The sequence below is a fragment of the Caballeronia sp. GAWG1-5s-s genome (assembly GCF_023631445.1).
Classification (GTDB): domain Bacteria; phylum Pseudomonadota; class Gammaproteobacteria; order Burkholderiales; family Burkholderiaceae; genus Caballeronia.
This window is the reverse complement of the sequence record NZ_JALQDC010000001.1, coordinates 115344-170969: the sequence shown is the minus strand read 5'-3', so window position 1 is coordinate 170969 and position 55626 is coordinate 115344. Positions and strand designations below refer to the sequence as shown.

Annotated in this window: 57 protein-coding genes (2 of these 57 running past the window's edge); 26 read left to right on the top strand and 31 right to left on the bottom strand. The window is 64.6% G+C overall.

Features of this window, described 5'->3' with window-relative positions:
* The 3 genes from NCR34_RS00790 to NCR34_RS00780 form a co-directional block, all read right to left on the bottom strand.
* A protein-coding gene (locus NCR34_RS00790) for a BON domain-containing protein (RefSeq protein WP_248320811.1) crosses the window boundary here: on the bottom strand, positions 1-654 show its 5' portion. It extends 141 nt beyond the left edge of the window; 654 of the gene's 795 nt are visible here — the first part of the coding sequence; its start codon is at positions 652-654; its stop codon lies beyond the left edge, outside the window.
* A gap of 23 nt (positions 655-677) precedes the next feature.
* Complete coding sequence (locus NCR34_RS00785) at positions 678-1265, bottom strand: phosphoheptose isomerase (RefSeq protein ID WP_248320810.1); 588 nt, start codon at positions 1263-1265, stop codon at positions 678-680.
* Positions 1266-1397: 132 nt separating this feature from the next.
* Positions 1398-1751, bottom strand: a complete 354-nt coding sequence (locus NCR34_RS00780) for a YraN family protein (protein ID WP_248320809.1) — start codon at positions 1749-1751, stop codon at positions 1398-1400.
* A 90-nt stretch (positions 1752-1841) separates the two neighbouring features.
* Here NCR34_RS00780 and rsmI point away from each other — a divergent pair, with 90 nt between their 5' ends.
* Entirely contained in the window at positions 1842-2723 is an 882-nt protein-coding gene (rsmI, locus tag NCR34_RS00775) for a 16S rRNA (cytidine(1402)-2'-O)-methyltransferase (protein WP_248320808.1), read from the top strand.
* 51 nt (positions 2724-2774) lie between these two features.
* On the opposite strand, the gene NCR34_RS00770 is transcribed toward rsmI, so the two are convergent.
* Positions 2775-3377, bottom strand: a complete 603-nt coding sequence (locus tag NCR34_RS00770) for a septal ring lytic transglycosylase RlpA family protein (RefSeq protein ID WP_248320807.1) — start codon at positions 3375-3377, stop codon at positions 2775-2777.
* A gap of 666 nt (positions 3378-4043) precedes the next feature.
* Here NCR34_RS00770 and NCR34_RS00765 point away from each other — a divergent pair.
* From NCR34_RS00765 to NCR34_RS00755, 3 genes are all read left to right on the top strand, one after another.
* On the top strand, positions 4044-4688 hold the full coding sequence (locus tag NCR34_RS00765; protein ID WP_248320806.1) for an MBL fold metallo-hydrolase: 645 nt from the start codon (positions 4044-4046) through the stop codon (positions 4686-4688).
* Positions 4685-5338: a 3'-5' exonuclease family protein gene (locus NCR34_RS00760; RefSeq protein WP_248320805.1), complete on the top strand. Its 654-nt coding sequence runs from the start codon at positions 4685-4687 to the stop codon at positions 5336-5338. Before NCR34_RS00765 ends, NCR34_RS00760 begins: the two co-directional genes overlap by 4 nt.
* 95 nt (positions 5339-5433) lie before the next feature.
* Entirely contained in the window at positions 5434-5892 is a 459-nt protein-coding gene (locus NCR34_RS00755; RefSeq protein WP_008352298.1) for an Lrp/AsnC family transcriptional regulator, read from the top strand.
* 9 nt (positions 5893-5901) lie between these two features.
* On the opposite strand, the gene NCR34_RS00750 is transcribed toward NCR34_RS00755, so the two are convergent.
* From NCR34_RS00750 to NCR34_RS00740, 3 genes are all read right to left on the bottom strand, one after another.
* Complete coding sequence (locus NCR34_RS00750) at positions 5902-7080, bottom strand: cation diffusion facilitator family transporter (protein ID WP_250498874.1); 1179 nt, start codon at positions 7078-7080, stop codon at positions 5902-5904.
* 190 nt (positions 7081-7270) lie between these two features.
* Positions 7271-7573 (bottom strand): H-NS histone family protein, encoded by a 303-nt coding sequence (locus NCR34_RS00745; RefSeq protein WP_248320803.1) that lies wholly within the window; start codon positions 7571-7573, stop codon positions 7271-7273.
* A 357-nt stretch (positions 7574-7930) separates the two neighbouring features.
* Positions 7931-8596, bottom strand: a complete 666-nt coding sequence (locus NCR34_RS00740) for a HugZ family pyridoxamine 5'-phosphate oxidase (RefSeq protein ID WP_248322367.1) — start codon at positions 8594-8596, stop codon at positions 7931-7933.
* Between the two features lie 159 nt (positions 8597-8755).
* On the opposite strand from NCR34_RS00740, the gene NCR34_RS00735 reads away from it, so the two are divergent.
* Positions 8756-9979 carry an MFS transporter gene (locus NCR34_RS00735; protein WP_250498873.1) on the top strand — a complete coding sequence of 408 codons (1224 nt, stop codon included), beginning with the start codon at positions 8756-8758 and terminating at the stop codon, positions 9977-9979.
* A 59-nt stretch (positions 9980-10038) separates the two neighbouring features.
* Here NCR34_RS00735 and NCR34_RS00730 read toward each other — a convergent pair whose 3' ends face one another.
* On the bottom strand, positions 10039-11184 hold the full coding sequence (locus NCR34_RS00730) for a branched-chain amino acid ABC transporter substrate-binding protein (protein WP_159837420.1): 1146 nt from the start codon (positions 11182-11184) through the stop codon (positions 10039-10041).
* Positions 11185-11719: 535 nt separating this feature from the next.
* On the opposite strand from NCR34_RS00730, the gene NCR34_RS00725 reads away from it, so the two are divergent.
* Positions 11720-12424, top strand: coding sequence for a dienelactone hydrolase family protein (locus NCR34_RS00725; RefSeq protein ID WP_248320801.1), 705 nt, complete (start codon positions 11720-11722; stop codon positions 12422-12424).
* A 33-nt stretch (positions 12425-12457) separates the two neighbouring features.
* Here the strand turns inward: NCR34_RS00725 and NCR34_RS00720 are convergent, their stop codons facing one another.
* Positions 12458-12640 carry a hypothetical protein gene (locus NCR34_RS00720; RefSeq protein WP_175938812.1) on the bottom strand — a complete coding sequence of 61 codons (183 nt, stop codon included), beginning with the start codon at positions 12638-12640 and terminating at the stop codon, positions 12458-12460.
* A gap of 208 nt (positions 12641-12848) precedes the next feature.
* Positions 12849-14114: an MFS transporter gene (locus tag NCR34_RS00715; protein WP_250498872.1), complete on the bottom strand. Its 1266-nt coding sequence runs from the start codon at positions 14112-14114 to the stop codon at positions 12849-12851.
* Positions 14115-14438: 324 nt separating this feature from the next.
* Here NCR34_RS00715 and NCR34_RS00710 point away from each other — a divergent pair, with 324 nt between their 5' ends.
* From NCR34_RS00710 to NCR34_RS00700, 3 genes are all read left to right on the top strand, one after another.
* Positions 14439-14651: a hypothetical protein gene (locus tag NCR34_RS00710; RefSeq protein ID WP_175938808.1), complete on the top strand. Its 213-nt coding sequence runs from the start codon at positions 14439-14441 to the stop codon at positions 14649-14651.
* Between the two features lie 77 nt (positions 14652-14728).
* Entirely contained in the window at positions 14729-15763 is a 1035-nt protein-coding gene (locus NCR34_RS00705; protein ID WP_248320799.1) for a serine/threonine protein kinase, read from the top strand.
* 158 nt (positions 15764-15921) lie between these two features.
* The gene (locus tag NCR34_RS00700; RefSeq protein ID WP_250498871.1) at positions 15922-16644 is read left to right on the top strand and encodes a PepSY-associated TM helix domain-containing protein; all 723 of its coding nucleotides are present in this window, start codon (positions 15922-15924) and stop codon (positions 16642-16644) included.
* Between the two features lie 31 nt (positions 16645-16675).
* Here the strand turns inward: NCR34_RS00700 and NCR34_RS00695 are convergent, their stop codons facing one another.
* The 12 genes from NCR34_RS00695 to mgrA all read right to left on the bottom strand — a co-directional run bounded on the left by NCR34_RS00695 (position 16676) and on the right by mgrA (position 29949).
* Positions 16676-17695, bottom strand: coding sequence for an XdhC family protein (locus NCR34_RS00695; protein ID WP_248320797.1), 1020 nt, complete (start codon positions 17693-17695; stop codon positions 16676-16678).
* Positions 17668-18219, bottom strand: a complete 552-nt coding sequence (locus tag NCR34_RS00690; RefSeq protein WP_248320796.1) for an SRPBCC family protein — start codon at positions 18217-18219, stop codon at positions 17668-17670. The genes NCR34_RS00695 and NCR34_RS00690 overlap by 28 nt, the downstream gene beginning before the upstream one ends.
* Positions 18210-19442, bottom strand: coding sequence for a vWA domain-containing protein (locus tag NCR34_RS00685; protein WP_248320795.1), 1233 nt, complete (start codon positions 19440-19442; stop codon positions 18210-18212). Before NCR34_RS00685 ends, NCR34_RS00690 begins: the two co-directional genes overlap by 10 nt.
* Positions 19418-20314 (bottom strand): AAA family ATPase, encoded by an 897-nt coding sequence (locus NCR34_RS00680; RefSeq protein ID WP_248322366.1) that lies wholly within the window; start codon positions 20312-20314, stop codon positions 19418-19420. Before NCR34_RS00680 ends, NCR34_RS00685 begins: the two co-directional genes overlap by 25 nt.
* On the bottom strand, positions 20314-21120 hold the full coding sequence (locus tag NCR34_RS00675) for an FAD binding domain-containing protein (RefSeq protein WP_248320794.1): 807 nt from the start codon (positions 21118-21120) through the stop codon (positions 20314-20316). Before NCR34_RS00675 ends, NCR34_RS00680 begins: the two co-directional genes overlap by 1 nt.
* Positions 21121-21131: 11 nt before the next feature.
* Complete coding sequence (locus NCR34_RS00670) at positions 21132-23531, bottom strand: xanthine dehydrogenase family protein molybdopterin-binding subunit (protein ID WP_248320793.1); 2400 nt, start codon at positions 23529-23531, stop codon at positions 21132-21134.
* A gap of 52 nt (positions 23532-23583) precedes the next feature.
* Positions 23584-24060 carry a (2Fe-2S)-binding protein gene (locus NCR34_RS00665; protein WP_248320792.1) on the bottom strand — a complete coding sequence of 159 codons (477 nt, stop codon included), beginning with the start codon at positions 24058-24060 and terminating at the stop codon, positions 23584-23586.
* 284 nt (positions 24061-24344) lie between these two features.
* Positions 24345-25787 (bottom strand): branched-chain amino acid transporter BcaP, encoded by a 1443-nt coding sequence (gene bcaP / locus NCR34_RS00660; protein ID WP_284506431.1) that lies wholly within the window; start codon positions 25785-25787, stop codon positions 24345-24347.
* Between the two features lie 139 nt (positions 25788-25926).
* Positions 25927-26583: a response regulator gene (rqpR, locus tag NCR34_RS00655; RefSeq protein WP_248320791.1), complete on the bottom strand. Its 657-nt coding sequence runs from the start codon at positions 26581-26583 to the stop codon at positions 25927-25929.
* Positions 26584-26591: 8 nt separating this feature from the next.
* Complete coding sequence (locus NCR34_RS00650) at positions 26592-27437, bottom strand: sensor histidine kinase (RefSeq protein ID WP_248320790.1); 846 nt, start codon at positions 27435-27437, stop codon at positions 26592-26594.
* Between the two features lie 319 nt (positions 27438-27756).
* Entirely contained in the window at positions 27757-28527 is a 771-nt protein-coding gene (locus NCR34_RS00645; RefSeq protein ID WP_175938781.1) for a ferredoxin--NADP reductase, read from the bottom strand.
* A gap of 375 nt (positions 28528-28902) precedes the next feature.
* Complete coding sequence (gene mgrA / locus NCR34_RS00640) at positions 28903-29949, bottom strand: L-glyceraldehyde 3-phosphate reductase (RefSeq protein WP_250498870.1); 1047 nt, start codon at positions 29947-29949, stop codon at positions 28903-28905.
* 212 nt (positions 29950-30161) lie between these two features.
* On the opposite strand from mgrA, the gene NCR34_RS00635 reads away from it, so the two are divergent.
* On the top strand, positions 30162-30956 hold the full coding sequence (locus NCR34_RS00635) for a mechanosensitive ion channel family protein (protein WP_248320788.1): 795 nt from the start codon (positions 30162-30164) through the stop codon (positions 30954-30956).
* Between the two features lie 76 nt (positions 30957-31032).
* Positions 31033-31236, top strand: a complete 204-nt coding sequence (locus NCR34_RS00630) for a DUF3185 family protein (RefSeq protein WP_248320787.1) — start codon at positions 31033-31035, stop codon at positions 31234-31236.
* 8 nt (positions 31237-31244) lie between these two features.
* Here the strand turns inward: NCR34_RS00630 and NCR34_RS00625 are convergent, their stop codons facing one another.
* Complete coding sequence (locus NCR34_RS00625) at positions 31245-32021, bottom strand: phytanoyl-CoA dioxygenase family protein (RefSeq protein WP_248320786.1); 777 nt, start codon at positions 32019-32021, stop codon at positions 31245-31247.
* A 315-nt stretch (positions 32022-32336) separates the two neighbouring features.
* Between NCR34_RS00625 and NCR34_RS00620 the strand changes: the two genes are divergently transcribed.
* The gene (locus NCR34_RS00620; RefSeq protein ID WP_248320785.1) at positions 32337-32687 is read left to right on the top strand and encodes a hypothetical protein; all 351 of its coding nucleotides are present in this window, start codon (positions 32337-32339) and stop codon (positions 32685-32687) included.
* A 77-nt stretch (positions 32688-32764) separates the two neighbouring features.
* Here NCR34_RS00620 and metK read toward each other — a convergent pair whose 3' ends face one another.
* Positions 32765-33952, bottom strand: a complete 1188-nt coding sequence (gene metK / locus NCR34_RS00615; RefSeq protein ID WP_244847574.1) for a methionine adenosyltransferase — start codon at positions 33950-33952, stop codon at positions 32765-32767.
* A gap of 284 nt (positions 33953-34236) precedes the next feature.
* On the opposite strand from metK, the gene NCR34_RS00610 reads away from it, so the two are divergent.
* The 12 genes from NCR34_RS00610 (at position 34237) to NCR34_RS00555 (ending at position 47208) form a co-directional block, all read left to right on the top strand.
* A complete protein-coding gene (locus tag NCR34_RS00610; protein WP_250498869.1) occupies positions 34237-35121 on the top strand; it encodes a lipid A biosynthesis lauroyl acyltransferase in 885 nt (294 codons plus the stop codon).
* A 58-nt stretch (positions 35122-35179) separates the two neighbouring features.
* The gene (dapF, locus tag NCR34_RS00605) at positions 35180-36052 is read left to right on the top strand and encodes a diaminopimelate epimerase (RefSeq protein ID WP_250498868.1); all 873 of its coding nucleotides are present in this window, start codon (positions 35180-35182) and stop codon (positions 36050-36052) included.
* 34 nt (positions 36053-36086) lie between these two features.
* A complete protein-coding gene (locus NCR34_RS00600) occupies positions 36087-36806 on the top strand; it encodes a DUF484 family protein (protein WP_248320782.1) in 720 nt (239 codons plus the stop codon).
* Positions 36807-36816: 10 nt separating this feature from the next.
* A complete protein-coding gene (gene xerC, locus NCR34_RS00595; protein WP_248320781.1) occupies positions 36817-37740 on the top strand; it encodes a tyrosine recombinase XerC in 924 nt (307 codons plus the stop codon).
* A gap of 36 nt (positions 37741-37776) precedes the next feature.
* Positions 37777-38976, top strand: coding sequence for a class I SAM-dependent rRNA methyltransferase (locus NCR34_RS00590; RefSeq protein WP_248320780.1), 1200 nt, complete (start codon positions 37777-37779; stop codon positions 38974-38976).
* A gap of 132 nt (positions 38977-39108) precedes the next feature.
* On the top strand, positions 39109-40176 hold the full coding sequence (locus NCR34_RS00585; RefSeq protein ID WP_248320779.1) for a CobW family GTP-binding protein: 1068 nt from the start codon (positions 39109-39111) through the stop codon (positions 40174-40176).
* 517 nt (positions 40177-40693) lie between these two features.
* Positions 40694-41110 carry an RNA polymerase-binding protein DksA gene (gene dksA, locus NCR34_RS00580; protein WP_061122132.1) on the top strand — a complete coding sequence of 139 codons (417 nt, stop codon included), beginning with the start codon at positions 40694-40696 and terminating at the stop codon, positions 41108-41110.
* 344 nt (positions 41111-41454) lie between these two features.
* Positions 41455-41991 carry an ATP-dependent protease subunit HslV gene (gene hslV / locus NCR34_RS00575; protein ID WP_175938755.1) on the top strand — a complete coding sequence of 179 codons (537 nt, stop codon included), beginning with the start codon at positions 41455-41457 and terminating at the stop codon, positions 41989-41991.
* 12 nt (positions 41992-42003) lie between these two features.
* A complete protein-coding gene (hslU, locus tag NCR34_RS00570) occupies positions 42004-43341 on the top strand; it encodes an ATP-dependent protease ATPase subunit HslU (RefSeq protein WP_248320778.1) in 1338 nt (445 codons plus the stop codon).
* A gap of 326 nt (positions 43342-43667) precedes the next feature.
* The gene (ada, locus tag NCR34_RS00565; protein WP_248320777.1) at positions 43668-44750 is read left to right on the top strand and encodes a bifunctional DNA-binding transcriptional regulator/O6-methylguanine-DNA methyltransferase Ada; all 1083 of its coding nucleotides are present in this window, start codon (positions 43668-43670) and stop codon (positions 44748-44750) included.
* 196 nt (positions 44751-44946) lie between these two features.
* Entirely contained in the window at positions 44947-46566 is a 1620-nt protein-coding gene (gshA, locus tag NCR34_RS00560; protein ID WP_248320776.1) for a glutamate--cysteine ligase, read from the top strand.
* Positions 46567-46707: 141 nt separating this feature from the next.
* The gene (locus tag NCR34_RS00555; RefSeq protein ID WP_248320775.1) at positions 46708-47208 is read left to right on the top strand and encodes a hypothetical protein; all 501 of its coding nucleotides are present in this window, start codon (positions 46708-46710) and stop codon (positions 47206-47208) included.
* Between the two features lie 10 nt (positions 47209-47218).
* On the opposite strand, the gene NCR34_RS00550 is transcribed toward NCR34_RS00555, so the two are convergent.
* Both NCR34_RS00550 and NCR34_RS00545 read right to left on the bottom strand, forming a co-directional pair.
* On the bottom strand, positions 47219-48778 hold the full coding sequence (locus tag NCR34_RS00550) for a DHA2 family efflux MFS transporter permease subunit (RefSeq protein WP_248320774.1): 1560 nt from the start codon (positions 48776-48778) through the stop codon (positions 47219-47221).
* Between the two features lie 99 nt (positions 48779-48877).
* Positions 48878-49375 (bottom strand): MarR family winged helix-turn-helix transcriptional regulator, encoded by a 498-nt coding sequence (locus tag NCR34_RS00545; RefSeq protein WP_248320773.1) that lies wholly within the window; start codon positions 49373-49375, stop codon positions 48878-48880.
* A gap of 184 nt (positions 49376-49559) precedes the next feature.
* Here NCR34_RS00545 and NCR34_RS00540 point away from each other — a divergent pair, with 184 nt between their 5' ends.
* Positions 49560-49847 (top strand): hypothetical protein, encoded by a 288-nt coding sequence (locus tag NCR34_RS00540; protein WP_248320772.1) that lies wholly within the window; start codon positions 49560-49562, stop codon positions 49845-49847.
* Between the two features lie 196 nt (positions 49848-50043).
* Complete coding sequence (locus NCR34_RS00535; RefSeq protein ID WP_284506430.1) at positions 50044-51612, top strand: efflux transporter outer membrane subunit; 1569 nt, start codon at positions 50044-50046, stop codon at positions 51610-51612.
* Positions 51613-51621: 9 nt separating this feature from the next.
* On the opposite strand, the gene NCR34_RS00530 is transcribed toward NCR34_RS00535, so the two are convergent.
* The 5 genes in view from NCR34_RS00530 to NCR34_RS00510 are tightly spaced (at most 31 nt apart) and all read right to left on the bottom strand, a layout consistent with a single transcriptional unit that may run on beyond the window.
* Positions 51622-52404: a type II secretion system protein N gene (locus NCR34_RS00530; protein WP_248320771.1), complete on the bottom strand. Its 783-nt coding sequence runs from the start codon at positions 52402-52404 to the stop codon at positions 51622-51624.
* Positions 52401-52904 (bottom strand): type II secretion system protein M, encoded by a 504-nt coding sequence (locus NCR34_RS00525; RefSeq protein ID WP_175938736.1) that lies wholly within the window; start codon positions 52902-52904, stop codon positions 52401-52403. The genes NCR34_RS00530 and NCR34_RS00525 overlap by 4 nt, the downstream gene beginning before the upstream one ends.
* Positions 52901-54256 carry a type II secretion system protein GspL gene (gspL, locus tag NCR34_RS00520; RefSeq protein ID WP_248320770.1) on the bottom strand — a complete coding sequence of 452 codons (1356 nt, stop codon included), beginning with the start codon at positions 54254-54256 and terminating at the stop codon, positions 52901-52903. The genes NCR34_RS00525 and gspL overlap by 4 nt, the downstream gene beginning before the upstream one ends.
* 31 nt (positions 54257-54287) lie before the next feature.
* Positions 54288-55400, bottom strand: a complete 1113-nt coding sequence (gene gspK, locus NCR34_RS00515) for a type II secretion system minor pseudopilin GspK (protein ID WP_248320769.1) — start codon at positions 55398-55400, stop codon at positions 54288-54290.
* On the bottom strand, positions 55397-55626 hold the 3' end of the coding sequence (locus NCR34_RS00510; RefSeq protein WP_248320768.1) for a prepilin-type N-terminal cleavage/methylation domain-containing protein. Its footprint extends 454 nt past the window's final position; the window shows 230 of its 684 coding nt (coding positions 455-684); its start codon lies beyond the right edge, outside the window — the gene reads right to left on this strand; the stop codon is at positions 55397-55399. Before NCR34_RS00510 ends, gspK begins: the two co-directional genes overlap by 4 nt.

The following is a 55626-nucleotide window of genomic DNA, read 5'->3' as shown; positions in this document are numbered from 1 at the left end:
CGTCGACGCGCTCGCGCCCGATGCCGCCGCCGCTGCCAGCGCCTTCGCTTCTTCCGGCTTGATGTACTGATACACCTTCACGACTTGCTCCACGCCCGGCACGCGCGCAGCGACATCCGCGCCATGCGCGCCTTCGTCCTGCGTGACGAGGCCCATCAAATAGATGATGCTTCGCTCGCACACGACCTTGTAGTAGTTCGTCGACAGATCCTTCTCGCCGACCATCGCGGTCTTCACGCGGCCTTCGAGGTACGAATCGTTAGCACGCGACGAAATCGAACTCGCCGGCTGCACCGACAGTTCGTTGACGATGCCGCCCACGTTGTTAATATCGCGCACGACGGCTTCGGCCTTTTGCTTGGACGCGTCGTCAGGCACTTCGCCCGTCAGCAGCACGCGCCGGTTGAACACCGTCACGTTGATATGCGCCTGGTCGGACACGTTGTCCTTGATCCGCGAAAGCGCCTTCACCTGAATCTCGCGGTCTTCGGTCTGCGCGCCGAGCGTGCGGCGATCCGTGGCGATCAGCGTGCCGCCCGCCGCCGCGCCCACCACCGCGAGCGCGCAACCCTGCATCGTCAGCGCGACGCTGGACAACAGGCTGACCGTCAGCGTGGCTTGAGCCAGCGCCGCCTTGACGCGTGTCTTCTTCATCAACTCCGTTCCCCCTTTTGGATTCAGTCTTCGCCCAGCAGCATCGCGTCGATGCCGTCGCACAGGCAATGAATGGTCAACAGATGTATTTCGTGGATACGCGCGGTCCGTTCGGACGGCACGCAGATGTGGATGTCGGTATCGGCGAGCACGTCGGTCATCGCGCCGCCGCCGTCGCCGGTCAGCGCGATCGCGACCATCTCGCGTTCGTGCGCTTCCTGCACGGCGGCAAGCACGTTCACGCAGTTGCCCGATGCACTGATCGCCAGCAAGACGTCACCCGCTTGTCCAAGCGCGCGGACCTGATTCGAGAAGATCTGCTCGAACGCGAAGTCGTTGCCAATGGCCGTGAGAATCGAGGAATCCGTGGTCAGCGCGATAGCCGGCAAGCCGGGGCGCTCGCGCTCGAAGCGGCCGATCAGTGCGGCCGCGAAGCGTTGCGCGTCCGCCGCCGACGCGCCGTTGCCGCATACGAGAATCTTCGAGCCGTTGGCCAGCGCGCTGAACAGCGTATCGACGGCGGCCGCGATGGGCACGGCGAGCGTATCGAGTGCTTCGAGCGTGTGCGCGGCGCTGTCGCGGAATTGCTGTTGAATGCGTTCGACTGACATCGACTCTCGGTGTTCGGCCGCGATGCGGCGTTCGTTGCGTGTGGCGTTGGAAGCGAGGCGCGCGCAAAACGCGGCGCGTCCCTGCGTTGAGTCTGCGCAGTTTACCGCATGCACCCTGCGCCGAACCGCGCGCTACGACTCGTCCGCGCGAAAGGCATCCGGCAGCCAGCGAATCTCGCCCGCGTCGAACGCGATCACGTCGAAGCGGCATGCCGGAAGCGCGCCGCGCCACGTCGTCAGATAGTGCTGCGCGGCGCGCACGAGGCGCGCGCGCTTCGTCGCGCCGATGCTCGTCGCCGCATCCGCGAACCGGCGGCTTCTGCGCGCCCGCACTTCGACGAACACCAGCGCGCCGGCTTCATCGATCATCACGAGATCGATCTCGCCGCCGCGACACCGCACGTTTCGCGCGACAAGTCGCATGCGCTGCCGCTCGAGATAGTGAAGCGCGCGTGCCTCGAAAGCATCGCCGAGCGTTTTGGACATTCGTGCCTCGTGAAAGTCGTGGGCGGGCAGGCCGAAGCGCGCGTGGCAAAATGACGTCCTCTCCTCTTTGCTCTACGCCCGCCCGCGCACATGCTGCAAATCACTGAACTGGCCGCCGGGCAGCAGTATCCGGCGGGCGCGCTGTACGTCGTCGCCACGCCCATCGGCAATGCCGCAGATATCACCGTGCGCGCGCTGCATGTGCTTTCCCTCGTCGATCGCATCGCCGCTGAAGACACGCGCAACACCGCGCAACTGCTCGCGCGTTACGGCATCTCGAAGCCGTCCATCGCCGTGCACGAGCACAACGAACGCAGCGCGGCCGAGCGCGTGATCGAGCATCTGCGTAGCGGCGAGCGCGTCGCGTGTGTGTCGGATGCAGGGACGCCAGGCATTTCGGACCCCGGCGCGCGTCTCGTCGATGCCGTGCGCGAAGCCGGCCTGCCCGTCGTTCCGCTTCCGGGGCCGAGCGCGGTCGTCACCGCATTGAGCGCGGCGGGCGCGTGGGTCAACGGCTTCACCTTCGTCGGCTTTCTGCCGGCGAAGGCCAAGCAGCGCGCCTCGCAATTGCACACGCTCGCGCGGCATCCGATGGCGCTCGTCTTCTACGAAGCGCCGCATCGCATTCTCGAAACGACGCGCGCGCTCGCCGATGCGTTGGGTGGCGAGCGGCAGCTTCTAATTGCACGCGAGTTGACGAAGTTACACGAGAGCCTGCATCGCTGCACCCTGGCCGAAGGGCCAACGTGGCTCGAAGGCGATGCTAATCGTCAGCGCGGCGAGTTCGTGCTCGTAGTTGAAGGCGCGCCCGAAGCGGAGGATGCCGAGGACGCGCACGATGCGCTGCTTCTGACGCTGCTGGAGGAGTTGTCGGTGAAAAGCGCGGCGCGGATCGCGGCGACGCTGACGGGCGCGCCGCGCAATGCGCTGTATGAGCGCGCGCTGCGGCTCAATAAGCCCGCGCAGGAATGAAAACGGGCCGTCGAGAGACGGCCCGACGATAATCGAGTGAGGCGAAAAAGCTCAGTTCACGCTGTCATCCGCGAGCGACTGCGACTGCTCGCGCGCCGCACGCGCTTCCTGCTGCGTGAGGCCCTCGATCTTTACTTTCTGCGTACCCACGCCGCGCATGCCGAGCGCGGCGGCGGCAGCATACGACAGGTCGATCACGCGGCCACGCACGTAAGGACCGCGATCGTTGATCTTCACCACGACGGTCTTGTGGTTCGACTCGTTCGTCACGCGCACCCATGAGGCGAGCGGCAGCGTGCGGTGGGCGGCGGTCATCGCGTTCATATCGAACTTCTCGCCGCTCGCCGTCTTGCGGCCATGGAACCAGCGGCCGTACCACGAAGCCTTGCCCTTTTGTTCGAACGTGCCGACGTTCGGACCGTCCGTGATCGGCTCCGCTTCGGAGAGCGACTGGCTCTTGTTCGCGTTGTCGGCCGGAACGGTGCTCAGGTTCGTGTCGAATGCGAGCGGCGCATTCGAGCGGGCACTTGCCATGCTGATACTAGGCGTGGTCTGATGATATGACGCGACGTCGCCTGAACCGGGCGCGGCGCAACCTGCCAGGACGCCGACAGCGAACAGGCTTGCAATATGTCGAATGAATCGAGCATTCATAGGCGGTTACCAACGGTAAAAGGGCCGCCGCGCCGCGCTGGTGAGCGCGCGTCAGGCAGCCAAAGGCTTGTCCGCGCAAAGCAGCGCGCCGCTCGCGTAAGCGAACGGCAGACTGATGCTCGGATGCGGCGTACTCGTGCCGCAAACGCCCGGTTATCGTTCACGTCTGGCGCAACCTGTCCCCGGCAGCCTGACCAGACCCCACATGCCGCCATCGAACGTGGCATCACGCTCGTGCCCGCCTCGACCACGAGACGGCGCAGGAACGGCGGCGTAGGCCCCATCCAGCGTGACGGCGGCAAAGGCCATCGAACGGACGCGCAGCGCCCGGCTGGACAAGACGTGTGCACCTACAAGAAGGTGCGTTGAGTTGCAGTTGCGAGGCTTTTGGCCCCTAACAGCTTACTGATGGCGATTGTAAAAACGCACTGGCGTTTCGGCAGTCGCCCATTGACGGCATGACCAAATCCATGCACTAGTGAGCCCATTATACAAAAAAAGCGGGGTCTGGCTGCGCCGACTGTGGAAATCGTCATTGATTCTGCCTATGGGCGCAAGAATTTCCGATTGCGACAGTCTTTTCCAAGCGTCTGCATGCGACCGTCGCGGCTTCGGAGCGGCCGGTACAATGAACGTTTTTACAGGCGCCGTCCCCCGGACAGACCGATGAAAGTCACTCTCGTTCCCGTCACGCCGTTCCAGCAGAACTGCTCTATCGTCGTTTGCGAAGCGACGCGCCGCGCGGCCGTCGTCGATCCGGGCGGCGACATCGAGCGGATCATCGCGGAGGTGGATCGGCAGGGCGTGACGGTCGAGAAGGTGCTGCTCACGCACGGTCATCTCGATCACTGCGGCGGCGCGAAGGCGCTCGCGGATCATTACGGCGTGCAGATCGAAGGGCCGCAGAAGGAAGACGCGTTCTGGATCGACCAGCTGCCGGCGCAGTCGCAGCGGTTCGGCTTCGCGAATGCGCAAGCATTCACGCCCGACCGATGGCTGGAAGACGGCGAGACCGTGCAGTTCGGCAACGAGACGCTGGAAGTCTTCTTCTGTCCCGGCCACACGCCGGGGCATGTCGTGTTCTTCAGCCGCGAGCATCGGCTTGCGTTCGTCGGTGACGTGCTGTTCGCCGGCTCCATCGGCCGAACGGACTTTCCGCGCGGCAATCACGCCGAGCTCATCCGCTCGATCCGCGAGAAGCTCTGGCCGCTCGGCGACGACGTCACGTTCGTTCCGGGCCACGGCCCGGCATCGACCTTCGGCGAAGAACGCCGCACGAATCCGTTCGTGGCCGATGGAGTCGCCGCATGAACGCGATTCCCGAAATCTACGTCAGCACGGACGTCGAAGCAGACGGCCCCATTCCCGGCCCGCACTCGATGCTGAGTTTCGCGTCGGCGGCGTACACGGCCGACAAGCAACTCATCGCCACGTTCTCCGCGAATCTCGAAACGCTGGAAGGCGCGGCCCCGCATCCGGTGCAGGCCGCGTGGTGGAAAACGCAGCCCGAAGCATGGGCCGCATGCCGGACCGATCTGCAGAAGCCGGAAGTGGCGCTTGTGAACTACGTCGAATGGGTCGAGGCGCTGCCGGGCAAGCCGGTGTTCGTCGCGTATCCGGCGGGCTTCGACTTCACGCATATGTTCTGGTACATGATGCGCTTCGCCCAACGCTGCCCGTTTTCATGGTCGGCGCTCGATATGAAGACGCTCGCCTTCGCCATCACCGGCCTGCCGTATCGGAAGGCAATCAAGCCGCGCTTGCCGAAGCACTGGTTCGACGACTTGCCGCACACGCATGTGGCGCTCGACGACGCGATCGAGCAAGGCGCGCTCTTCTGCAACATGCTCGCCGATCTGCGCGGAGCGCAGGCGGCTTTGGCTTCATCCCAAGCGGCAGCGAGCGCTGACGAACCGACGGAAGATCATCCTGAAGGTAAAACACCGCCCGCAGGGCAGTGAGTTAGGGAATCTCCCTCGTTGCGCCCACGTTGCATTGCGCTTCTTTTCTGGGGCCTCTACCATTGGAGTCAGATCGCGACCGAACGGAGGCGCAGTTGACTCTCGATACATTCTCACAAAAAATCCTGCGTCTTCTGCAACTGGACGCGCGGCGTTCCGTTCAGGAAATCTCCGATCAGGTCGGGCTGTCGAGTACGCCGTGCTGGCGCCGTATCAAGGACATGGAGCAGTCCGGCGTCATTCAGCGTTATACGGCGCTGCTCGACCGTGAAAAGCTCGGCCTACACGTCTGCGCGCTCGCGCATATTCATTTGACGCGACATACGGAAGGCGGCGTCGAGCAATTCGAACGCGAAATCGCCACGTGTCCCGAAGTGACCGAGTGCTACAGCACGACGGGCGAATCTGATTACATCCTGAAGATCGTCGCGCCCGATATCAAGGCGTACGACGCGTTTCTTCACGATCGCATCTTCAAGATTCCGGCGGTCGCGCAAGTGCGCACGAGCGTCGTGCTACGGGAAATCAAGTTCGATACGCAATTGCCGCTTTAACCGCGCGCCTTATTCCGAGGCGTTTCTTGCGGCTTGAGGCGCGGCCACTTTCACAGCCTGCGTCACGCGAATCTGACGCGCGCCCAGTCGTTGCCTGAGCGCATCCAGATCGACGTCCGCGAGTCGGGGCGCCGTCTTGCTTTCCGCAGCGTACGGCAGAACGATTTCCACGTCGAAGCCGCGCTTCAGATAGTGCAGATTCAATGTATCGACGGATAAGCCCTGCTCTGAAAACGCAGCAGTCACCGCCTTCGTCACCGTGGAACGCAGCGGGAAATTGCCGGGCAGCGGATTCACGGCATCGCTTTCCGGATCGACGTGAATGAGCGCGTCGATTACGCGCGAATCGGCCAGGATATGCGCCCGCGCGGATTCGGCGATGTAATGACCCTCCGAAACCGAAATCAGCGGGTCCACCAGTATGTGCGCATCGACAATGGCGAGATCGCCCATTTTGCGGGTACGCAAGTCATGCACATCGCGCACGCCGGGTGTTCCCAGCAAAATGCCGCGAAAATCGGTCGTGGTCGATTCATCCAGCGCGCGGTCCGAAAGGTCTTGCAGCGCATCCCACGCGAACGTCCAGCCCATTCGGCCGACCAGAAAACCGACAAGCGCCGCCGCAATGGGATCGAGAATGCGGAACCCTGCGATACTGCCGACGATGCCGAGCGCGACGACAAGCGAAGAAGCGGCATCTGATCGCGCATGCCACGCATTCGCGACGAGCATTGCAGAGCGCACGCGTTCGGCCGCGCGCAGCATATAGCGAAACAGCGCTTCTTTCGAAACAAGAACGATTATGGCGACGACCAGTGCGCTTGCATGAACCGGCGGGATTTCGCCCAGATTCATGATGCGAACGCCCGCGCGCCATAACATGCCGATACCGACAGCAATGAGCAATCCACCGAGGAATAGCGAAGCCACTGTTTCGTAACGGCTGTGGCCATAGTTATGATCCACATCCGGCACGGCCGCCGCCTTTCGGTTCGCAATCAGAACCACGAGATCGGAAACGATATCGGCGAGTGAATGAACGCCGTCCGCAATCAACGCCTGCGAATGCGCAACGAGACCGACCGCGAGTTGCGCGGTAGTGAGTCCGCTGTTAAGCGCGATACTCGTCCAGGTCGTCCGAACTGCGACATCGTGCTTTTCTGTTGCGTGCGCCGTCGAAAGTGTCATGTAAAGTGCTCGGGGTGTCCATTGACAGCATTTTATCAGGCACGCACCGGTTCTGCTTTTAAATCAACGTCTTAATAACGCGACGCATTCTCGTCGCTAATTTAACCGAGCGTCGTGAATGAATAGCGCGGCGCCAACAAAAAAAGCCGCGCCATTGGGCGCGGCCTTCATTCTCCGACTGAAGCGCGGCTTATTTACCGATCAGGAAACTATCGCGATCCTGGCCCGCAATCCACTTGGGCGGCTTGCCGCGGCCGGACCACGTGCTGCCGCTCTCGGGATCGCGGTATTTCGGCGCGACACCCGTGCGGCTGCGCGATGCCTTAGCGGTTTTCGCGCCGCGGCCACCGGCCAATTCCTGAAGCGTGATGCCGTAATCGGCCATTTTCTGCTTGATCTCATTAAGTACTTCGGCGTATTCGCGCGACTTCGCTTCTTCGATCTGACGCTCAAGAGACTCGCGCTGTGCGAGCAGTTCCTTGTATGAAGGCATGGCAAATCCCTAAGTGGTGTATTGGCTTGCGAGTCGGTGCTCGCTCTTCGGTTATCAGTATAGCCTCGGACTGAATCGCAGATTAACACATTTCCGCTAAATCGCGGCATAGCAGGATTGCGATTAATTGTATTGGCTAATTACTCGTAACATTTGCCGACTCGTTCGCCGTGTTGAACGCTGACGCGCTGACGTAATTCTCCGATTCAGTGTCCGATGAGCCTGAGAATCGCATGAGACGAAAACAACCCATCGGCATTGCATACAAATTCTCATGCGATGGCAGCTTCTCGTGCCATTTCTTGGCTCAGCGACAGTCAGCAGTCGCCGTAAAGCGCATGCGAGCGTCGATGCGTCTTACGCGTGCCGTTCGAAACAGTCTATGAGCGCGGCTTTCAGTTCTTCTGCATTCAGCTTGGGTTTATCGAAAGTAAAACGATTGCGCATGCCTGATTCGAGCAAATCGCAGCCGTACCGGTCTATCCCCAATAATCGAACGTCGGCTGGCCGGCTTGCATGGGTGTCGGAGAACGCGCAAAGCGCGGCTTCTTCGTCATCGCTCAACGGTTCCAGCGAATCGATTTCGTTTCCGTCGAGCCAGCCCATCGCCCCGAAGCCGCCGATATAGCGCATGCGCTGCGTCGAAAGCACCCAGAATGCGAAGTCGCCTAATGCGAGATAACGCGCCGCATCAGGGTGATAGCGCAGATATCGCCGAGCCAGCTGTTCGTGATCCGATTTCGCCGCAGGTTCGAACGTGCCCAGCAAAGTCAGGCGCTGACCTTCCAGGACGCTTGCGCCATTTGCATGCGCGACGAGAAACCCGGCGCGGGGATCGGCTTGAAGATTGCGCGTGTGTTCCGCGAGGTGACTGATGAGCAGCATCGGCGCATGACGCGCGGTAAGCGCGAATGGCAATGCAGTCGGATAAGGAAAGCCGGCTGGATCGCGCGAATGAGTCGCGAGGGTTCCTTCCGAAACACGATGCAGCAAATGAAGCGGCGCTTGCGGCGGGATATTCATGAAAAGAGGTCGACAAGTGAACTGCCGAAAATGGTAAATCAGCGCGGTCAGCGTGTCTCCTGGCCGTTCGATAGAATCGTAAGCTCTCGCGAAAGGCGGCATGATCGGCGGTTGTTCCGCGTCATTGCCGCCGCGCGCCACCTTTCCAATGGCTCAACCGTGTCCGACTCGACTTCCGCTTCTTCCACCCGCGAGTCCAACCCATCGCTCGCGGTGCATCGCAGTCTTCCTCAAGCCACGCGCCAGCGCGCCCGATACGCCACGATGGCCGTCTTCTTCATCGCCGGCATGATGTACGCGTCGTGGGGCGTCCACGTCCCGACCGTGCGCGACAAGTTCGCGCTCAGCCCCGGCATGCTGTCGCTCGCGCTGTTCGCGGTCGCCGGCGGCTCCATTTTCGCGATGATCACCACGGGGTCCTGGATCGCGCGCGCCGGCACGCGCACGGCGTGCATGGCGGGCGGCATCGCGATGACGGCATGCGGCGCGCTAATCCTCGTCGTGCCGTCTTTCTGGCTGCTGCTGATGGTGCTCGCGATGTTCGGCGCGGGAATGGCCACGCTCGATGTCGCGATGAACGCCGAAGCGAGCGCCGTCGAAGAGGCGCTCGGGCGGCCGATCATGTCGTCGCTGCACGGCATGTTCAGCATCGGCGGGATGGCAGGCGCGGCAATCGGCGGCACGCTGCTCGCGCACGGGCTCGCGCCGGCGGCGCATCTGGCGCTCGCGGCGGGCGCGAGTCTCGTCGTGCTGCTGGCTTCGATGCCGTCCGTGCTGCCGCACGTGCCGCATCACGAGGCGCACGCGAAGGCGTCGTCGTCGAATCGCTGGCGCTCGGGGGCGCTGTGGGCGTTGGGCGGCCTGGCGCTCGTCGCGCTGATCGCGGAAGGCGCCATGTACGACTGGGCCACCGTCTATATGCGCGATGTCGTCGAGGCGTCGCCGTCGTTGTCGAGCGCCGCGTATGCCGCATTCTCCGGCGGCATGGCGGCCGGGCGCTTCGGCGGCGATGCAGTGCGCGCCCGCTTCGGCGCGCCGCAGCTCGTGTTCGGCAGCGCGGGGCTCGCGTTCGTCGGCATGGTGATGGCGCTCGTCGTGCCGAACGCCTTCGTCACGATGACGGGCTTCACGCTCATGGGCCTCGGACTCGCGAACATGATGCCGGTGCTCTTCGCGGCGGCGGCGCGCGTCGAAGGCGTCACGGCGGCTGAAGGGCTCGCGCAGGTCGCCGGGCTCGCGTACTTCGGCTTGCTGCTCGGACCGGTGCTGATTGGCGGCGTCGCGCAGGTGAGCACGTTGCCCATCGGCTTGTGCGTCGTCGCGGCGTGCTGCGCGGCGATCGCGCTGATCGGCCCGCGCATCCTCAGGCGCCTGAAGATATAAAAAAACGCGCGGACCTTCGAAAGTCCGCGCGTTCTTCCCGGGCTCACGCCCAACCGCGATTACATCTTGACGACGTCGAGCAGCGTCTTCTTGCCTGCCTTGTAGTCGTACAGCGAGATCACGCCATGCTTCAGGTCGCCCTTCGAATCGAAGGTCGTCTGGCCGATCACGCCCTTGTAGTCCGTGTTCGGCATCGCGGCGAGGATCTTGGCCGGATCGACCGAGTTCGCGCGCTTCATCGCGTCGACGATGATGTACACGGCGTCATACGTGAACGGCGCGTAGATCTGGATCGGCTGGCCGAAACGCTTCTGATACTTCGCAGCGAATGCCTGACCGCCTTCCATCTTCTCCAGCGCCATGCCTGCTTCCGAGCACACGACGTTGTCGGTCGCGTCGCCGGCAAGGTCAGCCAGCTTTTCCGTGCAGACGCCGTCGCCCGCGAGCACCTTCGCGCGCAGGCCGAGCTGCTTCGCCTGCTTGGCGAACGGGCCGCCGGTCGCGTCCATGCCGCCGTACATCACGGCGTCGGGGTTCTCGCCCTTGATCTTCGTCAGAATCGCGCGGAAGTCGACGGCCTTGTCGTTGGTCGCGTCGTGCGAAACGACCTTCAGACCCAGCGACTTCGCGGTCTTCTCGAACTCGTTCGCGAGACCCTGTCCGTACGCGGTCGAGTCGTCGACCACGGCGACGCTCTTCACCTTCAGGTTCTTCGCTGCGTAGTTCGCGAGCGCCGGGCCTTGTTGCGCATCGGTCGCGACGACGCGGTACGTCGTCTTGAAGCCTTGCTGCGTGTAGGTCGGGTTCGTTGCGGACGGCGAGATCTGGACGATGCCCGCGTCGCTATAAATCTTCGATGCCGGGATGGACGTACCGGAGTTCAGGTGGCCGACCACTGCGACGACCTTGTCGTCGACGAGCTTCTGCGCGACTTGCGTAGCGGTACGCGGGTCGGCTGCGTCGTCTTGCGGGTCCAGTTGCAGGGTGATCTTCTGGCCGCCGATGGTGAGACCCTTCGCGTTGATCTCTTCGACTGCGAGCCGCGCGCCGTTTTCGTTGTCCTTGCCCAGGTGAGCGATACCGCCGGTCAGCGGAGCGACGTGACCGATCTTGACGACCTGGTCGGCTGCTGCGGACGTTGCCAACGTAGCGAACAGCACGGCTGCGGCGCTGATCGGCAACACTTTGTGAAGCTTGGTGTTCATGTAAGTCTCCAGTTTCGGTCCCAAAAACAACGTAATCGCCCTGTGCCCCGTCTTTCATCACGATCGCTCAGTCCCGTGGACGACCACGCCGGATGCATCGTATTGCACTTGGCAAGTCCTTCCGGCCGGCTGTTTGTGGCAGCCGCCATCCGCACCGCGCGAGAAGTGTAGGGTTGTCAAATTAATTTAGGGAAGTTTTTTAAGATACTGGTGTGACTACCGATTAACGGCCAGTTGAGAACGCCGCCCGTTTGTGGTGGCGATTGCGCCGCCAGGCCCAACCGATGCGGGTTTCGGGCCGGCCTTCGAGTTCTTTCGCATGCCTGCCGATAATCGCGCGGCGCTGGTCGCCATTAGCCGGTTTCAAAAGCTGTTTAACGCTTGGCTTTAGGCACTCGCCTCTAAAAATCGCCTGCCCGGTCAATCCGTGTGCCTGCTTCCCGCCAACGACTGACCGCGCTCAGGCGGCCGAAAGGGAAAGCTGGCAAACTCACTCGCCTGCGTTCTTATAGTCAACCAAGCAAGGAGCATCGACGTGACCGTAACCGTGACTTCCCGATGGATCGACATTCCCGCCGACGGCGGCAGCTTCCAGGGCTACCTCGCGCTGCCCAAGACGGGGATGGGGCCTGCCGTGATCATCCTGCAGGAGATCTTCGGGGTGAACGCGCATATCCGCAGTGTCGCCGATCAATACGCCGCTGACGGCTATGTCGCGCTCGCGCCCGACGTTTTCTGGCGCACGCAGCCGCGCGTCGAGCTCGGGTACGAAGGCGCGGATCGCGAGAAGGCGATGGAACTGCTGCAAAAGACCGACGTGGATTCGGCCGTCGCGGATGTCGGCGCCGCTGCCAAGGCGCTGCGCGCGCTGCCGGAAGCGAGCGGCAAGGTCGCCGCGATCGGCTATTGCTTCGGCGGCCGGCTCGCGTATCTCGCGGCGGCGCAAGGCTCGGTGGATGCGGCCGTCGCGTACTACGGCGGCGGCATCCAGAATCAGTTGGACAAGGCCGATCAGGTGAAGGCGCCGATTCAGTTCCACTACGGCGAACTCGACGCGCACATTCCCGCTGACGCCGTCGATGCGGTGCGCCAGCGCTTCGCCGGCCGCGCGGACTCGGAACTGTATGTCTACCCGGCCGCCGACCACGGCTTCAACTGCGGCGATCGCGCGTCGTATAACGCGAAGGCGTCGGCGCTCGCGCACGGCCGCACGCTGACGTTCCTCGGCCAGCACCTGTAAGTAGCGAACGCGCGCGGCGCACGCCGTGCGCCGTCATATCAGCGCGGGCAAGCCCTCTACCAGCAGGAACGCGACGAGCACGCCGACGAGCGCCCCGCACGCTCGCAGCACGTTATTCTTGAAGTGCGATGCGCACGGAATGGCGCCTAAGAACAGCGCGCCGGCAAGCGCCATCGGGATGACCAGAATGAAATCGCCGATCGTGAAATACGTCATGGTGCGTCTCCCATCGTCCTGCTTTTCTCGCTCGAATCGTGCCGGCGCGAACGTGCGCATCGACGATTCGAGTATAGGCGGCGGGAGAAAGCGCGTTGCGCCGTCGTCGCGAAACAGGGTTCGCTGAAAACGCCGGAGCCTTGTGACAGAAGGCTCCGCAGCCCGCGTTATTAAGCGGACGCGGTAAAACCCTTAGTTTCGTCCGATTTCATTCGGCTTTCGACGGCGCGCGGATCAGCGCCCGTTCGCGGCCATTCAGATAAGCCGCAGCCGCGACGCCGATCACGAGCAGTCCCGCGATCAACCCGACCACGCCCGGCCAGCCGAAGCCGGTCCAGAAGTGCCCGCCATACGATCCGATCAGGCTCGATCCCATGTAATACGCCAGCAGATACAGCGCGGCGGCCTGGCCTTTCGCCTGTGTCGCGAGCCGGCCGACCCAGCCGCTCGCCACCGAATGTCCCGCGAAGAAGCCGAACGTCAGGCAAGCGATTCCGCCGATGATCACCGGCAGCGACATCGAAAGCGTCAGCGCGATGCCGGTCATCATCAGCACGATCGCGGCAATCAGCACGCGGCCACGGCCGAAAGCATCGGCCATCTTGCCCGACCACGGCGACGCGACCACGCCAGTGAGGTACACGGTGAAAATGGCGCCGATCTGCGTCTGGTTGAGCCCGAACGGCGCGCCCAGCAGCCGATAACCGACGTAGTTGTACACCGTGACGAAGCTGCCCATCAGCACAAAGCCGATCAGAAAGAGAAACGGTAGGCCGCCATGCCGCAGATGCCCGACTAGCGAACTGCGGTGATGCGCGAACCCGACGCCGCGCCGCGGCTTGAAGCGTCGCGACGGCGGCAGCAGCGACCGGAACGCCAGCGTCGCGAGCAGTCCGAGCACGCCGATGCCGCCGATCGCCACGCGCCAGCCGAAGAAGTCCGCGAGCACGCCGCTGATCACGCGCCCGGCCATGCCGCCGATCGCCGTTCCGCCGACATAGAGGCCCATCGCGAGGCCGAGTCCTTCGGGATGCACTTCTTCCGCGAGATACGCCATTGCGACGGCCGGCACGCCGCCGAGCGCGAAGCCTTCGAGCGCGCGCACCACGAGCAGCGCGTGCCAGTTCGGCAGCAACGCCGCGACGACCGTCAGCACCGACGACGCGAGCAACGACAGCGTCATCAACCGATGACGGCTCCAGCTCTCGGAGACGAATCCCGCGATGAAAATAGCCACCGCCAACGCCGCCGTGCTCACGGACACCGCGAGCGCGCTGACCGCCGGGCTGACGCCGAAGTCCTTCGTGAACTCCGGGAGCAGCGGCTGCACGCAATAAAGCAGCGAAAACGTCGCGTAACCCGCAAAGAGCAGCGCGAGCGCAGCGCGCCAGTAAGCTCGCGAGCCGCGCTCCAGATAGAGTTCCGCAGACGCGGGCGGCACATCTTTGCGCTGCGGCGCGGGTGATGCGTTCACGAATGAAGTCTCCGCTTAAAACTGAAACCCTCAACGATACGCCGTCCCTCAGGGTTTTGCCGGATGCAGCGGCGCATTCCATGTGCCGCAGACAGCAAATGCGCAGTGAACGTCTGCGCTGGGCAACAAATCGCGGCATTGGGCATCGCGTTTGCGCGTTGCCATAGGCTAAAGTAAGCGCACAATCGTTCATGAAAGCCGCGCAGGTCGCGCTTCCCGCAACAAAGACGCGGCGATTGTCTGGTGCACGCGCCGTCACGAGCGCGTGCTGTTGGAACATATGACCGGCGTCTCATTGAGCCGGCATGGATACGGGGTTTCATCATGCAAATCGGTTCGATTGTCCGCTCCGTGCATATTGCCGTGCCTCACGGCGCTCGCGGCATCGTCATGCGCATTCTCGGCGACATGGCCATGGTCGCGTGGTACGCAGGCGAGCCCGGCGTCACGAAGCTCCTGAACACGGAGCCGTTCTTCCTCGAAGACCTGATCGATACGGGCGATATCGTGCGCCCGTCGAACTCGGTCGTTCATTGAGCGGCGTTGCGCCGGCGACCCGAGCGCCGAGTTGAAGCGACGCTGATGCCTGCCGCCGGAAGGCGCACAATGCCGGAATGAACTCAAATCATTCCGACTCCGCCGGCGTCCCCGCTTCCGACGCCGCGCCGCCCTTCGCTGGCCTCACGCCCGAGCGCGTGCTCGACGCCGTCGACAGCGTGCTCATCACCGCCGACGCGCGCACGGACGGCCGGCTGCTCGCGCTCAACAGCTACGAAAACCGCGTGTATCAGGTGGGCGTCGAAGACGGGCCGCCTGTCATCGCGAAGTTTTATCGGCCCGGGCGCTGGTCGAATGAAGCGATTCTCGAAGAACACGCGTTCGTCGCGAGCCTCGCCGCGCGCGAGATTCCGGCGGTTCCGGCACGCGTTCTCGAAGGCGCGACGCTCCACGAATTCGAAGGCTTTCGCTTCGCCGTCTTCGACCGGCGCGGCGGCCGCGCGCCCGACCTCGACAACCGCGAAACGCTCGAATGGCTCGGACGCTTCATCGGGCGTATTCACGCCGTCGGCGGCGTCGAGCCGTATCGCGAGCGGCCGACGCTCGATATCCACACCTTCGGCTTTGAACCGCGCGAGTTCCTGCTGACGCATGGCTTCGTGCCCGACGACGTGCGCGAATCCTACGAGCGCGCCGTGTCGATGGCGCTGGACGGCGTCGCGCAATGCTTCGAGCGCGCCGGCGACGTGCGGCATCTGCGCATGCACGGCGACTGCCACCCGAGCAACGTGCTGTGGACGGACGCGGGCCCGCATTTCGTCGATTTCGACGACAGCCGCATGGGACCGGCGATCCAAGACCTGTGGCTCTTGCTGCCGGCCGGCCGCGCGGAAGCGTCACGTGCGCTCTCCGATCTGCTCGCTGGCTACGAAGACTTCTGCGACTTCGACGAGCGCGAGCTGCATCTGATCGAGGCGCTTCGCACGTTGCGGCTGGTCCACTACGCCGCGTGGCTCGCGCGCCGCTGGAACGATCCCGCGTTCCCCGCCGCCTTCCCGTGGTTCAACACGCAGCGTTACTGGGAAGACCGCATCCTCGAACTGCGGGAGCAAATCGGCGCGATGCAGGAAGGACCGCTCTGGCCCGTCTGAAATTTTTGGTGACGAAGCGGCGTCTTTACGCCGCCAGAAAGCATTGTGTCAGGCGTTTCGTCGTGCAATGATAACGATTCTCATTTGCCCGCCGTGAACGACCGAGAGTCGATCAGGGCGTGGCGTTGCCGACGAACCCGCCGACTCCGGAGAGACGCTTGAACGCGCCTGACACCCTCACCCCGCCGCCGACGAGCGACACCGCTCGATACCGTCCGCAAGGACGCCCGATGGACGACGCCGAACAAACTGGGCGCAAGACTCGCTCGCGCCGCTCGACGTTTCTGAAATGGCTGCGCAAGGTTCACGGCTGGGTCGGCTTGTGGGGGGCGCTGCTCGGCCTGCTGTTCGGCGTGACCGGTTTTCTGCTGAACCACCGCGCGCCGCCGCTGCGCGTCTCGACCGGCGAGCCGCAGGTTTCGCAGATGCAACTTCCGCTACCCGCAGGCGGTTTCAAATCGCCGCGCGACATAGGCATGTGGCTCAAGAAGGAACTGAAACTCGACGGCAACCTCGGCCGTACGCGGCGCGAGCCGGCGCATCCCGTCGGCTGGGGCGACAAGAGCGCGATTCAGCCCGAGCAATGGTCGACGATGATTTCATCGCCCAGCAGCAGCGTAATGGCCGAGTACTGGGTCGGCAACAACTTCGTCTCGGTGAAGCGGACGGAAAACACTTTCCTCGCGATGCTGACGAACCTGCACAAGGGCGTCGGCCTGAGCGTCGGCTGGGTGCTGCTGATCGACACGCTCGCCGGCAGCCTGATTCTTCTGTCGCTCACGGGCGTGCTGCTGTGGACTGAGCTCAACAAGCGGCGCATGGCGGGCGCGGCGATCGTGACGGTGTCGCTCGTCGCGATGATCGTGTGCGGGCTGATGTAAGCGGCAACGGCGGCGCTTTATTGTGCGGCCGTCAAACGCCGCACACTTCGCCATTTCCGGCGACTTCGCGCGCCGCCTTCGCGCCTTCCACTTGCAGCAGTTCCGGCAGCGACACCCCGTTCTTCGCCGCCGTCACTTCGGCGAGTATCGATACGGCAATCTCCGGCGGCGTCCGGCTGCCGATATAGATGCCGACAGGTCCGTGCAGCCGCGCGAGCTCGGCATCGCTGAGATCGAACTCTTTCAGCCGCTCGCGCCTCGCCGCGTTATTGCGCCGCGAACCGAGCGCGCCGACATAGAACGCCGGCGTCTTCAACGCTTCCATGAGCGCGAGATCGTCGAGCTTGGGATCGTGCGTGAGCGCGATTACCGCGCAACGCTCGTCGAGCTTCATGTCCATCACGGTGTCGTCGGGCATGGTGCGCACGATGGTCGTGCCCGGCACGTCCCACTCGTCGGTGTACTCCTCGCGCGGATCACACACGGTCACCTGATAGTCGAGCCCGACCGCGATGCTGCACAGATAGCGCGACAACTGCCCCGCGCCGATCACGAGCATCCGGTAGCGCGGACCGTGAATGGTCAGGAGCGTCGCGCCGTCGAAGAGCACGCCGTCCGTGGCCTGCGCGGGTTCGAGGCGCGCCGTGCCCGTCTCCATGTCGAGCGTGCGCGCGACGAGCCGTCCGCTTTCCACCGCCGCGCACAGTTCCGCGATGCCGCTTTCGCGCGTGAGCGGCTCCAGCACGAGCTGAATGGTGCCGCCGCACGGCAGTCCGAAGCGGTGCGCTTCTTCCGCGCTGATGCCGTATTTCACCGCTTCCGGCTTCGACTGCTCGATGCCCCGCTGCCGCACGCGGTCGATCAGATCGTCTTCGATGCACCCGCCCGACACCGAGCCGACCACGTGGCCGTCGTCGCGCACCGCGAGCATCGCGCCTTCCGGCCGGGGCGACGAGCCCCACGTCTTCACGACCGTGACCAGCAGCGCGCGATGCCCTTCTTCGAGCCATCGCGCGCTGTTCTTCAGGACTTCGAGATCCACGCTGTCCATGATTTCTTTCCTTTCTCTTCCTTGTCGGCGTCAGCCGGTTCGTCCGCGACGCCGTTCTGTTCTCGCTGCGCTTCGCCTGCGTCCTGCAACTTCGCGCCGAAACGCTTGAAGAACTCACCCGCGATCTTACGCGCTGCGCCGTCCACGAGCCGCGAGCCGATCTGCGCGAGCTTGCCGCCCACCTGCGCGTGCGCGCTGTAGGTGAGCTTCGTGGTGTCCGCGTCTTCGCCCGGCTCGAGGTTCACTTTCGCCGTGCCTTTGCTGAAGCCTGCCGCGCCGCCCTGTCCTTCAAAGACGATCGTATAGGTGTGCGGCGCGTCGATATCCGTCAGTTCCATGCGGCCCTTGAAGCGTGCCTTGACCGGGCCGACGGCGGCAGTCATCCCGACGGCATAGGCATTTTCGCCGTCCGCTTCGATGCTGTCGCAGCCCGGAATGCAGGCTTTGAGCATGGCCGTGTCGTTGAGCGCCTCCCACGCGCGATCCTGCGGCACCGGCAAGGTATGCGTTTCGGTCAGTTCCATTGCGTGTGTCCTCCTGGCATTCGGGGCGCGCCGCGCGCGGAAAGCGCCGCCATTTCCCGCCCGACAGCGGCGAGGCTGTCGAGGTTGTGAGCCGCGAGCATCGCGTCGACGTGCGGCAGGATCGCGCGCACGCCTCGCGCGCGCGGCGTGAAGCCGGCAAATCGCAACAGCGGATTGAGCCACACGAGCCGATGCGCGAAGCGCCTGAGCCGCGCCATTTCGGCATCGAGCACGTCGATGGCCTCGTGATCCAGCCCGTCGGTGACGAGCAGCACGGTCGCGCGGCCCGTCAGCACGCGACGCGCCCAGCGACGGTTGAATTCTGCGAGCGCCGCGCCGATGCGCGTGCCGCCCGACCAGTCCGCGACCTGTTCGCCGAGCGCGGTCACCGCGACATCGGGATCGCGCTCGCGCAACGCGCGCGTCGCGTTCGTCAGCCGCGTGCCGAACAGGAACACCTGCAAGCGTTCGCGCGATTGCAAAAGCGCGTGACAGTAGTACAGCACGGCGCGCGAATACGCGCTCATCGAACCCGAAATGTCGAGCAGCAGAACCAGCGGCGGCCTGCGTTCCACCGCCGCGCGATACTTCCACACGGTCCAGTCGCCGCCCGCGCGGACCGCTTGCCGCGCGCTCGCGCGCAAGTCTGCGTGCGTGCCGCGCGACGCCGCCTTCAGCCTGCGCGTCGGCTCAGTCGCGAGCGGCAGCCGATGCGCGCGAATCTGATGCCGCAACGCGCGCCATTCGTCGGCGCTGAGCGTGTCGAAATCGCGATGACTCAGGCGCTCCTGCGCGCTGAACGACAGCCGCGCGTGCGTCTCTTCGGCCTGCGCTTCAGGCTGCGCCTTCTCGCGCGTGTCGCGCGTGTCCGCGCGCGTCGCGAGCGCATCGGCGAGACGGTTGTTGCGCTTCGGCGGCGGCGCGGCGCTTTGAATCTTCGGCAGCAAGAGCGCGCGCAGCTTGCTTTCCCAATCGGGATCGCGCCAGAACAGATCGAACGCCGAGTCGAAGATCTCGCGCTCGTCGCTCGCATGAACCAGCAGGCACGCGAGCGCCGCGCGCACGTCGTCGCGCCGGCCCAGGTCGATGAGGCGCAGCGCGTCGAGCGCATCCACCGCCTGCGCCGGCGACATGCCGAGCCCCGCGCCGCGCAGCAAGCGCACGAAGTGCACGACGTTGCGCGCGAACGGTGGCATGGTCACGCCCGCGCCGTCGAAAGGCATTGCGCGAGCGTCGCGGCGTCCATGCGCGCGAGGTCGTCCTGATACTTCAGCAGCACGCCGAGCGTGTCCTGCACCGATTGCGGATCGAGTTCCGAGACCGACAACGCCGCGAGCGCGCGGCACCAGTCGATGGTTTCCGCGACGCCCGGCGCCTTGAACAAGTCCATTGTGCGCAACTGATGGACGAACGCGACGGCCCTCGCCTGCAACGCCGCGCCCGCTTCCGGCGCACGCGCCGCGACGATATCGAGTTCCACGTCCCGCGCCGGATAGCCGATCCACTGATACAGACACCGGCGCTTCAAAGCGTCGTGGACTTCGCGCGTGCGGTTGGACGTCATCACGACGAGCGGCGGCCGCGCCGCGCGCACGGTGCCGTACTCGGGAATCGACACCTGAAAGTCCGACAGCAGTTCCAGCAAGAACGCTTCGAACGGCTCGTCGGCGCGGTCGATCTCGTCGATCAACAAGACGCGCCGCGCATTCGCGTTCCCGGGATCGGGCAGAAGCGCCTGCAACAGCGGCCGCTTCAGCAGAAACTCGCCGCGATACAGCGAATCGTTCGACGGCGTTTCGCCCGCGGCTTCCGCGAGCCGCAGCGCCATGATCTGACGCGGATAGTCCCATTCGTACAGCGCGCTCGCCGTATCGAGCCCTTCGTAGCATTGCAGACGCAAGAGCGTCGTGCCGCACAAGCCCGCCGCCGCCTTCGCCAGCTCCGTTTTGCCGACGCCCGGCTCGCCTTCCAGAAAGAGCGGGCGCTGCATCTTCAGCGCGAGAAAGAGTGCCGTCGCCAGTTCGCGGCTCGCGAAGTACTGCTGCTCGCGCAGGCGCGCGAGCGTCTCGTCGATGGAAGCCGGTTCGTCGATCATCACGCCGAGAACGACAGCGCGCGTTCGATCGCGCGGCCCGCGAGCACCGGGATCAGATGCGCGCGGTAGGCGGCGCTCGCGTGCATGTCGTCGTTGAGGCCGTCGGCGGAAATCGTCACGCTGCGCGCGGACGCCACCGAGAAGTCCTTCGACAACGCCGCTTCCAGTTCGGTCGGCCGGAACGCGGAAGGCGCCGCGCCGGTCACGCCGACGCGCACGCCGTCCGCGTGCTTCGCGACGAACACGCCGACGAGCGCGAAGTGCGACGCCGGATTGCGGAACTTCTCGTAGCCCGCGCGCTCGGCGAGCGGAAACTCGACGGCGGTGATCAGTTCGTCCGGTTCGAGCGCGGTCTCGTACATGCCGAGGAAGAAGTCGTCGGCGGCGATGCGGCGGCGGTCCGTCACGATGGTCGCGTTGAGCGCGAGCACGGCGGACGGATAGCACGCTGCGGGGTCGTCGTTGGCGAGCGAGCCGCCGATGGTCCCGCGCTCGCGCACCTGCCGGTCGCCGATGCGGCTCGCCAAGTCGGCCAAGCCCGGCAGCGCGCGTTTCACATCCGCGTTCGCGCCGACCTGCGCGTGGCACATCGCGCCGCCGATGGTCAGCTTGTCCGCATCGAGCGTGACGGTTTTCATCGACGCGATGCGCGTCACATCCACGAGCGCCGACGGCTGCGCGAGCCGCAAACGCATGGTCGGCAGCAAGCTCTGGCCGCCCGCGAGATATTTGGCGTCGCCGTTCGCCGCGAGCGCGGCCACCGCCGCTTGCGCCTCGTCCGGGCGTTGATAGTCGAATGCGTACATATCGGTCTCCGTCAGGCGGTTTCGGCAGTGTGGGCGGCTTGGGCGGCGTGCATCGCGGTCCAGACGCGGTGCGGCGTCGCGGGCATCTGCAAGTCTTTGACGCCGAGCGGCGCGAGGGCATCGACAATCGCGTTGATGACGGCGGGCGGCGAGCCGATCGCGCCCGCTTCGCCGCAGCCCTTCACGCCGAGCGGATTGTGGGTGCACGGCGTGCCTTTCGCGGTCTCGACGGTGAAGCTCGGCAAGTCGATGGCGTGCGGCATCGCGTAATCCATGAACGAGCCGGAAAGCAGCTGGCCGCTCTCCTTGTCGTACACGCAGCGCTCCAGCATGGCCTGGCCGATGCCCTGCCCCAAGCCACCATGCACCTGGCCTTCCACGATCATCGGATTGATCACGTTGCCGAAATCGTCCACCGCAGTGAACTTCTGGATGCGCGTTTCGCCGGTGTCGCGATCCACTTCGACTTCGCAGACGTACGCGCCCGACGGATACGTGAAGTTGGTCGGATCGTAGAACGCGTTTTCGTTGAGACCCGGCTCCATGGTTTCGAGCGGGAAGTTATGCGGCACGTACGCAGCGAGCGAGACTTCCGCGAAGCTCTTCGTGCGGTCCGTGCCCGCGACGCGGAACACGCCGTTGGCGAACTCGATGTCTTCCGCCGACGCTTCCAGCAGATGCGCGGCGATCTTCTTCGCCTTCGCTTCGACCTTGTCGAGCGCTTTCATGATGGCCGAGCCGCCGACCGAAATCGACCGCGATCCGTACGTGCCCATGCCGAACGGAATGCGCCCGGTGTCGCCGTGAATGACCTCGACGTTTTCGATCGCCACGCCGAGCCGGTCCGCCACCACTTGCGCGAATGTGGTCTCGTGGCCCTGACCGTGGCTGTGCGAGCCGGTGAACACGGTGACGGAGCCGGTCGGATGCACGCGCACTTCGCCTGCTTCGAAGAGCCCCGCCCGCGCGCCGAGCGCGCCCGCAATATTCGACGGCGCGAGCCCGCACGCCTCGATGTAGCACGAATAGCCGATGCCGCGAAGCTTGCCTTCTTTCTCCGACTGCGCCCGCCGCTCGGCGAAACCCGCGACGTCCGCCAGTTCCAGCGCGCGGTTCAGGCACGCGTCGTAGTCGCCGGTGTCGTAGGTGAGGCCAACGGGCGTCGCATACGGAAACTCGCGGATGAAGTTGCGGCGGCGCAGTTCGACCGGATCGATGTTCAGCTCGCGCGCCGCCGTCTCGACGAGCCGTTCGACCACATACGTGGCTTCCGGACGGCCCGCGCCGCGATAGGCATCCACGGGAACGGTGTTCGTGAACACGGCCTTCACTTCGGCGTAGATGGCGGGCGTGGCGTACTGGCCGGCGAGCAGCGTCGCATAGAGCACGGTCGGCACCGACGACGCGAACGTCGACAAATACGCGCCCATGTTCGCCGTCGTGTGGACGCGCATCGCGAGGAACTTGCCGTCGTTGTCGAGCGCGAGTTCCGCTTTGGTGACGTGATCGCGGCCGTGCGCGTCGGAAACGAAGGCTTCGGAACGCTCGGCGGTCCATTTGATCGGACGCCCGACTTTCCTCGATGCCCACGTCAGCGCCACGTCTTCCGGATACAGGAAGATCTTCGAGCCGAAGCCGCCGCCCACGTCCGGCGCGATCACGCGCAGCTTGGATTCCGGCAGCGACAGCACGAACGCCGCCATCAACAAACGCTCGACGTGCGGATTCTGATTCGCGACGTAGACCGTGTAGCTGTCGTCGTGCTTCGAATAGCTCGCGTTGACGGCGCGCGGCTCGATGGCGTTCGGCACGAGCCGCTGATTCACGATATCGAGTGTGGTGACGTGCGCGGCCTGCGCGAACGCGGCGTCGGTGCGCGCCTTGTCGCCGTGGCCCCAGTTGTAGCAGACGTTGTTCGGCACGCTGTCGTGCACGAGCGGCTGGCCTGCGTCGGCGGCGCTGCCGGTATCGACGATAGCGGGCAGTTCTTCGTAATCGACCTCGATCAGTTCGAGCGCGTCCTTCGCTTCCTTCACCGATTCGGCGACGACGAGCGCCACCTGATCGCCCACGTGCAGCACCTTGTCGTGCGCGATGACAGGATGCGGCGGCTCGTGCATCGGCGAGCCGTCCGTGCTGTGGATGAGCCATCCGCACGGCAAGCCGCCGACGTTCTCGCCTGCGAGATCCTTGCCGGTGAACACGCCGATCACGCCCGGCGATGCGAGCGCCTGCTCGGTATTGATGCCGCGAATGCGCGCGTGCGCATGCGGCGAGCGAAGGAACACGCCATAGCTTTGGCGCGGCAGCACGACGTCGTCGGTGTATTGGCCCGCGCCGGTCAGGAAGCGATAGTCTTCTTTGCGCTTGACGCCAGCGCCGATCAGTTTCTGTTGCTCAGGGGCATTCATCGCGGTCTCCGTGATAGGCGCGATTCGTGGTGTCGAAAAGGGAACGAGGGAGTCAGGCGCCCGCTTTCATGTTCTGCGCGCCTTCGAGGACCGCCTTCACGATGTTGTGATAGCCCGTGCAGCGGCACAGATTGCCGTCGAGTTGATCGCGGACTTCTTCCTCGGTGAGATCGGGCGATTCGGCGGCGAGCGCGCTCGCGCTCATCACCATGCCGGGCGTGCAGAAGCCGCATTGCAGGCCGTGGCATTCCCTGAACGCCGCCTGCATCGGATGAAGCTGGCCGTCTTTCGACATGCCCTCGATGCTCGTCACGCTCATGCCGTCGGCCTGCGCGGCGAGGATGTTGCACGATTTGATCGCGCGGCCGTCGAGATGAACGGTGCACGCGCCGCACTGCGCGGTATCGCAGCCGACGTGCGTGCCGGTCAGCCCGAGGTTTTCGCGGAGAAACTGAACGAGCAGGACATGCGGTTCCACCTTCGCGGTCAGGGGTTTGCCGTTGACCGTCAGGCTGATGCTGAGCGTCATTACTGTCTCCTTGTCGACCGCGGCGGGCTTTTCGCCTCGCTACGGTCCTTGCATGATTGCAAGGGGATGGACCAGCCTTAACGTCACTCGGGTCACGCACGTCGCCACGTCTCTACCTGCCCGCGCGTCGCGTCCGGCTGGAATTTCGTGTTATGTGTACGGCGAGTAAAGCACAAATCAGCGGGCGTCGCTATTAGGCGCACGCCCGTGCCGCGCCGCCGACGGAGGAAAAAAAACGCCGTCCCGAGGGACGGCGCTCTTTAGCCGAACGATCAGACGAACACTCAGTGCGTAACGGTTTCGCGCTTCGCGGTCTTCGCGTTCGCGGGCTGCGGCTGAACGCGGCCCAGCGCCGAATGACGGCGCGAATACGCGAAGTAAATCACGAGCCCGATCACGAGCCAGACGACGAACGCAATCCACGTCGTCGCCGTCAGGTTGAGCATCAGGAAGAGGCACGACGCCACCGCGAGAATCGGCACAACGGGCACGCCCGGGCAGCGGAACGCGCGCGGCAGGTCGGGGTGCGTGCGGCGCAGGATCAGCACGGCGATGGACACCATCGAGAACGCGGCGAGCGTGCCGATGTTGATCAGCTCGGCGAGCACGTTGAGCGGCACGAGCGCGCCGATCAGGCCGAAGAAGATGCCGACGAGCCACGTCGTGAAGAACGGCGTCGAAAAGCGCGGATGCACGCTCGAGAGCTTCGCGGGCAGCAGTCCGTCACGCGACATCGCGTAGATGATGCGCGTCTGGCCGTAGCTCATGACGAGAATCACGGTGAGCATGCCCAGCACCGCGCCCAGGTCGATGAAACCCGCCACCCAGTTCTGCCCCGCCACTTGCAACGCGTACGACACCGGATGCGAGATGTGCGCGAACTGCGCCGCCGGCACGATGCCCGTCACGACCGCCGCCACCGCCACGTACAGCACCGCGCACACCGCGAGCGACGAAATGATGCCGATGGGCAGATCGCGCTTCGGGTTCTTCACTTCCTCGGCCGCGGACGACACCGAATCGAAGCCGATGAACGCGAAGAACATAACCGCCGCCGCGCCGAAAACGCCGGACCAGCCGTGCGGCATGAACGGATGCCAGTTCGCCGGCGTGACGTGAAACACGCCGACCGCGATCACCAGCAGCACGACCGTGACCTTGATCGCGACCATCACGTTGTTGATGCGCGTGGATTCCTTTACGCCGATCGACAGCAGCCACGTAATGACCATCATCACGAGGAAAGCGGGCAGGTTGAAATACGTGAGGTGGTCCGGCAGGGCGCCGGGCGCGGCGGTGAGCGCGGTCGGCAGGCTGATGCCGAAGCCCGACAGCAACGATTGCAGATAGCCCGACCATCCGACCGAGACGGCGGACGTCGCGAGCCCGTATTCGAGCATCAAGTCCCAGCCGATGATCCACGCGGCCAGTTCGCCGAGCGTCGCGTACGAATAGGTGTAGATGGAACCGGCGACCGGAATGGTCGACGAAAACTCCGCGTAGGCGAGCGCGGCAAAGCAGCAAGCGATGGCCGCGACGATGAACGACACCATCAGCGCGGGCCCGGCCTGCACGACGCCCGTGCCCGTGAGCACGAAGATGCCGGTGCCGATGATCGCGCCGATGCCGAGAAACGTGAGGTCCAGCGCGCCGAGCGTTTTCTTGAGTGACGTGCTGTGCGCGCCGGCCAGCATGTGCTCGATGTTTTTCTTGCGGAACAACGACATTGCGATAAGTCTCCATGCGGCGCTCGCGCGCCCTGCTGCGGGAAAACCCGACATTCTATCGGAGACTTCGAAAATGCCCGGAAATTGGGCAACATGCGCAGCGCCGGTGTTTTTTATCTTGTACGAGATAAATCACCGCTCAGCCTGCGATCGCAGGGTTCATATCGACGAGGCGGTTCGAGAGGACGTAGAACGTGAGTTCGGCGTTGTTGGCCAGCTTCATCTTGTCGAGCAGGCGCGCGCGATACACGCTGACCGTCTTCACCGACAACGACAGCGCATTCGCGATGTCGGTCAACCGCTTGCCCGATGCCAGCATGCACAGCGTCTGGAACTCGCGGTCCGACAAGTTCTCGTGCGGCATCCGTTCGCTATCCAGCGAGACGTAATTGGCGAGCGCCTCCGCCATTTCCGGGCTGACGTACTTGCGGCCGGCGGCGACCTGTTGAACCGCGCGGATCATGAGCGCGGGGTCCGCTGTCTTCGATAGATAACCTGCCGCGCCCGCCTTCAACGCGCGCACCGCGTACTGGTCTTCGCGATACATGGAGAACATCAGCACCGGAAGACGCGGCGCGTCGCGCTTCAGGCGCTTCAGGACGTCGAGGCCGGTCGTATCGGGTAATGAGATATCGAGGAGAGCGACGTCGAACGAGGCGCGCGCCGCCAGCGCCAGCGCCTGTGCGCCCGTTTCCGCTTCGCTGACCTCCGACGCGACGCCACGCTCCAGCAGCAATTGCGCGACGCCACGGCGCACGATGGCGTGATCGTCGGCAAGAAGAATCTTGAGCGCCATGCGCGCGCTCAGTCGTTGACCGCGCGCAGCGCGGCGCGCGGCGCGGCCGTCCACGGCAGGCGGGCGCGCACGCACGTCCCGCCCGTTTTCGATGCGCCCACGCGCAGCGTGCCGCCGAACGCCTCGCAACGAGAGCGCATGCTCGCGAATCCAAGCCGCCCGGCTTTGCGGCGCGCAACGGGCGCCATCCCGATGCCGTCGTCCTCCACCACCAGCGTGAGGGCGTCGTCGTCGGCTGCGAGCGTCACGTTCGCGCGCGTCGCATGCGCGTGCCGCGCGACGTTGTTCAGCGCTTCCTGCGTGATGCGAAAGAAGGCATGCGACAGACCCTGCGGCAGCCGCTTCGCGTAGATTTCCACTGAACAGGATAAATTGACGGAGAGCCCGGCGCGCGCGCCGAAGGTTGCGAGCCACTCCGCGAGCGCGGCGGGAAGGCCGTCGTCGAGCGCCGGCGCGTGCAGGCCCTCCACGATCCGGTGATTCGACGCAGCGACTTCGGCGAGACATTCGCGCGCCTGGCGCAGCGCTTCGGAGCAGGCAGCGGGCGCATCGGCGGGCAGCAGATATTCGGCGCGCGCCACCGCGAGGTTCGCAGCGGTGAGAATGGCGCCGGCTTCGTCGTGCAGATCGGCGGCGATGCTGCGGCGAACGCGCTCATCGGCCGCGCAGACTTGCGAGGCGAGATCCCGTACGCGGGCGCGCAGGCGCTCGACCTCGCGGTCGCTTTCCAGCTTGGCGTCGAATAGAGCGGAAAACGGTAAGCCGGATGCTTCCGGCGTCGCTGACGACACGCCGCGCACGGTGGCGCAGGACGTTGCACGCTGATCCAGTCCGATCAGGGCCGACGGGTTCATTTTTCCTCGCTTTGAGCGCAACTTGAGCTACGTCCTCGGCAGACCACGAGTCGGCGTAACTGAATTTACACTCTGTAACATGGAAATCGGACGATGCACGTTTTGCGCATCGCTTCGACGTGACCGCATCATATCTCAAAAATATGATTAATCCATGTCCGACAAGGCTGCGGCGGCAGAACTTCATGTCGATTGGTAACAGCAGTGCGGCCGAACCGCCAACAATGCCTGTCCGCAGATGTAACAAGTTGCCCGCAAGCAGGCGAAAAAAAACCGGAGCGATGTGCCCCGGCTTCTCTGCAAACACGCCAACCACGAATCAGCCGACGAACGCCTTCTCGACGACGTAATGCCCCGGATGGTTGTTGCTGCCTTCCTGGAAGCCCAGCGAGTCGAGCAACTGGCGCGTGTCGCGCAGCATGTGCGGGCTGCCGCAAAGCATCACGCGGTCGTTCTCGATCGAGAACGGCTCCACCGACAGATCCGAGAACAGCTTCTTCGTCTCGATCAGGTCCGTGATGCGGCCGCGGTTCGCGAATTCTTCGCGCGTCACGGTCGGGTAATAGACGAGCTTCTCGGAGACGATTTCGCCGATGTGCTCGTGCGCCGGCAGGTGCTCGGTGATGAAGTCCTTGTACGCGAGTTCATCGACGAAGCGGCAGGTGTGCGTCAGCACGATCTTCTCGTAGCGGTCGTAGACGTCCGGGTCCTTGATGATCGACATGAACGGCGCGAGGCCCGTGCCAGTAGAAAGCAGCCACAGCGTCTTGCCCGGCAACAGGTTGTCCGCGACCAGCGTGCCCGTCGGCTTCTTGCCGATCAGCACGGAATCGCCGACCTTCAGGTGCTGCAGACGCGAAGTCAGCGGGCCGTCCGGCACCTTGATGCTCAGGAATTCGAGATGCTCTTCGTAGTTCGCGCTCGCGAGACTGTAGGCGCGCAGAAGCGGCTTGCCGTCGACTTCGAGGCCCACCATCGTGAACTGGCCGTTCTCAAAGCGGAACGAGGCGTCGCGAGTGCAGGTGAAACTGAAAAGCGTGTCGGTCCAGTGGTGGACGCTCAGAACGGTTTGAGAGTTGAGGTTGCTCATGGCTTCTTGGACTATGCGAAAACGGTGACGCTCACGGCCGGAACGCCGGAATGCGGGTCGCTCGACGCCGCGCGAAAGGACGAGCGGCTTGCGCTTTCGTCCGAACTTTCGGCTTGGTGCGGCGTGTTTGCGGCAGGCCCGCGTCGGCAGTCGTGCAGCCGGGCGTTGCATGGGCGCAATCGGCTATTCTAACTCGATAGCCGCGGGGCGTCCTCGGGCCGGATCGCCAGCAGCGCGTGACGATCCGCCACGCGCCGCCGCCGCCGATTGTGCTCGCTGCCGGTCAGCAGCGAATGGACCGCGAGCCCGCATGATAGCAACCGTCGCCGAGCCGCTTCCGAATCACCCTTCTGACGGAAGGCGGCTGCAAGACATTCAGATGCGCTGATCCGTCGACGGCTTTTCCCACAGATTGATGCCGCCTTCCTGCGCGTACTTGTCGATTTCCGCGAGCTCTTCCGGGCTGAACTCCAGATTCTTCAACGCGCCGACGTTTTCGGTGACTTGCTCCGCGCGGCTCGCGCCGATCAGCACCGAGGTCACGCGCCCGCCGCGCAGCGCCCACGCCAGCGCCATCTGCGCGAGGCTTTGGCCGCGCCGCTGCGCCAGTTCGTTCAGCTTGCGCACATGCTCCAGATTTTCCTGGCTCAGGTGTTCCTGCTTGAGCGATCCGCCGCCCGGCTTGTTGACGCGCGCATCCTGCGGCACGCCGTTCAGATACTTGCTCGTGAGCAACCCTTGCGCGAGCGGCGTGAACGCGATGCTGCCCGCGCCGATCTCGTCGAGCGTATCGAGCAGTTCTTCTTCGATCCAGCGGTTCAGCATGTTGTACGACGGCTGATGGATCAAAAGCGGCACCTTGTGCTCGGCGAGCAGCTTCGCCATTTCGCGCGTCTTCGCCGCCGAATACGAGGAGATGCCGACATACAGCGCCTTGCCCGAATGCACGGCGGTCGCGAGCGCGCCGGCGGTCTCTTCGAGCGGCGTATCGGCATCGAAGCGATGCGAGTAGAAGATATCGACGTAATCCAGCCCCATGCGCTTTAGGCTCTGATCCAGACTCGCGAGCACGTACTTGCGCGAGCCGCCGCCCTGCCCGTACGGACCGGGCCACATGTCCCAGCCGGCTTTCGTCGAAATCAGCAGTTCGTCGCGATACGGCTTGAAGTCGTCCTTGAAGAGACGTCCGAAGTTGGCTTCCGCGCTGCCGTACGGCGGCCCGTAGTTGTTCGCCAGGTCGAAATGGGTGACGCCGAGATCGAACGCGGTGCGCAGGATGTCGCGTTGCGTCGAAATGGGCGTGGTGTCGCCGAAGTTATGCCAGAGACCGAGCGACAGCGCCGGCAGCTTGAGACCGGATTTGCCGCACGTGCGGTATTGCATCTGCGAGGAGTAACGCTCGGATGCTGCTTCGTAAGCCATGACAGTTTTCCTTTGCGAGTGGCGGTTTTGGACTAACTTTGACAATCGTGAAGCTGGTGGATGCGCGCGGCTGCTCTATGCTCGCGAATCGACCAAAGCCGTCAATGTTAAGCCAATCGGCGACGGCGCGAGCGCCGGGCATCCGTGTCCCGATATGCGGGAGCACACGGCGCGCCGCCCGGTCAACGCACACATCGCACAAGGAGCACTCAATGGATTCAATCGACAAACTGCGCCCGGCCTACGACTTCATGCTCACGCTCGGGCTGACGTACGGCATCAACATTCTGATGGCGATCCTGATCGTCGCCGTCGGCTGGTGGATCTCGAACATCGTCGCCAACGCGCTGCGGCGCACGCTCAACCGCACGAACGTCGATGCCACGCTGACGCCGGTGCTCGCCAGTCTCGTGATGTGGGCGATACGCGTGGTCGCCATCGTCGCGGCGCTCGGCAAGTTCGGCATTGCGGCGGCGAGCATCCTGACCGTGCTCGGCGCGGCGGGGCTTGCCATCGGACTGGCGCTGCAGGGCACGCTGCAAAACATCGCAGCCGGTTTGATGTTGCTGCTACTGCGGCCGTTTCGCGTGGGCGACTATATCGAGGGAATCGGCGTGACGGCGGGCACGGTCAACGAGATCGGACTTTTCACCACGCGGCTCACGAAGGCGGACGGCGTCGTCATGTACGTGCCGAACAGCATCATCTGGGCGAATCCGGTGACGAACTACAGCGCGAACGAGCAGCGGCGCGTCGTGCTCAATTTTCTGGTGCAGCACGGCCAGGACGTCGAGCGCGTGCTCGGCGAGCTGCGCAGGCTCGTTACGGGCGATGCGCGCATCGTGCAGGACGGCGCGTCGGCGCCGTGGATCGCCGTCACCGATTACACCGATACCGGCGTGAAGTTCAACGTCGGCGTGTGGACGCGCGCAAGCGACCATCCGGCCGTGCAGGCCGACTTGCTGCGCCAGATCCAGCCGCTCACGCGCGTGCCCGTCGCGGCGTGACTTTGGCCTGACTGGACGCTCTGCGGCGTGCCTTGTAAGCTGGCGCGCCCTATCCCGAAACTAACGAGGATCCTTGATGACCCGAGCGATTTCCCTTGCCTTGCTCGTCGGCGGCATCGTGCTTTTGTACTTCGGCGGGCAGTCGTTTCACTCGTTGAGCAACGACGTCTCGCGCTTCTTCACGGGCTCGCCGACCAGCAAGACGATCTGGCTGATCGCGGGCGGCATTGTCGCGTCGCTCGCGGGGCTGATCGGACTGGCGCTGCCCTCGAAACGCTGAACGCTCGCTCAGACGAGCGCGACTTCCGGTTTCGACGCGGATCGCGTGCCCGGCAACGCCGCGTTGCTCGCGCCGCGATACGTGTAGACGAGCGAGAACTTCACCTGATCGGTGAGATTCTTGCCTGCGGAATGCAGCGTGTTGCAATGAAAGAACACGACGTCGCCCTTGGCGAGCTTGGGCGAAACCGCCGTGTGAATCAGCGCCGTGTTTTCCGGCAAATCGGCGCGGAAGAATTTGGCTTCGTCGAATCGGTCCGACGTGAACGCGAGCTTGTGGGATCGCGGCACGAACCACAGCGCGCCGTTTTCGACAGTTTCATCGCCGAGCGCGACCCACGCGGAAACCAGATCGTCGCGCTCGAACGCCCAGTAACGCACATCGCGATGCCAGCCCGTCAGGCTGCCGTACGCCGGGTGCTTCGTCATCACGCAGTTGTGATGCGCGCGCGATAGATACGGCGTTTCGCCGAAGTACAGTTCCATCCAGCCGCGCACTTCCGGCGATGTCGCGAACTCCGCGAATAGCGGGTGGCGCCCGTACGCGTCCAGAAGCCGCCGCACGGTATGTCCGCCCGGCGCGTGCTTCGATTCCGGCGCGCCGGGATACTTCAGGTCGGCTTCGTATTCAAGCGGCGCGGCGGCTTCGGCCAATTGACGCTGCGCGACCTCGCGCAGCGCGTCGCAGCGCGCCTCGGACACGAGCCCCTTCACGATGACGAAGCCCATTTGGCGCAGCTCGTGCACCTGATCACTCTTCGATTTCAGCGACGTTTGTTCAGACATGTTGGTCGGCCTCGGCGCGGCTTCGATATCGCCTCATGCAGCCAGCGCAATACCCGGAAATTGGGGCGAATACGGGCATTGTAAGTCGCACGGGCCGCAAAGGCGCTCGCAGCATGGCTCGCGCGCCGCGCCGTGAAGGGACTGCTTCAGTAGCCGGCAGGGAAAACGCGGACTTACGACAGTCACGCACGTCCGGTACATTGGCCGCATCGTTTCGGTGCAACTTCGCTGCCGGGGTTGAATCGAAGCCTTGAACGCTATTTTTGAGACGACTACTGTCGAGTTTGCCACCACGCAGACGAACCTATCGCCGACATGAACCACCGAATCGCTAAGGGCCTTCGACGCGCCGCATCCCGTGCCGCTCGGCCCGCCCGGCGCGGCATGATCCGCGCGTTGCGACATCATTCCGCTCGCACGCAGGCGCTTGCGCCGCAACCCACGAACGCGCATCCGGTCGATGGCATCCGCTCCTGGTTTCGCGGATTCTTTCTGAATCTGCGCGCGCGCGCCGCCTCGCGCGACGTGTCGCTGCGCACGCTGCTGCGCCGCCCAATGCAACTGCGCGCGCCATCACCCAAGCCGCGAGCGGCCGCGCTGACAAGCCGCCGGCCGCGTCGCACGTCGGCGACCAGCGCCGGCTGGTACGCGTTCGCGGTGCGCTGAAGAAAGACGCGCGTCGCCCCCAAAAAAAACCGGCAGGCGCGATGCCTGCCGGTTTTTTATTTATCGCGCCCAAAGGCTTACGCCACGCGCACCACCGGTTCCGTGCCGGCAGCTTCAGCCAGCAACAGCGCCTTGTCCGCGGCTTCCCACGAGAATTCCGGCTCTTCGCGGCCGAAGTGACCGTACGCCGCCGACTTTTCGTAGATCGGGCGCAGCAGATCGAGCATCTGAATGATGCCCTTCGGACGCAGATCGAAATGTTCGAGCACGAGCTTGGTGATCTCGGCATCCGACACGCGGCCGGTGCCGAACGTGTTCACCATCACCGACGTCGGACGCGCGACGCCGATGGCGTACGACACCTGAATCAGGCAGCGCGACGCCAGACCGGCCGCGACCACGTTCTTCGCGACGTAACGGCCGGCGTACGCCGCCGAGCGGTCCACCTTCGACGGGTCCTTGCCCGAGAACGCGCCGCCGCCGTGCGGAGCCGCGCCGCCGTACGTATCGACGATAATCTTGCGGCCCGTCAAACCGCAGTCGCCTTGCGGACCGCCGATCACGAACCGGCCCGTCGGGTTCACCAGGAACTTGATGTCGCCCTTGATGAGTTCCTTCGGCAGCGTCGGCTTGATGACTTCTTCGATCACGGCTTCGCGCAGTTGCGGCAGCTCGATGTCCGGCGCGTGCTGCGTGGAGAGCACGACGGTGTCGATGGAGTGTGGCTTGCCATCCACGTAGCGCACGGTGACTTGCGACTTCGCGTCCGGACGCAGCCAGGGCAGACGGCCGTCGCGGCGCAGGTTCGCCTGACGCTCGACGAGACGGTGCGACAGGTGAATGGGCAGCGGCATAAGTTCGGGCGTTTCGTCGCACGCGTAACCGAACATCAGGCCCTGGTCGCCCGCGCCCTGGTCGAGATTGTCGTCGTGCGCCTTGTTCACGCCTTGCGCGATATCCGGCGATTGCTTGTCATACGCGACGAGCACCGCGCAGCCGCGATAGTCGATGCCGTAGTCCGTGTTGTCGTAACCGATGCGCTTGATGGTGTCCCGCGCGATCTGGATGTAATCGACGTTGGCGGTGGTCGTGATTTCGCCCGCGAGGACGACGAGACCGGTATTGCAGAGGGTTTCCGCCGCGACGCGCGAGTATTTGTCCTGAGTCAGGATGGCGTCGAGAATAGCGTCGGAGATTTGGTCGGCGACCTTGTCCGGGTGGCCTTCGGAAACGGATTCGGAGGTAAACAGGTAGTCGTTCGACACGCTTCAGACTCCAATTAAGTACGGTTGAGATTCACGTAGCCGACTTCGTTTGGAGTCTGAAGCGGCGACGCTTTAGCGGATGTCCTTTCTCCGTCCTGAACCTCGATGCACGCGATGCATGCATTCGGCTCAGGCCGGCTTCGCCCCGCAAGTTGTCCATTAACTCGGCGAAGGTCTTATTATACCGGTTTCCCGTGTTTTTACAGAGTCGAACGCTTGTCGTCATTCGTCCCGCGCTTATCCTCCGCCGGTAGCCGCCGCCCGTATGTTCGCGGGAGCACCTCATGTTAGGGCGCATCGGCGTGTCGCTCGCCATCGGCTTTCTGAAGTTTCTCGCCATCATTCCTTACGGCATTACCGCGCGTTTCGGCGATGCCCTCGGCTGGCTGCTTTATAAGATTCCGAGCCGGCGCAAGCGCATCGTGCATACGAACCTCAAGCTCTGCTTTCCCGAATGGTCGCCGGAGCGCCGCGAGGAAGTCGCGCAGATGCACTTCCGCCATGCCATTCGCAGCTATGTCGAGCGCAGTGTGCAGTGGTTCGGATCGGCGAAGAAGCTGGAAAAGCTGATCGAAGTGGACAGCGCCGTCGATCTCAGCGATCCCGACCTGCCGCCCACGCTCTTTCTCGGGCTGCACTTCGTCGGCATCGAGGCGGGGTCGATCTTTCTGAACTACTCGCTGCACCGGCAATGTGGATCGCTCTATCAGCCGTTTTCGAATCCGCAGGTCGAAGAGATCGCCAAGCGGCAGCGCGCCCGCTTCGGCGCGGACATGGCGAGCCGCGCGGATAGCGCGCGCATCGTGCTGCGCTGGCTGCGCGACCGCAAGCCCGTCATGCTCGGCGCGGACATGGATTACGGCATGCGCAATTCCACCTTCGTGCCATTCTTCGGCATTCCGACGTGCACGCTGACCGCCGTCGGCCGGCTGGCGAAGACGGGCAAGGCGCAAGTGGTGCCGTTCATCGGCGAGGTGCTGCCGAACTACAAGGGTTATCGGCTGAAAATCTTCGCGCCGTGGCAGAACTACCCGACCGGCGACGACGAAGCCGACGCACGTCGCATGAACGCGTTTCTCGAAGAGCAGATTCCGCGCATTCCCGAACAGTATTACTGGGTTCACAAGCGCTTCAAGACGCGGCCGCCGGGCGAGGCGAGTTTTTATTGAGCCGCGCGGCGCCAAGCGGCACGAAACGCCGCACCGAGGCTCACATACAATAGCGGCCATGAAACTCAAGTTCACCAAGATGCAGGGCGCGGGCAACGACTTCGTCGTGCTCGACGGCTACTCGCAGGCGCTCGATCTGAACGCCGCGCAGGTTCGCGCGCTCGCCGACCGTCATTTCGGCGTCGGCGCGGATCAGCTGCTGCTCGTCGAAAAGCCGACCGTCGATGGCGTCGACTTCAAGTACCGCATCTTCAATTGCGATGGCGGCGAAGTCGAGCATTGCGGCAATGGCGCGCGCTGCTTCGTGAAGTTCGTGCGCGATCGCGGGCTGACCGCTGCTTCGACGGTGCGCGTGCAGGTGCAGAAGGGCGTCATCACGCTGACGATGCAGGACAACGGCGAAGTGACCGTCGACATGGGCGCGCCGGTGTTCGATCCGCCGCGCGTGCCGTTCGACGCGAGCGGTCTCGACGGCCGCAGCGAAGGCAACGATACGCTCTGGCCGCTCGATATCGGCGCAAAGACGCGCTGGGTGTCGGTCGTGTCGATGGGCAATCCGCACGCGGTGCAGGTCGTGGACGACGTCGAAGCGTATCCCGTGCTCGCCGAAGGGCCGCAGATCGAGCGCCACCCGCGCTTTCCGGAGCGCGTCAACGCGGGCTTCATGCAGATCGTGGATCGGCATTCCGTCAAACTGCGCGTCTTCGAGCGCGGCGCGGGCGAAACGCTCGCCTGCGGCACGGGCGCATGCGCGGCGGTGGCCGCAGGCATCCGGCGCGGCGTGCTGGATTCGCCGGTGCGCGTCGAGACGCACGGCGGCACGCTCACGATCAGCTGGGACGGCGCACGCGACGAATCCGCCGCGCTTTTCATGGCCGGACCCGCCGCGACGGTCTTCGAAGGCGAGATCGAGCTTTCGGACATCGGCTGACTTGAGCCCACGCATTCAAACGTATCAGGCAAACATGAATCCACGCGAAGTCGCCGACTATCTGCTCGACAACCCCGATTTTTTCGTCGAGCACGCCGAACTGCTCGGCACCATCCGGCTTTCGAATCCGCACGGCAAGTCGGCTGTGTCGTTGCAGGAACGCCAGATGGAAATGCTGCGCGACAAGAACAAGCAGCTCGAGCGGCGGCTCGCCGAACTGCTGCGCTACGGCCACGAAAACGACAGCATCGCCACGAAGTTCAACCGCTGGACCGTGCGCGTGACCGGCCAGCGCGACCCGTACGCGCTGCCGTCCACCATCAGCAAAGGACTGTGCGAAGTGTTCGACGTGCCGCATGCCGCGCTGCGCATGTGGGATGTCGATGAAGCGTATCGCCAGGCGGATTTCGCGCGCCATGTCGGCGAGGAAGTGCGCATTTTCGCGGGCAGCCTCGACGCGCCGTATTGCGGCGCGAACAGCGGCTTCGCGGCGGCGCAGTGGCTCGGCGTGGCGAATTCGGCATCGGCGTCCAGCGGCGCATCGCTGGAAGACGCGTCCGCCGAACGCGGCATTCAGTCGATTGCGCTGGTCGCGCTGCGCGATCCGCAAGCCGGCCCGGATGCGCCCGCGTTCGGCCTGCTCGTGATGGGCTCGCCCGACGCGCGGCGCTTCCACGACGGCATGGCGACGGATTTCCTCGCGCAGATCGGCGTGCTGGCGAGCGCGGCACTGTCCCGCCTTCTGCCGAACTAAGCGACGCGACATGCAGCCCGCCGACCACATCGCCGCTTATCTCGCGATGCTCGAACACGAGCGGCGTCTGTCGGAGCACACGCTGCGCGGCTACACGTACGAACTCGGCGAACTGCGCGCGCTCGCCAAGGGCCGCGCGCTCGAAACGCTGACGGCCGCCGACATGCGCGGCGCGGTCGTGCGCGCGCACGCGGCGGGGCTGTCGCCGCGCTCCATCGCGCATCGGCTGTCGGCGTGGCGCGCGTTTTACCGCTGGCTCGCCGAACGCGTCGACATGTCCGCGAATCCGGTCGCGACGGTGCGCGCGCCGAAGCGCGAAAAGACGCTTCCGAAGGCGCTTTCCGTCGACGACGCAATGGCCCTGATGGACGCGCCGCGTGCCGACAGCACTGAAGCATTGCGCGATCAAGCCATGCTCGAACTGTTCTATTCGTCGGGGCTGCGGCTTTCGGAACTGGTCGGGCTCGATGTCCGTCACGTCGATACGAAGGAACATCAGTCCGCCGGCTGGCTCGATCTGGCTGCAGCCGAAGTCACCGTGCTCGGCAAAGGCAAGCGCATGCGCAAGGTGCCGGTCGGCCGCAAGGCGATCGATGCGCTGCGCGCGTGGATCGACGTCCGCGGCGAATTCGTCAAGCTGGACCCGCACGCGCTCTTTCTTTCCGTGCGCGGCAATCGCATGTCGCCGGGCGTGGTGCGCGAGCGCGTCAAGCGCATGGCGCTCTTGGCCGGCATTCCGGCGAATGTGCATCCGCACGTGCTGCGGCATTCGTTCGCCACGCACGTCTTGCAGTCGAGCGGCGACCTGCGCGCGGTGCAGGAACTGCTGGGTCATGCGAGCATCACCGCGACGCAGATCTATACATCGCTGGACTTTCAGCACCTTGCTCGTGTCTACGACTCGGCGCATCCGCGCGCGAAGAAGCGCGACTAACACCGCGGCGCCATGCGCGCTGCTCCGATCATCGCAATGAACACCATCACGCTCAAACCGGCGAAGGACAAGTCGCTCGTTCGCCGCCATCCGTGGATTTACGCGAACGCCATCGCGCGCATCGACGGCAATCCCGCGCCCGGCGCGACTGTCACCGTGCGCGCCGCCGATGGCCGCTTTCTCGCGCGCGCGTCGTACAGCCCGCATTCGCAGATTCGCGCCCGCGTCTGGACCTTTGACGAAGCCGAGCCCGTCGATCACGCGTTCTTCAAGCGCCGCGTGCAGCGGGCGGTCGCGCATCGGCAGACGATGGTCCGCGATACCGGCGCGACGCGCCTCGTCTTCGGCGAAGCGGACGGCTTGCCGGGTCTGATCGTCGATTACTACGTCGCCGATCAAGGCTCGCGCGCGCAGCTCGTCTGCCAGTTCATGGCGACGGGCGTCGAGGCGTGGAAGACGGCGATCGTCGATGCGCTGATCGCCGCGACCGGCTGCCCGAACGTCTACGAACGCTCCGATGTGTCGATCCGCCAGAAGGAAGGGCTGGAGCAGACGACCGGCGTGCTCGCGGGCGATCCGCCGCCGGACACGCTCATCACGAACGAATGCGGCGTGCGTTATCACGTCGACGTGAAGCACGGCCACAAGACCGGTTTCTACGTGGACCAGCGCGACAACCGCGTGCTCGTGCAGCAGAACGCGCAAGGCCGCGACGTGCTCAACTGCTTCTGCTATACGGGCGGCTTTTCGCTCGCGGCGTTGAAGGGCGGCGCTGCGCGCGTGGTGTCGGTGGATTCGTCCGGCGAGGCGCTCGCGCTCGCGCGTGAGAACGTCAAGGCCAACGGCTTCGACGCGGAAAAGGCCGAATGGCTCGACGCCGACGCCTTCAAGACGCTGCGCCGTCTGTACGACGAAGGGCAGCGTTTCGACCTGATCGTGCTCGATCCGCCGAAGTTCGCGCCGTCGCGCGAAACCGTGGACCGCGCCGCGCGCGCGTACAAGGACATCAATCTGAGCGGCTTTAAGCTGCTGCGTCCGGGCGGGCTGCTGTTCACCTATTCGTGCTCGGGCGCGATCGATGCAGACTTGTTTCAGAAGATCGTCGCGGGCGCGGCGGCCGATGCCCGCGTCGATGCGCGCATCCTGAAGCGCCTGGGCGCGGGCGTCGATCACCCGCTGCTCACGGCGTTTCCGGAAGGCGAGTACCTCAAGGGCCTGCTGTTGCAAATCGCGTGAGCGGCCTTATCTGGCTGCGGCAAGGTCACGCGGCGCAAAGCGTCCGCTTAGCGAATATGTTTCAATAACCGATTCAGTGCGCCACCGACCGGCCGCGCGATTCCGAACACTGACAAGGAAACAGGCGACACCATGATTCCCGTAACCATCCTGACCGGCTTTCTGGGCAGCGGCAAAACCACGCTGCTTAAACGCATCCTGAACGAGAAGCACGGCATGAAGATCGCCGTGATCGAGAACGAGTTCGGCGAAGAGAACATCGACAACGAAATTCTCGTGCAGGAAACGAACGAGCAGATCATCCAGATGAGCAACGGCTGCATCTGCTGCACGATTCGCGGCGATCTGGCGCGCGCGCTGGAAGACCTCGCGAACCGCAAGAAGGCGGGCACGCTCGACTTCGACCGCGTGGTGATTGAAACCACGGGTCTCGCGAATCCCGGTCCGGTCGCGCAGACGTTCTTCATGGATAACACGGTCGCCGACGAATTCCTGCTCGACGCGATCATCACGCTCGTCGATGCGAAGCACGCGAACGCGCAGCTCGACCAGCACGAAGTGGTGCAGCGGCAAGTCGGTTTCGCGGACCGGCTGTTCATCACGAAGTCCGATCTGGTGGATGCAGACGCGCTCGAAGCCCTGAAGCACCGGCTGGTGCACATGAACCCGCGCGCGGCGATCAAAGTCGTCAACTTCGGCGATGCCGACATCAAGGAAATTTTCGATCTGCGCGGCTTCAACCTGAATTCGAAGCTGGAAATCGATCCGGACTTCCTCGCGGAAGACGAGCACGATCATGACCACGATCACGCGCACGACGATCACGACCACGCCACCTGCGGTCACGACCACAGCCACGATCACGAGCATCATCATCACCACCATCACGCGCACCACGACGACAAGATCAAGTCGTTCGTGTATCGCAGCGACAAGCCGTTCGATCCGAACCGCCTCGAAGACTTCCTCGGCGGCATTTTGCAGATCTATGGCGAGCGGCTGCTGCGCTACAAGGGCGTGCTCTATATGAAAGGCGTCGATCGCAAGGTCGTCTTTCAGGGCGTGCATCAGATGATGGGCAGCGACCTCGCCGCCAAATGGATGCCGATCGAGAAGAAGAACAGCAAGATGGTGTTCATCGGTATCGAGCTGCCGAAAGATCTGATCACCGACGGCCTCGACGCCTGCCTGGTGAAGTAACGACCCGGCACGCATTTCGCTGATCTGCGCCAAGCGCGCGAAAGGCGGGACGCAACGTCGATGCGAAGATGCGCCGCCCGCGAGCCTCGCCGGCGGCGTTTTTCTTGGGCGTTTATTGTCGCGGTTATGTAGTCGCGCCCACCAAGCGACATCGCTTTTTGCGTGTTCAGGCGTTATATTTTTGAAATTCCGGCGGCTTTCGACAGGGTTTTCCTCGGTTATCGTCGGAAATTGCGGTTCAGTTACAATACAGCCCCACTGGAGAAGGGCGAATCCGTTCGGCGCATACGAATACGGGCGTTGGCCGTCGGATGTCAGAAAAGGATGCCCCGGCGGACGATCTGCTGATAGGCCGCGAGGGCCATAAGGCGAGCGTTGAAACGGAGCAGCCAATATCGGTTTCCAGAGGAGTTCGGCCCCGCATCGAGTGTCGCGTGACGCCAAAACGCTGCATGCATGCGGGCAACGCAAGTGCGGGCGTTGCCAAGACATCGCCTTACATTGAAGAAGCAAGCAGATGACAACGAAACTCTTGACCGAAGCCGAAATCCTGAAGATGAGCGAGAAGGACTACATGAACGAGGAACAACTCGCCTTCTTCAAGAACCGGCTCGAGCAGTTGCAAGCGGACATTCTCAAGAATGCCGGCCAGACGACGGAAAACCTGCGGGAAACGGTGATCGTGCCGGACCCGGCGGACCGCGCGACCATCGAAGAAGAGCATGCACTGGAACTGCGCACGCGCGACCGCGAACGCAAGCTGCTGAAGAAGGTGCAGCAATCGCTCGCGCGCATCGAATCCGGCGACTACGGCTGGTGCGAAGAAACCGGCGAGCCGATCGGCATTCCGCGTCTGCTCGCGCGCCCCACGGCCACGCTCTCGCTCGAAGCGCAAGAGCGCCGCGAACTGCGCCAGAAACTCTTCGGCGACTGAAGCGGCAAGCGCGGCGAACGGTGCGGGCCCGCCCGCAACGGGGAACGCGCCGCCGCGAAAATCCGCGAAGTCGGGCGCTGGCACGAACAAAAGGCACACGTGAATCGTGTGCCTTTTTGCTTTTCGGGCGTCCACGAAACCCACACCTTGATAATTCCGGCCGCGCCCTAAACTGATCTCGACGCGCCCGCTCATCGCGAAGGCGCGCGCGCGGCGCCGTACGCTTCGAGCCTTCCGGCCAGGCGGAACCCCGCGCCGTGCACTCCATCGAATTCTCGACTGCGTGGCGGCTCGTCACTGATCGCAAGCCGCCCGCGTTCTTCTGGTTTTCTTAAGGAACGCACATGGAACAATTTCACGGCACGACCATCGTCTCCGTGCGACGCGGCGGCAAAGTCGCGTTGGGCGGCGATGGTCAGGTGACGCTCGGCAACATCGTCATGAAGGGCGGCGCCAAGAAAGTGCGCCGCATCTATGGCGGCAAGGTGCTGGTCGGCTTCGCCGGCGGCACGGCCGACGCGTTCTCGCTGCTGGATCGCTTCGAAGCGAAGCTGGAGAAGCACCAGGGCAATCTGACGCGCGCCGCCGTCGAACTGGCGAAAGACTGGCGCACCGACCGCATGCTGCGCCGTCTCGAAGCCATGCTGATCGCCGCCGACGCGCAGGCCACGCTCGTCATCACCGGCAACGGCGACGTGCTCGATCCCGAAAACGGCATCTGCGCGATCGGCTCCGGTGGCGCGTATGCGCAAGCCGCCGCGCAGGCGCTCGCGGAAAACACCGAGCTCTCGCCGCGCGATATCGTTGAAAAGGCGCTGACCATCGCCGGCGATATGTGCATCTACACCAACCACAATCGCGTCATCGAGACGATCGAATAAAGGAACCCAGCGATGACCACCATGACTCCCTCCGAAATCGTCTCCGAACTCGACAAACACATCATCGGCCAGGGGCGCGCCAAGAAGGCGGTTGCCGTCGCGCTGCGCAACCGCTGGCGTCGCCAGCAGGTCGCCGAGCCGCTGCGCCAGGAAATCACGCCGAAGAACATTCTGATGATCGGGCCGACGGGCGTCGGCAAGACCGAAATCGCGCGGCGTCTTGCGAAGCTCGCGGACGCGCCGTTCATCAAGATCGAGGCGACGAAGTTCACCGAAGTCGGCTACGTGGGCCGCGATGTGGACAGCATCGTGCGCGATCTGATCGAAATCTCCGTCAAGCAGACGCGCGAGGCGGAAATGAAGAAGGTGCGCACGAAGGCGGAAGATCGCGCGGAAGACCGCATTCTGGATATCCTGCTGCCGAGCGCGCGCCCGGTCGGTTTCGGCGCGGCCGAAGCGACCAGCGAAGGCGATAACACCACGCGCCAGACGTTCCGCAAGCGCCTGCGCGAAGGCGCGCTGGACGATAAGGAAATCGAACTGGACGTCGAGTTGCCGCAAGTCGGCATGGACATCATGGGCCCGCCGGGCATGGAAGACATGACCGAGCAGATTCGCTCGATGTTCGCGAACATCGGCGGCGGCAAGAAGACGCGTCGCAAGGTGAAAGTGAAGGAAGCGCTGAAGCTGCTCACCGACGAGGAAGCCGGCAAGCTGCTCAACGACGAAGAGGTCAAGACGAAGGCGGTGCAGAACGTCGAGCAGAACGGCATCGTGTTTCTGGACGAGATCGACAAGATTGCGTCGCGCAGCGAAGTCGGCGGGGCGGAAGTGTCGCGCGCGGGCGTGCAGCGCGACCTGCTGCCGCTCGTGGAAGGCACGACCATCAACACGAAGTACGGGATGATCAAGACGGATCACATCCTGTTCATTGCGAGCGGCGCGTTTCACCTCGCCAAGCCGAGCGATCTGATTCCCGAACTGCAAGGGCGTTTCCCGATTCGCGTCGAGCTGGATTCGCTGTCCGTGGGCGATTTCGAGTCGATCCTGAATTCGACCGATGCGAGTCTCGTCAAGCAGTACAAGGCGCTGCTCGCCACCGAAGGCGTAGAACTGGATTTCGCCGAGGACGGCATCCGGCGTCTGGCCGAAATCGCGTTCTCCGTGAACGAGAAGACGGAGAACATCGGCGCGCGGCGGCTCTATACGGTGATCGAAAAGCTGCTGGAGGAAGTATCGTTCGCGGCGGGCAACCACGCGGGCCAGCCGGTGAAGATCGACGCGGCGTACGTGGATCGCGCACTGGGCGATGTCGCGGAAGACGAGGATTTGTCGCGCTACGTGCTTTAAGTCGCACCGGCAAAGGGAGAACCGGGCCTTCGCGCCCGGTTTTTTTTCGCCTGGTGCGCGAGAAGGCAAAAAAAAGCCCGCCTAGTCGGCGGGCTGAATCCATATCAGGAGGAGACATGGAGGAGACAGTTCCAATCATACACAGCGGGTTGATGCGACGCAATAGAAATTTTAGTAAAAACCCCTATGGCGTCGATGTGTGGTATCTGCGCGTCACTTTTTGTTGCAACGCTGGACGAGCCGAAAATGACAGAGCAAGGAACGGCGCGTAACCTCACCGGCACGGCTTTACATTGGACGCGTACCCTGAAGCCGCCGAGGTCATCATGAACGCCGCTGAATTCCCCCGCTATCAAACCGACGAAAGCCGCTGGCAAGCCGTCGCCAAGCGCGACGCCCAAGCCGACGGCGCATTCTTCTTCGCCGTGCGCACGACCGGCGTGTTCTGCCGGCCGTCATGCGCGTCGCGGGCGCCGCGTCGCGAGAACGTCTCTTTCTTCACGACGACCGACGAAGCGCAAGCCGCCGGATATCGCCCGTGCAAGCGCTGTCAGCCGACGAGCCTGCCGCGCGAACTCGCCATTGTCGAGCGCGCGTGCAAGGTGCTCGACGCCGATCCGCAGCAGCGCATGACGCTCGCGCAACTGAGCGACGCCGTGCATGTCAGTCCGTTCCATCTGCAAAGGCTGTTTTCGCGGATCGTCGGCATTTCGCCGCGGCAGTATCAGGCCGCGAGGCGGGCAGGCGTGCTGCGCGACGCGTTGCAGCGCGGCCGCGACGTCACGCGCGCGGCGCAGGACGCGGGCTTCGGTTCCTCGTCGCGCATGTACGAGGCCGCGCCCGCCGAACTGGGCATGACGCCTTCCGCGTATCGGCGCAAGGGCGCGGGGCTGACCGTGCGTTATGCTACCGCCGCCACGCCGCTCGGGGCCGTGCTCGTCGCCGCGACCGACAAGGGCGTCTGCAAGATCGCATTCGGCGACGATCCCGCCACGCTCGTCGAGCAACTCGCGGCCGACTTCGCGCTCGCCGAGCGCATGCGGGACGACGCGCGCATGGAGCCGTTCATCGCGCAGATTCGCGCGTATCTGCACGGCACGCGCGAGCGTTTCGATCTGCCGCTCGACATCGGCGCGACCGCGTTTCAACAGCGCGTGTGGGACGCGCTGCGGCAGATACCGTATGGCGAGACGCGCAGCTACACCGACATCGCCGCGTCGGTCGGTTCGCCGGGCGCGGTGCGGGCCGTCGCCAGCGCGTGCGCGTCGAATCCAGTGGCGCTCGCGATTCCGTGTCATCGCGTGATCGGCAAGGACGGCGCGATCGCGGGCTATCGCTGGGGACTCTCGCGCAAGGAAGCGTTGCTGGACACCGAGCGCGCGCATAGCGAAGCAGGAAAGGTCGCCTGAGAGCCGGATTTCGGCCGAAGCGCCCGGCGTCGAACGACGCGCGGGCGCTTTTTCGTTGCATCGGCGTTTCGCGTCGATCGCGCTGCGAACCGCGCCAATCGGTGCCGCAAGCACGGGCAACACCGAGATGTTAAAGTGCCCGCTACCCGAAAATTTGACCGAGCGCGTTCCAGTGCGCTCTTCGCAGAACGCTTCAATGGCAAACACGAATCCCGCTCACTCCGCAGCCGGCGCGTATCGGCGCAGGCTCGCCGCGCTCGCGTCGGGCTCGCATGCCGACGCCCTGCGCCAGGGCTTGCGCGGCATCGAAAAAGAAAGCCTGCGCGTGACGCTCGAAGGCAAGCTCGCGATGACGCCGCATCCGCGGTCGTTCGGCTCGGCGCTCACGCATCCGCTTATCACGACGGACTACTCCGAAGCGCTCGTCGAACTCATCACGCCCGCCGAGCCGGACGCCGCGCGCGCGCTGGAGCGGCTCGACGCGATCCATCGCTTTGCGTACGCGCATCTCGGCGACGAACTGCTGTGGAACCACTCGATGCCGAACGCGTTGCCGCCCGAGAACGAGATCCCGCTCGGCTATTACGGCACGTCGAACATCGGCAAGCTGAAGCACGTGTATCGCCGCGGACTCGCGCTGCGCTACAGCCGCACGATGCAATGCATCGCCGGCATTCACTACAACTATTCGCTCGACGAAAACGTGTGGCGCGCGTGGCAGGCGCTCGATCCGGCGAGCACGCTGTCGTTGCAGGACTTCCGCTCGGAGCGTTACTTCGCGCTGATCCGCAATTTCCGCCGCACGAGCTGGCTCTTGATGTATCTGTTCGGCGCGTCGCCGGCGCTGGATAAGCGCTTTGTCGAAGGCAAGCCGCATCAGCTCGAAGCCTTCGACAGCGACACGTTCTATCTGCCGCATGCGACCAGCCTGCGGATGAGCGATCTCGGCTACACGAACAATCCGGCGCAGGCCGATCTGCTGCCGAGCTACGACCGTCTGGACGCTTACCTCGACGTGCTCGCGAAAGCCGTGAGCCAGCCGTACGCGCCGTACGAAGCCATCGGCACGCAGCGCAACGGCGAGTGGGTGCAGATCAACACGAACGTGCTGCAAATCGAAAACGAGTTCTACTCGACCATTCGCCCGAAGCGCGTCACGCGCTCCGGCGAGCGTCCGCTGCACGCACTGGCCGAGCGCGGCGTGCAGTACATCGAAGTGCGCTGTCTGGATATCGATCCTTTCGCGCCGGCCGGCATCGCACTTGAGACCGCGCGTTTTCTGGACGCGTATCTGCTCTACTGCGCGCTCGAAGACAGCCCGCTGTTGCCGCGCGAGGCGAGCATCGAAGCAAACGACAACTTCAGCGCCATCACGAAGGAAGGACGCAAGCCGGGCCTCACGCTGCGTCGCGACGGCGCGAAAGTGTCCATGCAGCAATGGGCGAACGAATTGTTCGATGCGATTGAGCCGGTCGCCGACACGCTCGACGCGCTTTCCGGCAGCGACGACCACATTCGCGCGCTCACTGCGCTGCGTCCGCGCATCGCGGATGCTTCGCTGACGCCGTCGGCGCGCGTGCTTCAGACGATGCGCGACAAGCAGCAGTCGTTCGAAGAATTCGCGTTCGACATCAGCCGCGAGCACGCGGAATACTTTCGCCGTCGCCCGCTGCCGCCTGAAGAAGAGCGCAAGATGGAAGCGCTCGCGGCGCAGTCGCTCGCCGAGCAAGCCGCCATCGAACGCGAGCAGACCGAGCCTTTCGACGCGTTCATCGCCGCGTACGGGAACTACAAGCCCGACAGCGTCGGTGTCTGAGCGCACACAACGAGCCGTTTTTTCTTGCTGCGCCGTGGCGCGTGCGGCAAAAACGACGTGTTTTGCAACAGAGCGAAACGCGCCGAACACCGTACGCGCGTGCGGGCCAAAATCGGCTTTTTATCGACTATCGGGAATGCGATGAACTACCGACTCATCAGCGCAGCCGCGTCGCTGGCCTTGATCGCCGGATGCGCGGCCGAAACGCAGGTCAGCAGCCAGACGATCGAGCAGGCCACCGCGCCGCTCACCTGCATGAGCAAGCTCGAATGCGACGCCTGGTGGGCGCGTGCTCAGGTCTGGGTGACGAATCATTCCGAGTACAAGTTGCAGGCCATCACCGATTCGGTGATTCAGACGGCGGGTCCGTCGAGCGGCAAGCGCGCGCTCGCGTATCAGGTCACGAAGACGCCGAGCAACGAAGGCACCGCGACCATCGGCTTCGCGGCGCACTGCGACAGCCCGCTCGGATGCGATCCGAATCCGTGGCAGGCGGGCGCGGACTTCAAGCAGTTCGTGCGCAACGGCACGTCGCGGCCCGTGAGCGCGACGCCGCAAGCCGTTCAGCAGCCGCAGCAGATGCAGTCCGTGCCGCTGAATCTGGACAGCCAGCCGGCGCAATCCGTCACGCCGATTCAGTGACGCCCGCGCGTCAATGCCCCATCGACGCCGACGCGCCCTTGCGCGGACGCGTCAACCAGACCATCGCGGCGAGCACCAGAAACGCATAGAACGAGACGCGGAAGAAGTCGTTGGTCGACATCATGTACGCCTGCGCGGCCACGACGCGATCCAGTTGCGCGGTGAGCGCCTGCCCCGACAGGCCGACGCCCGCGAGCAAATCGGAATAGGCGGTGGTCGTCTGCGCGTACGGCGTGACCGATTCGGTGAGCACGGCGTGATGCCGGATCATGTCGTTTTCCCAGAACGTGGTGCTCACCGCCGTGCCGATCGCGCCCGACAGCGTCCGCAGAAAGTTCGACAAACCCGCCGCGCCCGCGAGCCTTTCGTCGGAAACGCTGGAGAGCGTGATCGTCGTCATCGGCACGAAGAAGCACGCCACGCCGATGCCCTGGATCAGACGCGGATACACGATGTCGTGAAACGGCGTGTCGAGCGTGAACGTCGAGTTCCAGTACGACACGAAGGCGAACACGATAAACGCGAAGCTCGCCACGACGCGCAGGTTCATGCGATGCATGTTCTGGCCGATCATCGGCGAAAGCACCAGCGCGAGAATGCCGACCGGCGCGGTCGCGAGTCCGGCGAGCCACGGCGTGTAGCCGAGCACCGTTTGCAGCCACAGCGGCAGCACGACGACCGACCCGAAGAACGCGAGAAAGCCGAGCGACGTGATGAGCACGCCCATCGCGAAATTGCGGTCGCGAAAGAGCGACAAGTCGATGACCGGCTCTTTCTCCGTGATCTCCCAGACGAACATGAACGCGAGCGAGATGGCCGCGATGATCGCCAGCGCCACGATGAAGTTCGAATTGAACCAGTCGCGGTCCTTGCCGAGGTCGAGCATCATTTGCAGACTCGCGACGCCGATCACAAGCAGCGCGAGCCCCACGCCGTCGATGCGCTGATTCGTCGTCTTCGTCTCATGGCCGCGCAACAGGAAGTACGCGATAGCCGCCGAGAACACGCCGATCGGCACGTTGATATAGAAGATCCACGGCCACGTGTAGTTATCGGTGATGTAGCCGCCCATCACCGGGCCGAAGATCGGCGCGACGATCACGGTCATCGCCCAGAGGCCGAGCGCGAGCCCGCGCTTCTCCGGCGGATAACTGCGCATGAGGATGGTTTGCGAGAGCGGGACCATCGGGCCGGAGACGAGGCCTTGCAGCAGCCGGAACGCGATCAGCGACTCGAAATTCTGCGCGAAGCCGCACAGCGCCGAGGCGACCGAAAACAGCAGCACGGAAATGGTGAAGAGTTTGACCTCGCCGACGCGCCTCGCGAGCCACCCGGTCAGCGGCACCGCGATCGCGGACGCGACCGAATACGACGAAATGACCCAGGTTCCTTCGCTCGTCGCGACGCCGAGGCTGCCGGAAATCGTCGGCACGGCGACGTTGGCAATGGACGTATCGAGCACTTCCATGAACGTGCCGAGCGCGAGGCCCATCGTCAGCAAGGCGAGGATGCCGCCGGTCAATGGAGCCGGGGCGGCGGGATCGGGCGCGGTCGTGGCGGTCGTTGACATTGTTCTTGTGCTCCAGCGCGTGGATTATGCGTGACGCGGCATTCTCTGCCCAGACAGTGATTAGGGCAACTCGTGCCGGCTTAAAGTCGATGAATTGCTCTAGTCGGCGTCGGGGTCGTCGAGCCCGCAGCCTGCGCTCGCGTCCGTCGGCGAATTGCCGATGATGCGCGCCAGCATGGCGATTAGAAGGTCCAGTTCCGCGCGGCTGAAACCGTGCAGTTGCTGGTTGAGCACCGCCGCGCCGATGGCCGGCAGCCGCGCGGCGGCGTCCTGGCCGCGCTCCGTCAACGTGAGTTCGACGATGCGCCGGTCCGCGTCGCTGCGCGTGCGACTGACGAAACCTTTCTTCTCCAGCCGGTCGAGCATCCGGGTCATCGACCCGCTGTCATAGGACATCTCTCGCGACAGTTCGAGCGGCGTGCGCGCCCGCCCCGACGCCAGCGAAAGGATGACGCCGATCTGCTGTGACGTGAGATCGAGCGGCTTCAGCGCCTCATCCGTGCGCGCGACCAACACATTGCGCGCCTTCGCGAGGTGATAGCCGAGGCTCGTTTCGAGGCGGATCGTGGCGGGATCGTAGAGCGGTTCGCTATGCATGCGGTTTGACGTCGGCGCGGCGTGCCGCGAAACAACAGTTCGGTAAAAAGCAATCGCCAGTATCTTGAAAAGTAGTTGCATAGTCAATATTATTCTATGCAACGAGTTATGCGCTTCATGCGCCGCCCGAGACTATGTTTTGATCCCAGCTGCGTCGTTCGAACGACGCTTGAAGAGACCGTAAATGACCCGCTTCGCAGAGACCGCCCGCACCGCCAGCCGACGCATCGGCCAAGTCAGCAGCACGATCGCCAGTGCTTCCCGTCACTTCGTCCCGCCGAAGCTGAATTCGTGGAAGCTCGCGCTTTATCTGATCGTGTTCCTGCTGCCGGGCGGCTCGCTGGCGGTGCTCGGAATGGGCTGGTTCGAGAATCGGCATCGGCGCAAGGGCGCAGCTTCCGAGAAAGCGGGCAGTGCGTCGTCGCGCACGCTGATCGGCGGGCCGTGCGCGGGCGGCTCGACCGGCCGTTGAATCGCGTTCATCGTCGCGAGTAACGCGCCGTAACCTATATCTTCCCGCACGTAACACCCGCCTTACGGCTAAGCCGTTACCCTAACGTCTGCCCGACGCCCGCTGCGAACCGCGCTGCGGGCGTTCCGTTACTATCTCGGCTGACCGCGTTCGCCGCGCCGGACGAACCGCCGCCAACCGAATTCTCGACAAGCAGATGCCGTATCGCCCCGCCGTTTCCGCCTCCATCGCGTCCCGCCGTTCCGCCGTTCGCCGCACTGTGCGCAATCTGAGCGCCATTTCGATTGCCGCTGCCTGCGCAATGTCGATCGCGGGTTGCGCCGTCGGCCCGGATTATCAGCGGCCCGCCACGCCCATGCCCGCCGCCTTCAAGGAAGCGCCCGAAGGCTGGAAAGTCGCCGAGCCCGCCGACCGCACGGACCGCGGCGACTGGTGGAGCGTCTACGACGACGCGCAACTGAACGATCTCGAAACGCGTCTGAACCGGTCGAACCAGACCATCGCGCAGTACGCGGCGGCGTATCGCCAGGCGCGCGCGCTGGTCGGCGAAGCTCGGGCGGCGTATTTCCCGACCATCGGGGCGTCCGCGTCGGCGTCGCGTTCGGGCAGCCGCCTGACGAACGGGACAGCCACGAGCCGCAGCACGGTCGGCAACGACTACAGCCTCGCGCTCGATGCATCGTGGGAGCCGGACTTGTGGGGCAGCATCGGCCGGACGGTGATGGCGCAGAAGGCGGGGCAGCAGGGCGCCGCAGCGGACCTCGCCAACGCGCGTCTGTCCGCTCAGGCGACGCTCGCGCAGACGTACTTCCAGTTGCGCGCGCTCGACGCGCAGCAAAAGCTGCTCGACGAGACCGTCGCCGCGTATCAGCAGTCGCTCAGGCTCACGCAGAACCAGTACGCGCAAGGCATCGTCGCGCGCTCGGACGTGATTCAGGCGCAGACGCAATTGCAGTCGGCGCAGGCCGCGGCCATCGACAACGGCGTGGCGCGCGCGCAATACGAACATGCCATCGCGGTGCTCGTCGGCGAGCCGGCGTCGACGTTCTCGCTCCCCGCGATGCCGCTCGACGCTACGCCGCCGACCGTTCCCACCGCGATGCCGTCCGCGCTGCTGGAGCGGCGTCCGGATATCGCGTCGGCCGAGCGGAAGGCGGCGGCGGCGAACGAACAAATCGGCATCGAGATGGCGGCGTATTTCCCGACGCTGACGCTCTCGGCGCAAAGCGGGTTCGAAAGCACGGTGTTGTCGCAACTGCTGCGCGCGCCGTCGCGTTTCTGGACGCTCGGGCCGGATATCGCCGCGACGATTTTCGACGGCGGCTTGCGCGCGGCGCGCACGGAAGCCGCCCGCGCCGCCTACGATCAGAACGTCGCGACGTATCGGCAAACGGTGCTGACCGCGTTTCAGGACGTCGAAGACAATGTCGCGTCTCTGCGCATTCTGGAGAAGGAAATCGTCGTGCAGCAGCAGGCGGTTCAGTCCGCGCAGCAGGCGCTCGCCATCATCAACAATCAGTACAAGGCGGGAACGGTCGCGTTCATCAGCGTGCTGACCGCGCAGACCACGGCGTTCACGGCAGAGCAGAAGCTCGCGAGCATCGCGGGCCAGCGCATGGTGGCGTCGGTGGGGCTGGTGAAGGCGCTGGGCGGCGGCTGGGACGTCGCGCAGATGAACCGCGAGACGGGCGGCGTAGAAGCGCCGGCGCCGGCTTCCGCGCCAGAGGCGATGTCCGCGACGGGGAAGAACGCAGCCGGCGGCTGATTTCGCGCTCTAATAATGGTTGAACGTCAGCGCGACGGTATCCGGATCGGTGTGTCGGCCGAGCAGATTCAAGAGTCCCGCGAGATTTTCGCGCTGCGCCGGTTCAGCCTTCGCGGTGCCTTCGAAGGTCGTCGCGTCTTGCGAGATCACGCCGCTGCCGGTCAAGAGCAGCGGGCCTCGGGTTGTCGAGAGATCAATGCTCGCCGTCGCCCCTTGCGCCTGCAACGCGACGCGGTACGACCCGAGCGGCTTGACCCGTGACACGCGCGAAGCCATGTCGTCGAGCGTCACCACGAACTGTCCGTAAGCGTTCCTGCCGAGCAAGCGGAATTCGGTCCACGAAAGCCGCACCGTTCCCTCGAAATTCAGCGTATTGAACGGCGCGCCCAGACCGGCGAGCAGCGTTGCCGGAACCGCGATTCCGCCCGCCGAAAGCGTCGCGCCACGCGTCGTGGCATCGACGATCACGGCGTCGGGCATCGCCTCGGTCTGCCGCATGGTCATGTGCACGCGGCCGGTGAAAAGCGGCCAGAACGCCGTCGTCCATTCGATGCGCCCCGGCAGCAGCGTCGCGCCGGAGCCGTCGCTGCTCGCCGCGAGCATCAGCGTTGCCGAGCCGCGCCAGAGTGAACCCGACGGATCGGCGAGATTGACGTGGCCGCCCGTCGCCTTCGCGAACTGCGGCGTGATCCACGCGGCGGGCATCATCACGAGCAGCGTGCCCGCCACCGAGAGCACCATCACGATGAGTCCCGGCAGCGCGAGCCTGAGTCGGCGAGTCCAGTAGCTCATTTGACGCTGGCCGGTTGCAGCGATGCCGTCAGGTCCACCTGACCGTCCGGCTTGAGCGCCTGAATGTGCGCTTCCGACACCTGCACCTTGAACTGCTTGCGCGCGTCGTCGAGCCACATCGTCCAGTTCGGAAACGACGCGTTCTTCAACTGAATCTGCACCGCCGCGCCAATGACCTGCACCTGCGTCGGCTGCATGTTGTTGTCCGCGAGCGACTTCGCGAGCGCATCGCGCAGCGCGCCGCCCGTCGGCGTCACGCCCTCGGCGCTGCCCGCGAGCGAGCGCGCTTCGTTAGCCTGCGCGGTCATCGTGGCGAGCTGGCGCTGCATCGTCGGCAAGGTGTCGCGCAGGCGGGCGCGGCCTTCATACGCGGGCGCCCACAGCACGAGATAAACCAGCGCGATGCCGAGCAGCAGGCCGCCCCACATCAACAGCGTCTTTTCGCGCGGCGTGCGCGCCTCCCAGAACTCGGAGAGCGTTCGTCCGATTTCCGCTTTCATTGGCCGCTCCTGATGGTCCATTTGCCGGTGTTCGTGTCGATGGCGCCGTTCAGCCCGTTGGCCGCGAGGCGCTTGCCGAGGTCAGGATCGACCTTGATGTCCGGCTTGAAAGTCACTTCCAGATGACGGTCCCGATAATCCAGCCCGGCGATGCCGTTCACCGGCACCGGGCCGAGCGAGCGCGCGAGGCCGTCCGCGAGCGACAGAAAATCCGACGGCGACAGTTCGCCCGACGCCACGCGCAGCCGGTCGAGATTGCGTGCCATCTGGTCGGGCGCGTCGAGCACGGTCGTGGTCTTGGGGAACGCGTTGAGCAGCAGTTCGGTCATCTGCGCGTTGATGGCGTCGCGCTGGCGCGAAAGCTGAATCCACTGCACGTTGATGCCGACAATCGACACGATGACCGACGCCGCCACGAGCGCGATCGGCACGCGCAGGCGGCGCATGGTCGCGCGGTCGAGCCGCCACGGCTGCGCCGCGAATTCGAACTGGCACAGGTCGAAGCGGCTCGCGAGCGCGTTGCGGGCGAGCGCTTCGAACGCGAGCGGCTGCGCGCCCGCGACGGCCGCATGTTTGCCCGACGCCGCGAGGCGCGGCTCGTCGCCGGGAATGTCGGCGAGCGAATACAGCGTGAACGGATGCCCGCCCGCCAGCGCGTCGAGCGTCGGCGCAATCGAATCGACGGGCAGCGCGAGCCCTTCGCCGAGCGCCGCGCGTTCGCCGCGCGCGATGGCGATTTCCACGCGCGGCGCGCCGCCGGTCCCGGGCGCCGCCGCTGGCACGTCGCCGATCAGCGCGGGCGCGGTCGAAATCACGTTGCCGAGCAATCCCGCGATGAAGGGCGTCGGCGGCGCTTCCGCTTCGGCGGCTTCGTCTTCGCCTTCCGGTGTCTCGATGACAGGCGCGGCGGCCGGAACGGGCAGGCAGCGCATGGCCGGAACCGCCTTCAGATTGCGATGCCCGGTGCTCATGAACGCATCGCAGACGAAGCGGAACCAGCCGCGATCGATGACGGCGACCACGCGCCTTCCGTCGGCGAGCGCGACCGGATCGACCGCGATGTGGCACGTCTGCGGGTCCTGGATCAACTGGTCTTCGACCACGTTCGGCAGCGCCTGACGCAGCCTCGGACCTTTGAGCGGCGGGACGGTAGCGGCGAGCAGCAGCGTGTCGCGCGCCGCGACGATCAGCACGGTCGCGTTGGCGCGCGGCAGAAGGCCGACAGCGGCGCGGCCGGCGCGCTGCGTCTCGCCGCGCTTGTCCAGCAGCAGAAACGGCAGGTCGGGCAGTTGCCACTCCTGCGAGCGCACGGCGGGATCGCGCGGCGGTAATAGAACGATCAGTGTGCTCAAAGGCCACTTCCTCTTGTCAGTAACAGCGTCATCAGAGCGCGTCGCGCGTAAAGACGATGCGCGTGGTGTGCGTCGTCGGATCGCGATACACGAGCGTCATGCGCTCCAGTTGCGCGCGCTCATGTTCGACGCGGCCGTGAATCACAAAATAGCGCGTGGTCACGTCGAGCTGGTTCGGATCGATCGACGTGGAACGGACGCCCGCGCCGGTCAACGCGAGCTGCACGTTGCCGATGTCGTGGAAAAACACCGTCTCACGCCGGGCGACGAACGCCTGCGCCTGCGAAAGGCTCATGCCCGGCACCACGGCCGCGATCACCGTGGCGGGCGCGGTGTTCATGTTCACGGCGGTCGTCGTCGGCAGCACGGTCACGAACGGCCGCAGCTTCGCGACCGCTTCGGCCGAAAAGCCTGGCACGTCGAGCAGCGAATCCACGCTGATCATTTGCAGCGGCGCGACCGGCGCGTCGCTATCGGCGTCCTTGAGGCCGGGATCGTCGGTGAAATTGCCGCCGCCCGTGCCGCCGCCTTGCGCAATCGCCGCCATGGCCTCCGCGGGCGAGCTCGCCGCAGTCGCGCCGTTGCCCGTCTGCGTCTGGAAGCGCGTGGCGGAGCGCGAGAGTCCCGCGCGCATCTGCAAGGCCACCGTCTTCGCGAGCGATCCGTTGATGCCGAGCATCGTCAAAAGCCGCTGGAACGCCTGAATCTGCTCGACGTTGATGGTGAGCACGCCGGGCGTCGGCGTCGCGACGAGGTTGCGCAAGTTGAACTTCGCCTGCGCGTCCTCGATGGAGCCGGACAGAAACGTCTGCGCGCCTTCCTGCGAGCGCACTTCGCCGATCTGCCCGAGGAAGTCGGAGAGCTTCGTCTTCGCGATCGGCACGCCCCACACGCCGCCGAGATACGTGACGGTCGGCGATGTATCGGCTTCGGAACGCAGAATGAGCCGCGTCCAGTCGAGCGCGCTGCGCGAAATCCACTGCGCCTGCGCAAGCAGCCGCTGATTTTCGATGCGCCGCACTTGCACCTGCTGCCGCCACAACATGCCCGAGACGAGAATCGACGAGAGCGCGACCACCAGCAACGCGCTGATGATCGCGACGCCGCGCTGTCTTTTGCTCAGGCCCGAGGCACGCATCGTCATTCTCCGACCAGAAACACGCGCGTGATCGGCACGCGCAGATTCGGCGCGCCAACCGCCACCTGAATGCCCGACACGGCACGCGCGAGCGGCGCGTTGCCGAGTTGCGGCACCTTCAGATTGTTGTCGTTCTCGTTGATCTGCGAAAGCACGTCGGCCATGCGCGTGGTCCAGCCCTTCTGCGGAATGTAGACGCGCGTTGCGAGCGACCGGACGCCGCCCAGCAACG

Excerpts from the sequence above, each read along its gene's own strand:
- NCR34_RS00785 (WP_248320810.1), bottom strand. The coding sequence starts at position 1,265 with ATGTCAGTCGAACGCATTCAACAGCAATTCCGCGACAGCGCCGCGCAC.
- NCR34_RS00780 (WP_248320809.1), bottom strand. The coding sequence starts at position 1,751 with ATGTCCAAAACGCTCGGCGATGCTTTCGAGGCACGCGCGCTTCACTAT.
- rsmI (WP_248320808.1), top strand. The coding sequence starts at position 1,842 with ATGCTGCAAATCACTGAACTGGCCGCCGGGCAGCAGTATCCGGCGGGC.
- NCR34_RS00770 (WP_248320807.1), bottom strand. The coding sequence starts at position 3,377 with ATGAATGCTCGATTCATTCGACATATTGCAAGCCTGTTCGCTGTCGGC.
- NCR34_RS00765 (WP_248320806.1), top strand. The coding sequence starts at position 4,044 with ATGAAAGTCACTCTCGTTCCCGTCACGCCGTTCCAGCAGAACTGCTCT.
- NCR34_RS00760 (WP_248320805.1), top strand. The coding sequence starts at position 4,685 with ATGAACGCGATTCCCGAAATCTACGTCAGCACGGACGTCGAAGCAGAC.
- NCR34_RS00750 (WP_250498874.1), bottom strand. The coding sequence starts at position 7,080 with ATGACACTTTCGACGGCGCACGCAACAGAAAAGCACGATGTCGCAGTT.
- NCR34_RS00745 (WP_248320803.1), bottom strand. The coding sequence starts at position 7,573 with ATGCCTTCATACAAGGAACTGCTCGCACAGCGCGAGTCTCTTGAGCGT.
- NCR34_RS00740 (WP_248322367.1), bottom strand. The coding sequence starts at position 8,596 with ATGAATATCCCGCCGCAAGCGCCGCTTCATTTGCTGCATCGTGTTTCG.
- NCR34_RS00730 (WP_159837420.1), bottom strand. The coding sequence starts at position 11,184 with ATGAACACCAAGCTTCACAAAGTGTTGCCGATCAGCGCCGCAGCCGTG.
- NCR34_RS00720 (WP_175938812.1), bottom strand. The coding sequence starts at position 12,640 with ATGACGTATTTCACGATCGGCGATTTCATTCTGGTCATCCCGATGGCG.
- NCR34_RS00710 (WP_175938808.1), top strand. The coding sequence starts at position 14,439 with ATGCAAATCGGTTCGATTGTCCGCTCCGTGCATATTGCCGTGCCTCAC.
- NCR34_RS00705 (WP_248320799.1), top strand. The coding sequence starts at position 14,729 with ATGAACTCAAATCATTCCGACTCCGCCGGCGTCCCCGCTTCCGACGCC.
- NCR34_RS00695 (WP_248320797.1), bottom strand. The coding sequence starts at position 17,695 with ATGGACAGCGTGGATCTCGAAGTCCTGAAGAACAGCGCGCGATGGCTC.
- NCR34_RS00690 (WP_248320796.1), bottom strand. The coding sequence starts at position 18,219 with ATGGAACTGACCGAAACGCATACCTTGCCGGTGCCGCAGGATCGCGCG.
- NCR34_RS00685 (WP_248320795.1), bottom strand. The coding sequence starts at position 19,442 with ATGCCTTTCGACGGCGCGGGCGTGACCATGCCACCGTTCGCGCGCAAC.
- NCR34_RS00680 (WP_248322366.1), bottom strand. The coding sequence starts at position 20,314 with ATGATCGACGAACCGGCTTCCATCGACGAGACGCTCGCGCGCCTGCGC.
- NCR34_RS00675 (WP_248320794.1), bottom strand. The coding sequence starts at position 21,120 with ATGTACGCATTCGACTATCAACGCCCGGACGAGGCGCAAGCGGCGGTG.
- NCR34_RS00670 (WP_248320793.1), bottom strand. The coding sequence starts at position 23,531 with ATGAATGCCCCTGAGCAACAGAAACTGATCGGCGCTGGCGTCAAGCGC.
- NCR34_RS00665 (WP_248320792.1), bottom strand. The coding sequence starts at position 24,060 with ATGACGCTCAGCATCAGCCTGACGGTCAACGGCAAACCCCTGACCGCG.
- bcaP (WP_284506431.1), bottom strand. The coding sequence starts at position 25,787 with ATGTCGTTGTTCCGCAAGAAAAACATCGAGCACATGCTGGCCGGCGCG.
- rqpR (WP_248320791.1), bottom strand. The coding sequence starts at position 26,583 with ATGGCGCTCAAGATTCTTCTTGCCGACGATCACGCCATCGTGCGCCGT.
- NCR34_RS00650 (WP_248320790.1), bottom strand. The coding sequence starts at position 27,437 with ATGAACCCGTCGGCCCTGATCGGACTGGATCAGCGTGCAACGTCCTGC.
- NCR34_RS00645 (WP_175938781.1), bottom strand. The coding sequence starts at position 28,527 with ATGAGCAACCTCAACTCTCAAACCGTTCTGAGCGTCCACCACTGGACC.
- mgrA (WP_250498870.1), bottom strand. The coding sequence starts at position 29,949 with ATGGCTTACGAAGCAGCATCCGAGCGTTACTCCTCGCAGATGCAATAC.
- NCR34_RS00635 (WP_248320788.1), top strand. The coding sequence starts at position 30,162 with ATGGATTCAATCGACAAACTGCGCCCGGCCTACGACTTCATGCTCACG.
- NCR34_RS00630 (WP_248320787.1), top strand. The coding sequence starts at position 31,033 with ATGACCCGAGCGATTTCCCTTGCCTTGCTCGTCGGCGGCATCGTGCTT.
- NCR34_RS00625 (WP_248320786.1), bottom strand. The coding sequence starts at position 32,021 with ATGTCTGAACAAACGTCGCTGAAATCGAAGAGTGATCAGGTGCACGAG.
- NCR34_RS00620 (WP_248320785.1), top strand. The coding sequence starts at position 32,337 with ATGAACCACCGAATCGCTAAGGGCCTTCGACGCGCCGCATCCCGTGCC.
- NCR34_RS00610 (WP_250498869.1), top strand. The coding sequence starts at position 34,237 with ATGTTAGGGCGCATCGGCGTGTCGCTCGCCATCGGCTTTCTGAAGTTT.
- dapF (WP_250498868.1), top strand. The coding sequence starts at position 35,180 with ATGAAACTCAAGTTCACCAAGATGCAGGGCGCGGGCAACGACTTCGTC.
- NCR34_RS00600 (WP_248320782.1), top strand. The coding sequence starts at position 36,087 with ATGAATCCACGCGAAGTCGCCGACTATCTGCTCGACAACCCCGATTTT.
- xerC (WP_248320781.1), top strand. The coding sequence starts at position 36,817 with ATGCAGCCCGCCGACCACATCGCCGCTTATCTCGCGATGCTCGAACAC.
- NCR34_RS00590 (WP_248320780.1), top strand. The coding sequence starts at position 37,777 with ATGAACACCATCACGCTCAAACCGGCGAAGGACAAGTCGCTCGTTCGC.
- NCR34_RS00585 (WP_248320779.1), top strand. The coding sequence starts at position 39,109 with ATGATTCCCGTAACCATCCTGACCGGCTTTCTGGGCAGCGGCAAAACC.
- dksA (WP_061122132.1), top strand. The coding sequence starts at position 40,694 with ATGACAACGAAACTCTTGACCGAAGCCGAAATCCTGAAGATGAGCGAG.
- hslV (WP_175938755.1), top strand. The coding sequence starts at position 41,455 with ATGGAACAATTTCACGGCACGACCATCGTCTCCGTGCGACGCGGCGGC.
- hslU (WP_248320778.1), top strand. The coding sequence starts at position 42,004 with ATGACCACCATGACTCCCTCCGAAATCGTCTCCGAACTCGACAAACAC.
- ada (WP_248320777.1), top strand. The coding sequence starts at position 43,668 with ATGAACGCCGCTGAATTCCCCCGCTATCAAACCGACGAAAGCCGCTGG.
- gshA (WP_248320776.1), top strand. The coding sequence starts at position 44,947 with ATGGCAAACACGAATCCCGCTCACTCCGCAGCCGGCGCGTATCGGCGC.
- NCR34_RS00555 (WP_248320775.1), top strand. The coding sequence starts at position 46,708 with ATGAACTACCGACTCATCAGCGCAGCCGCGTCGCTGGCCTTGATCGCC.
- NCR34_RS00550 (WP_248320774.1), bottom strand. The coding sequence starts at position 48,778 with ATGTCAACGACCGCCACGACCGCGCCCGATCCCGCCGCCCCGGCTCCA.
- NCR34_RS00545 (WP_248320773.1), bottom strand. The coding sequence starts at position 49,375 with ATGCATAGCGAACCGCTCTACGATCCCGCCACGATCCGCCTCGAAACG.
- NCR34_RS00540 (WP_248320772.1), top strand. The coding sequence starts at position 49,560 with ATGACCCGCTTCGCAGAGACCGCCCGCACCGCCAGCCGACGCATCGGC.
- NCR34_RS00535 (WP_284506430.1), top strand. The coding sequence starts at position 50,044 with ATGCCGTATCGCCCCGCCGTTTCCGCCTCCATCGCGTCCCGCCGTTCC.
- NCR34_RS00530 (WP_248320771.1), bottom strand. The coding sequence starts at position 52,404 with ATGAGCTACTGGACTCGCCGACTCAGGCTCGCGCTGCCGGGACTCATC.
- NCR34_RS00525 (WP_175938736.1), bottom strand. The coding sequence starts at position 52,904 with ATGAAAGCGGAAATCGGACGAACGCTCTCCGAGTTCTGGGAGGCGCGC.
- gspK (WP_248320769.1), bottom strand. The coding sequence starts at position 55,400 with ATGACGATGCGTGCCTCGGGCCTGAGCAAAAGACAGCGCGGCGTCGCG.